Below are 55693 nucleotides of genomic sequence, written 5' to 3'. Positions count from 1 at the left end.
CCGCCGTTCCAGGCCGATCGCCTGTATCGCCCTGCACCCGGGTACGACCGAATCCCGGCTGAGTGAGCCGTTCCAGGGTTCCCTGGCCCAGCTGACGGTGCACACGCCGGCGCAAACGGCCGAGAACCTGTGGCGGGTGATCGACGGGCTGGAGGATGCGTCCAACGGCCAGTTCCTGAGCTGGAACGGGGAGGAGTTGCCGTGGTGAGCGTTGTTCGGACAATGGACGACCATCAGGCACAAAAAAACCGCCCGGGACGCGTCGCGGGCGGTCTGGATGACGGACAGCTGGGTTACCGGATGAACGGGTTCAGCATGCGGGTGAACGTACCAGTAAGCTTGACCGGCGCGCTCAGCACCGACAGGGTGATACAGTCTTCACACCCCACCGCGACCGGCTTATGCTCGTCTTCGTCGGTCAGCACCACAAAATCCCACTGGTTGAACACCCCGTTCTGGTCGGCAAACGCCCCCTGCAGAACGATGGTGGTCTCTTCACCCCGATGGGTGTGGGCAGGTGCTTTGCCGCCGGCGGCCAGTTTCTGAAGAACCACCTGCTCCCGCTGGCCGGGGAACCGGTCGGTGATGTCCAGCACGCTGACGTCTCCCAGCTGACGTTTCCAGGGCAGCTCGCCCAGGTCTTCCCCCAGCAGCTTCTGTAGCGGCGACATCCGGTTTGCGGCCTGATCAACCAGGCGGTTTGCATCCGGTTCCTGGTCAATGCGGGCGAGAATGGTGTCGAACATGTTCTCGGACACGCTGACCTTCGGCTGCGTTTCCATCATCACCGCGCCAAGGCTGTCCAACGTGTCCACCCGGCTCCGACAGTGAGGGCACTTGTCCAGGTGGAGCCGGATGCACAGGGCGTGCGGCTCGCTCAGGTTGCCTGCGCTGTATTCCATCAGACTCAGGCTGTCGGGATGGTGCCGTGTCATACGTTCTGATCCTGCAAAATCACTCTCAGTTTATTCAGCGCCAGGCGGACGCGGCTCTTCACCGTACCCAGCGGAATGTCCAGTTCGTCTGCCACCATCTGGTGCGACTTATTCTCCATGTACACCTTGGCGATGACCGTGATCTGCTCCTCGGGAAGGTGGCTCAGGGACTCGCGAATGCGTCTTTCCGACATCAGCCGGTGCAAAGACGTGACCGGCTCATTCTCGTTCTCGCCGGGAATCTGCCAGAGATCCTCGGTTTCCACCGGCATTTCCGCGCTGGTCCGCTGCATTTTACGCAGCATGTCGATGCGCTGGTTCCGGGCGATCGTGAAGATCCAGGTGGATGCGGCCGCCTTGCGCCAGTCGTACAGGCAGGAGCGCCGCCAAATGGACACAAACACCTCCTGAACCAGTTCCTCGGCGTGACTGGCCAGCCCGTTCGCCATGGCGTAGTACTTGATCTGCGGGCCAAAGTGCTCGAACAGCTTGTGATAGGCCTCGCGATCCTGTGATTTACCCACCCGCTCAAGCATCTGACTCCAGGCGTCTTTGCTTCGCCCTTCAGGTCTGGCGGGTTTCGGTTCCAGTGTCGTCACTGGACGCTCCTTGACAGTCGCACGTTCTGAGCTCTTGTTGATCATCATTCTATGCACTCGTCGAGGGTTTGTCAGTGACAGAAATACGGATCGCGGATGCCCTCTGGATCACCCGAGCGTGAAAAAAAGTGGCTGGTCTGAAAATAGCCCTGGCTGAGAGGGGGCGGTGGCCCCGTCGGACTCCGGCGAGCCCTCTGATGACACAGTGACGACAGTGGCAACGGATCGACGTCGATGAAGCGATTGTCCTGCACACTCCGGCCCGCTAGGCTTGGATGAAAAGCCGCGTTGACGTTGTTCGGGCGGCGTTCGTCCTTTGCCAACAGTGAGTCCAGCGTTCATGACACTGCCCGGGAAACAGGGACCGTTGCCGGTGATCCGCGCCCACTATGCGGACATTCTGTGCCAACTTGCCGAAGAACTGGGGGTGGCCCGTGCGCCCCTGTTGGCCAGCGCCGGTATCCGGCCTGTGCAACTGGGGCACCCGGACAACTTCATTACCCTGGAACAGTTCACCGGCCTGTGCCGGGAGGCCCTGGCCCGCTGCAAGGACGACGCCCTGGGCCTGGCGTTCGGGCTACGGCTGAAGTTTACCACCCACGGCTCCCTGGCCCAGGCCGCCATCAGCTGCGACACCCTCGAAGAAGCCATCGGCGTGCTGATCAAGTATTTCCGCACCCGGTTCGTATACATGGACCTGACGTTTTTCGAGGAAGGCGATGAGGCGGTTCTGCAGCTGGACCCAGGGCATGGCCTCGCCGACCTCGAACGGTTCAACGTGGACGTGGTCATGGCCTCGCTGCTGGATGTGAACCAACTGCTGTTCGGCAATCGGTTGATCCTGGATGGCGAGTGCCGGGTGGTTTATCCGGAGCCCACGGATCGGGCGCCGTATCATCGACTGTTCGGCGACCAGATCCTCTTTGGCGCTCGCGCCAACCAGCTCCGATTCAACCGGCGGTTGCTGTCCCTGCCCATCGCGCTGTCCAATCCGGTGGCGCGGCGGGTGGCGGAAGCCCAGTGTGAGCAGGAGCTGAAATCGATCGACGCCAGCATCACCGTGACCGAACGGGTGCGACGGCTCCTCGCGCCAGGCGGCGATGGCCGTATCCCGGACCTGGAGACCGTGGCCGCGCAGCTGTCCATGTCTGCCCGAACCCTCCGACGCCAGTTGGCTTCAGAAGGCGTGCGCTTCCAGACGCTGCAGGATGCGCAGCGACACCGGCGGGCGCTGGTCCTGCTGCAACGGCCCGGTCTGACCATTGAGGCCGTGGCTGAGCAGGTCGGGTACAGCGATCCCTCCAACTTCGGCCGGGCCTTCCGCAAATGGGAAGGCGTGTCCCCCAGCGCCTGGCGCGCCCGGCTGGCCCCGGACGATCACTCTTCCAGGTAGGTGTAGCCGTCAAGCCCGACCGACAGCTCGTCCAGCAGCGCGGCCTGCTGGCCTGGCGCCAGGCTGCTGGCGGCAAACTTGCGCTGGTAGGCGGCCAGCAACTGCCCCGGCTCGAAGTTCACGTAGCGCAGCACCTTGGCGACGGTGTCGCCGGTGATGGGCTCGCCGATCTCGTAACCGCCCTGGCCGTTGAGCCGCACATCCACCGAGTGGGTGTCGCCAAACAGGTTGTGCATGTCTCCGAGGATTTCCTGGTAAGCCCCCGTCATGAAAAAGCCGATCAGCATGCCGTCATCGCCGGCGTCGTCCGGCAGGGGCAGTGTGGTCTCGATGCCCTGGCCGTCCACGTACTGGTCAATGCGGCCGTCCGAGTCGCAGGTGATGTCCTGAATCACCGCCCGGCGCACCAGCGGGCGGTTCAGACCCTGTATCGGCATCACCGGGAAGATCTGGTCGATCCCCCAGACGTCCGGCAGGGATTGGAACAGGGAGAAGTTCACGAACAGCTTGTCCGCCAGCTTTTCGTTCAGCTCGTCGATGATTTCCCGGTGCGCCCGGTTGGCGCTGTCCAGCCCCGCCCGCAACAGCTGGCAGCAGCGGCTGTACAGGGTTTCGGCGTGGGCACGCTCGGGCAGGGACAGCAGGCCGTGGGCAAACTGGCTGTGGACCTCCGCCATGGCGTGCATGACGTCGTGGTGGATCTCCGTGAGCGACCGGGGCGAGGCCGGGTCCTCCAGGCTGGCCAGATCGCGCCAGAGATCGTGCAGGGGGCCGGCGTCGCTCTCCGCCGGTGCCGACGGCGTGCGGTGCTCGGGGCCTTCCCGGTCGATCACGTTGGTCACCAGCACCGAGTGGTGGGCGGTGAGGGCGCGGCCGGACTCGCTGATCAGGTCCGGGTGCGGGATGCCCAGGCGGTCGCATTCGGCCTGCAGCACGTGGATCACGTTGTAGGCGTACTCGTGGACGCCGTAGTTCATGGAGCAACTGCTGCGGGAGCGGGTGCCCTCGTAGTCCACACCCAGGCCGCCGCCGATGTCGACGGTGCCCACCGGAGCGCCCAGCCGATGGAGCTCGGCGTAGAAGCGCGCGCACTCCTTCAGGCCGGTCTGGATGTCCCGGATGTTGGCAATCTGGGAGCCCAGGTGGAAATGCAGCAGCTGCAGGCTGTCCAAGGCGCCGGCGTCCCGCAGGGTATGGATCACGTCCAGCACCTGGGTGGCGGACAGGCCGAATTTGGATTTCTCGCCGCCGGTGTTCTGCCAGTTGCCCTTGCCAATGGTGGCCAGGCGGGCCCGCACGCCAATCAGCGGGCGCACGCCCAGTTCACGGGCCTGGCTCAGGATCAGCGGCAGCTCGGAGCGCTTCTCCACCACGATAAATACCCGGTGGCCGAGGGCCTGGCCGATCAGCGCCAGGCGGATGTACTCCCGGTCCTTGTAGCCGTTGCAAACGATCACGGAACCGGGCCGGGCCATGGCCAGCACCGCCATCAGCTCCGGCTTGCTGCCGGCCTCCAGGCCGATCTGTCCGGCGGACGCGGCGGGTTCGGCGGCCAGCAGTTCTTCCACCACACGGCGTTGCTGGTTCACCTTGATGGGGTACACCGCGGTGTAGCGGCCGCCGTAGCCCTGGTCGGAGGCGACACGGTTAAAGGCGTTGCACAGTTTGTTGACCCGGTCGTGCAGGATGTCCGTGAAACGGATCAGTACCGGAAGCTGGACGCCCTCGCCGGCGAGGGAACGGGTCAGCTCCGGCAGGTTGATGGTAGCGTCGCTGTGGCCACGGTCCGGGCGGATAAGGACCTCACCCCGATCGTTGACGTCGATGTAGCCGTCGCTCCAGTGGGCGATATTGTAGGCCTGGTGAGCCGGGGTGCCGCGAGTGTCGCTCATGCTTGCTATCCTGTCTGGAAACGGGCCGGCGCGGGGCCGGTCTGATGGCCGTCATTGTAGGTGTAACGCGCGGGGGCTAAAAGTCGCGGCTGCGGAAATTAGCGCCTACAATACGCCGCTTTGCGCCGGCCCCGGCGCGCGGCCAGATGCTGGCGCGCGCCATCCGGCCCGCAGTCACAACGGGAGGCACTTCATGACGGCATTGAACGATGGCTGGTTTACCGAGGTATTCCAGGACCAGGGCACCGCATTTTCCCTGCAGGTAAAGCGCAAGCTGCACGAGGAGCAGACGCCCTTCCAGAAGCTTGAGATCTACGAGACCGAAACCTTCGGCAACCTGATGGTGCTGGACGGCTGCGTCATGCTGACCAGCCGGGACAACTTTCTGTACCACGAGATGATGACTCACCCGGCCCTGTTTACACACAAGGACCCGAAAAAGGTGGTGATCATCGGCGGCGGCGACTGCGGCACCCTCAAGGAAGTGCTCAAGCACCCGGGTGTGGAAGAGGCCTGGCAGGTGGAAATTGACGAGCGGGTGACCCGGGCGGCGGAGAAGTATTTCCCGGAGCTGTGCGAATCCAACGGCGATCCCCGGGCCAACTTCTTTTTCGGCGACGGCATCCAGTGGGTGCGGGACCAGGCACCGGACAGCGTCGACCTGATCATCATCGACAGCACCGATCCGGTTGGCCCCGCCGAAGGCCTGTTCGCCCTGGATTTCTACCGGGACGCCATGCTGGCCCTGCGGGACGGCGGCCTCATCGTACAGCAGAGTGAGTCGCCCCTGCTGCACACCGACACCATCATCCGGGACATCCACACCGACATGCGCAAGGCCGGGCTCAAGCACGTTCAGACCCTGCCCTTCCCGCAGCCGGTATACCCGACCGGCTGGTGGAGCTGCACCATGGCCAGCAAGGATAACCCGCTGCGCTATTTCCGTGAGGAAGATGCGCGGGACCGGCCGTTCGTGACCCGCTACTATAATCCGGGCGTGCACCAGGGGGCGCTGGCCATGCCCCAGTTCATGGTGGACGCCCTGACCGACGACGTGAACCCGGCCGAGGGCTGAGGTCGGAAACCTCGGAGGGGGGCAGGGATGTTTACAAAATGATAGATACCTCCGTGGAGAGGGATCTAAAAAGCGCTGTAGATCTCTTTGACGAGGGTGCCTTTGAAATGGCCCTTGTTAAATTCAGAAAACTGTCGGATCAGGGCTGTTTTCTTGCAGACGCTTACCTTGGATATATATACGAAGTCGGAAATAGGGCGGTGCCTAGGAACTACCGAGCGGCGCTTTCTCATTATCAGATATCGGCTGAAAAAACGGGATCTCTGTTGGCGTTCTTTGGTTTGATAAGGATCTATTTTTACGGACTTGGTGTGGAGAGAGATTGCGTCAAGGCGATGGGTTATTGCGAGACGGTTTGTAAATCTACAGAAAGCCCCTACGCATACTTCTATATGGGGAAAATTTGTTTGGATGAGAGTTGGTCGGGCTATGACCTCGAGAGGGCCAAGAGATGCTTTGATAAAGCGTGGAATCTTGGTTACATACCCGGCCTGGGATATTTAGGGCTCGCCGAGCAGAGGTCTGGCAGGAATATCTTGGGAATCCTCATGAGAGTCAAGGCACTACTGTTGGCCGTGATCGTAACTGTAAAAAATTCGAACGACCCAAGGATAAGGAGAATCTAATTTTCTAGAACGTCCGACGTTCGGGAATGCGGCTATTTATTGAATAGATATGTCTTCCGAAATTTCTCTGAAATCCGAGAACGGGCCCCTCTCGGGCAATGGAATGTCGGGATGAGTGCTGCAGCGATTCGCTGGAAGATTCAGCGCCGTGGGAGTACCTGGCGAAATATTGAAAATCGAAAAGACATAAAAGATGCAGGTGATACAAAAGTGTTCATACACTGAATTAAAAAGGGGCGCCCGAGGGCGCCCCTTTTTCGTGATCGTCTCTGGCGTTATTGCTTGCCGTTGACGAACTCCGGGTAGGCTTCCATTCCGCATTCGGACAGGTCCGTACCCTCGTACTCTTCCTCTTCGGAGACCCGCAGGCCCATTACCGCTTTCAGAATGCCCCACACCACCAGGCTGGCGACAAACACCCAGACGAAGATGGTGGCGGCACCGATCAACTGGCCGCTGAAGCTGACGTCGCCGTTGGTGACCGGTACCAGCAGCAGGCCCAGCAGACCACACACGCCGTGCACGGAGATGGCGCCGACCGGGTCGTCGATGCGCAGTTTGTCCAGAGCGATGATGCTCAGGACCACCAGGACGCCGCCCATGGCGCCAAACAGGGTGGCGGTCAGCGCGCTCGGGGTGGACGGCTCGGCGGTGATCACCACCAGGCCGGCCAGCGCGCCGTTCAGCAGCATGGTGAGGTCAGCTTTGCCGAACATCAGGCGAGCGGTAATCAGCGCAGCGACGGCGCCGCCGGCAGCCGCGGTGTTGGTGTTCAGGAACACCATGGCCACGGAGTTGGCGTTGGCGATGTCACCCAGCTTCAGCACGGAACCGCCGTTGAAGCCGAACCAGCCCATCCACAGGATGAAGGTACCCAGGGTGGCCAGCGGCAGGTTGGCACCCGGGAAGGCGCGCACTTCGCCGTTCGGGCCGTACTTGCCCTTACGGGCGCCCAGCAGCAGAACGCCTGCCAGAGCCGCCGCTGCACCGGCCATGTGCACGATGCCGGAGCCGGCGAAGTCACTGAAGCCCAGGTCACCCAGGGAGTACATGCCGAACACCGCGTTGCCGCCCCAGGTCCAGGAACCTTCCAGCGGGTAGATGAAACCGGTCATGAACACGGCGAACACCAGGAACGTCCACAGCTTCATGCGCTCGGCAACCGCGCCCGAGACGATGGACATGGCGGTGGCCACGAACACTACCTGGAAGAAGAAGTCAGAGGCGCTGGAGTAGATGGCGCCGCCGGCGAAGCCGTCTTCACGGGTGGTGAAGCTGGACAGAACCGAGGGGACGTCCACGTCCTGAATGCCGCTGAGGAACAGGCTGCCGCCGTACATGATCGCGTAGCCGCACACCAGGTACATGATGCAGGCGATGGCGTAGAGGGCCATGTTCTTGGCCAGGATTTCCGTGGTGTTCTTGGCGCGCACGAGGCCGGATTCGAGCATGGCAAAGCCAGCTGCCATCCACATGACTAATGCGCCCATCACGAGAAAATAAAAGGTATCTATAGCGTACTGCAGCTCGAAAACGTTGTTTTCCATATCAAGCCCTCCGCACAAGGCTTCTGGTTATAAGATTTTTTGCGTTGGCCGGGTCGGTCGTCAGGGGCGGGTCAGACCGCCTCTTCGCCAGTCTCGCCGGTCCGGATCCGGATGGCCTGCTCCAGCTCGGTCACGAAGATCTTGCCGTCGCCGATCTTGCCGGTGTTGGCCGCCTTGGTGATGGATTCGATGACCTGGTCCAGCAGGTTGTCGCCGATGGCGATTTCCACTTTGACCTTGGGCAGGAAATCCACGACGTATTCCGCGCCGCGGTACAGTTCGGTGTGGCCTTTCTGCCGACCGAAGCCTTTGACTTCAGTGACGGTTACGCCTTGTACGCCAATCTCGGATAGTGCCTCACGGACATCATCCAATTTGAAAGGCTTGATGATTGCTGTCACAAGTTTCATTGCTTTCTCCTTGGTAAGGCCGTCCCAACATGGAGGCCCGCCGGCCGGTTGTTGAGCTCGGAACGCTGCCACCTCGCACGTCAATTGTGCGGATTGCGTACGGAGGCTTTAGCATCGGTTGTGCCAACGCAAAAAAGAGCTTATTTAACAACGCATTAGAGTTTTTCTGTTCCACTTTGGCGCAGCGTATCGCACTAAAACAGGGCGTAACGCCCGCCCGTGGCCCACTTTGGCGCGCACCGGTAGGGCCGATGGCGCGCGGGCATTATATCGTCCCGCGGGCACAGTATGGCAGGTCCCCCGCTGTGTTACACTCGGCTCACCGGTTTTGGCCGTCCGCGGCCGCAACGCCAGACATCAGAGAGGTGCAGTGTGAAAGGTCCCCAGGACATCTTTGCCCAGATCCAGGGCCAGCTTGGCCAGTTCGTACCGGATATGGCCCGGGCGGCCCGGGAAGATTTCGAAACCCAGGCCAGGGCGGCGGCCATGACGGTGCTGTCCCGCCTGGAACTGGTTACCCGGGAAGAGTTCGACGTGCAGCAGGCGGTGTTGATGAAGACCCGTGAAAAGGTCGACGCCCTGGAACAGCGGGTGGCGGAACTGGAACGCGCCCTGAACGCCCGGTAAATTCCCTTTATACCCTTTGCGGTGGGCCGGATGCCCGCCGCCAATGCCATGGAAGGTTGTTATGCTCGCCGTCGTCCATTCCCGCGCCAGCCTTGGCGTGTCCGCACCCGCCGTGACGGTGGAAGTGCATCTCTCTGGTGGCCTGCCCGCCCTCACCCTGGTAGGTCTGCCGGAAACCGGCGTGCGCGAGAGCAAGGAGCGTGTCCGCAGCGCCCTGCTCAACGCCGGTTTCGAGTTTCCCGCCCGCCGCATCACCATCAACCTCGGCCCCGCCGATCTGCCCAAGGAAGGCGGCCGCTTCGACCTGCCCATTGCCCTGGGCATTCTTGCCGCCTCCGGGCAGATCCCGGCGGAGCCCCTGGAACGCTGCGAAGTGATCGGCGAGCTGGCCCTCGACGGCGCCCTGCGCCCGGTCAAGGGTGTGCTGCCGGCGGTGCTGGCGGCCCGGGACGCCGGTCGCGAGCTGCTGGTGCCCCAGGCCAACGCCGGGGAGGCGGCGCTGGCGTCACGGGGTGACGTGCTGGCGGCCAGCCATCTGCTGGCGGTCAGTGAGCACCTGCACAAGCGGGCGACGCTGGTGCCCGTACCCCGCTCGGAAATGACGCTGGATGACGCCGTGCTGTCCGGCCCGGACATGGCCGACGTGCGCGGCCAGTCGGTTCCGCGCCGGGCCCTGGAGGTCGCGGCCGCCGGCGGGCATAACCTGCTTCTTTTCGGCCCGCCGGGCACCGGTAAGAGCATGCTGGCCAGTCGCCTGCCCGGCCTGCTGCCGCCGCTGACGGACGACGCTGCCCTGGAGGTGGCGAGCGTGCACTCGGTGGCCGGCCTGCCGGTGCGGGAGGGCCGCTGGCGGGAGCCGCCGTTCCGGTCGCCCCACCACACCGCCTCGGCGGTGGCCATGGTCGGCGGCGGCTGTCATATATAGGAATAGGAGCGACGTTATAGCAATAATTGCGATGGTGTAGATGCTTCCGTTAAAGTCAATGCTCATCTTAGTATCAGGAGCGACTTCATGAGAGGCGGAAGTGTCAGAACGATTTGAATGGAATCTCAAACGGGTCAATAGTTCCCTTCGACTCAAGGATAGTCTGACAGGGAATGTCGGAAATTGGATTGCATGGTGGTATTGCGGCATTTATAAGAACCAACAGGCCGGGTCACAACCAAATGTCCTCGTGGCATTCAGGGAGCTTTGGGACTCTGGCTATCTCTCAGATGACTTCATATTACGTCGAGTGCCCCTTTCGACCTTAGGTCATGTCCGACTGGGTACTGTATGGCAGAACGGTGTTTGTCGCCGAGAAGCCGAATTTGATACATGTGAATTTGACGTAGATTACCGGTCAGCAAAGTGGCAGTTTTCGTCCTTTCACTATGCTAGTCAAAACAACATTGCTCCTCCCTATCCGTTTACCTTGTATCCACTCCGATACAAATCAGACCGTAATTGGTTAATCGAATTTGACCTTGAGACTGGAGGAAAGCTAATAATTCCCTGTCTCGAATTCTTTTCCCGGTGCTATGGCCGCTCGGTAGAGTTGCGGCGAGTATTGGCTACTTATCCATGGTATGGAACTGAGGGTGGTGATGGTAATCGGTTATACGCGCCGCTGGACCAACCAGAGGAAGACGGCAAGTGGAAGGTGAAGCTGAGGAAGCGCCTGGCAAACGGGGATGTCTTGTTTCTTGCGCACGTGAAATATGATCGGTACGCAGAGTCTAGGGCGAAACAGATATACGCTCAGATTGAAGCACTCCATGATCCCTCTGGTAAGTACCCCGCTTTTCTGAGGGTTGGCCCGTGGTTCAAGGAACTCGCCCGGCTTAAGGTGAAAGGTATCTGGTTCGAAAATAGAAAATCGTTCCTGGGGCTCCAAATTGTTGGAGCTAGCGATCCCAGTGGTGTCCCAATCGAGAGAAGCCGGGACAATAGAAATAATGCCGAACAACCGGCCGACATAGACTCGCAAAAGCAAGCCTGGCAAGGCGCGACAGGGCGCTCAAGCGTTACGCCTCCTCAGATTATCGACCTTACGAAAGATAATGAACCCGATCAAAGTGCTGGAAGCATAGAAGTCGAGGAGCCAAAGTTTGAGGTGCTTGGTACTCAGAGGCTGGTCACTAACTATCGAGACAAGCAGGCCAAAGATACTGCTGGTAGCAAATTGAAAGGCGATGGTTCAGAGAGCTACTCAACGGGAGAGCATCACGGCGAGGGAAAGGGTGTTGGCTACGCGTCTATACGTGCGGAGCCAGTTATGGAATCTCAGGGTGTAATGCGCGATATGTGGAATGCGATAGTATTCCTCAGTGAAGCGCATCCTAGAAAAATTCGAAAAGTTGAATGGTTCACGTTTGAAGATGGTTACAGCTCTGATAAAGAGCCAAAGCTCATTGCCTTGGAATCGTTTGACGCAGATGAATCGGTTCAAGGCGATGAAGAGTTGCCTAGAACCATCCTAAACTGGCCGTATATAGATCGACATCAATCTAAGCTGAGAGGTGTATTGGTTGCTCGGCTCTCTCTACCAGACAAGTCGGTTCATATTGTCGAAATTCAAAGGAGGCGAAAACGAAGTGCCACTGGAATCTCTTGGGATTCTGAGGAATCTTTTAGGGGGTTGGTATTTGTGTTGAACGACCAGAAAAGCTTTGAGTGTTGGCTGCGCACCTTGCTTTCTAGAGTCCGCCACGTGACCGGTGTGTTTCAGAAATTAGTCAACGACTGCCCTGGAGACGCAGCTTCCTTCCAGCATCGCCCTGCCAAGAAGGAGCGGGTGCCATGTGAAAGGGCTGTGCTGCTCGCACTAGAGAAAATTGGTTTCGTTTTATAGAAAGTATTTGCTAAAAACCGTTACGAGTTCGTTGTAAAGGGAGAGAATCTCAGTGGCAAAGAATCATAAAACCCTGTGGGAGCTGGAGGAGCACTCTCTGGGTAAGCATCTGGTTTTCAAGAGTTATCTGAATGCTTGGTTGCCTATACTCTCAAAGTGGCACGGTCGACTTCTAATAATAGATGGCTTCGCGGGTCCGGGAGAATATGAGAATGGTCATGTTGGTTCGCCAATTATCGCATTAGAGGCTGCAATGTCTCACCGACATCAGGCAGTTCGTGATCAGGAGATCATTTTTTATTTTGTCGAATCCAATAAAAAGCGGTTGGAGCACCTCAAAGCTCTTGTTGCCGATAAATATCCATCATTGCCGAAAAATTTCAAAGTTCGATATGCTGGCGTCTCATTTGATGATGCAATGAGCGAGTTACTTGGCTATATAGAGGAACAGAACAAGCGGTTAGCACCTTGTTTTGCCATGATAGACCCGTTTGGTGTATCTGATACCCCAATGTCTGTAATTCATAGAATTTTGCAGAACCCAAGAGCAGAAGTTTATGTATCAGTTATGTATGAATTCATTAATCGATTTCTGAAATCCAAAGAATTTTCTCCTCATCTTGATGAATTGTTTGGAAGTAAGGAATGGGTCCAGGTTCAATCGATATCTGATAAATCGCAGCGAAAGGATCTACTCTACGATTTGTATAAGCAGAAATTGAAAGAATCAAAAGCAACCAACGCTGTACATTTTGAATTGTTTAAAGGGAATAGGCACGTTTACAGCATATTCTTTGCAACACAATCATGGAAGGGGGCGGATAAGATGAAAGCTGCTATATGGAATGTTGCGCCCTCAGGTGACTTTGTATTTCGGGGCGGAACTAACGCCCAGTTGGATATTTCTTCTCCAGACTTTACGCCATTGATGGATGCCATTTCGGAAGAATTCGCTGACCGGTGGGTTACTCCAGCGCAGATTGCCCATTTTGTAGGGTCCGACCGAACTATATATCACTCTTCTCAATTCAAGAAAAACGCTCTTAAGCCGCTGGAGCAAAGGGGACAGTTGATCATTCATCCTGATGACGCCTCAAAGCGAACTCGACGTTTCACCTATCGGGATGATGTTCGGCTGAAAATAACGGTCTGAGCGCAGAGGTACAATCAGAGAACAGAATGTTTCCGCGCTTCACCTATTGCTCGAATGCACTTGGCTAAAACCCTTGCGTCATCGACCTCTCCATTCCAAACTTCTGAAAGTGCCTGCATTAATTCTTCGTTTTGTCGCGGGTCGACCGCCGACCTGACGCCCAGAGCCTTGCCAATTTTAATGATTTTTTCACTTTTCTTGGCCCAGTTTCGATTCAAAACTCGACTTATGAATGCTTGGCTAACCTTTAGCTCTTTTGCGACCTGAGCTTGAGTTAGTGAGTTTTTGTCCATGTGACTCTTTAAAGATAAGGCCAAGTCCTCTTGCGTGAACATATTCAGATATTCATATTATAGTGAATGATCGAATATGATACTCTATAAACTGTGTAGCTGCGATCTGGTTTTCTGTACAGTAGACTTCATCGAGGGAGGCGAACATGAGCAACAAAAGCGCGATTGAGTGGACAGAGCACACATGGAACCCAATGACTGGGTGCACGAAAGTATCGCCTGGCTGTAAGCATTGTTACGCTGAGGAGATGGCCAAGCGCCTAAAGGCGATGGGCACCCCAGGATACGAGAATGGTTTTGAGCTCTCTCTTTTGACAGAGCGTCTTGAGCAGCCGTTACGTCGGAAAAAGCCAACCAAATATTTCGTTAACTCGATGAGCGATCTTTTCCATGAGGCCGTTCCAGACAGATTTCTTGACCAAGTCTTTGATGTCATTGCTCGTACTCCACAGCACACATATCAGATACTGACCAAACGCGCTGACCGGATGGCGGATTACTTTAAGTTGAATGATGCTCCGAAAAACGCTTGGCTGGGCGTCTCTGTAGAGGATGTAAAGTATGGTGTGCCAAGAATTGATCATCTAAGGAAAGTTGACGCCACGGTGCGATTCCTTTCTGTAGAGCCGCTGCTTGAGGACATAGGCATAGTTGATCTTGCTGATATCCATTGGGTAATTGTTGGCGGGGAATCCGGTCGTAACGCCCGGCCTCTGAGAGAGGAGTGGGTCGACAATGTTCAGCGCCAGTGTGAGGCTCAGGGCGTCGCCTTTTTCTTCAAGCAGTGGGGAACGTGGGGCTCAGACGGAAAGAAAAGAAATAAGAAGGCGAATGGTCGCGAATTTCAAGGCAGAGTCTGGGACGAGATGCCTCGTATCGCGGCGATAAACGTATAGACACGCGATTTTCTTGTGCTAAAACATAGAATAATAAGGTGGCCGGATGCCAAAGAAAAAAGGTTACGATTGGTCAGATATTGCCAATCCGCCTGTGCTGGACAGCCATAGCTCAGTAAAGCATGAAATAATTTGTGATTATCTTCGGAGATATATCGCAGTTTTTACAAAGAATCCGACTATTGATCGTTTTCGGATAAACGTCATAGATGGGTTTGCTGGCGGTGGACGTTATCGTTCGCCCGCTGGTTCAGATATACTTCCTGGTTCTCCGGTGCTTCTTATGCAGACAATGAAAGCTGCAGAAGCTGAAATCAATTCGGCCGGAAGAATCAAGCCTTTTGTTTTGGATGCCACCTATTTCTTCGTTGAGATTGATTTCGAGGCAGTTGCGCAACTGAGATTCGCACTGACGGAATCTGGTCTATCAAGTGAGAAGAATGTTCACATTTTCCATAATGATTTTTTGAAAGTCTTGCCAGCAATCTGTAATGAAATTAAGAGTAAAAGCAGGCAGCCCAGAAATATTTTCATTTTAGATCAATACGGCTACAAAGATGTTCCTCCTCCCGTGTTGAGGCAATTGTTCAGGCAATTTCCAAGCGGCACGGAAGTGCTGCTTACATTTTCGACAGATAGCCTGATTAATTATATGTCTACTAAATCGAGTTTCGTTAAGGCGTTGGAAAGGTTAAATTTAGAAGGAATTCTTAAGCATCCAGACCTTCAGAGCTCGATAGAGATAAAACATAGTCGGTTGCTAATTGAGCAGTTGCTTTATGACGAAATACAAAGTCAGTGTGGTGCATCTTTTTATACGCCATTTTTCATTGTTTCTCGAAAAAGCAACCGCGCATATTGGCTTATTCATTTGTCGTCGCATCCAACAGCGCGCAATGAAATGTTGCTAACACATTGGCAAAGTCAGAACGCTTTCGAACATCACGGAGCCGATGGGCTCAACATGATGTTGGGGTATGATCCGACCTTTGAAGCGATTGCAGATCAGAGAACTTTCGATTTTATTTTTGATGATGATGCAGATAGCCGCGTATTAAACGCATTAGCTGAGGACATACCTGAGTTTCTATCTGCATCGGATACCTTTACTGTTCAAGATCTGATTTTCAAAACCTGCAATAGGTCACCAGCTACTCTCGCCCAATATAAGCACGCGCTGTTTCGGCTGCAGCAGGCTAAAATACTCCAAGTCCTAACTGTCACGGGAAAAATGCGGAGATCAGCTAACTCCATTTCTTTCGAAGATCGCTTGCTGGTCACTAACCAGCTCTATTTCATGTTGTGATAAATTGTTATAGAAGTGTTATATCCGGCTCTTTAGGGCGATATCCTTAGTTCCTGAATCTTGGCGTCCAAGACTCAATTAAATCTTCGTCCTCTTCATCGGGCAGCTCATCAATCGAGATAACCGTCAGGGTTCTCATGTATTGACCGAGCCCCTTAACTTCCTCATATGCATCAAAAGGTTGATCGCAATCGAACCACGAGGATAGGTTCGTTTCGCCATCAGTCGCAGCGCCTTTGAGGACGTTATCTTGCAGTTGGTTAAATCTGTAGGTAGCGGTATCACGAGGCAACGGCGTATCTTTCCTGATCCAGCTCAGCCCTCTGATTTCCTTCAACTCATCGGACATAAAGCAATATTTGATTATATTGCCTTCACTAATTATCACGGCAACCGCGTCGGGCGTTCTTTGGGCATATCGAATCGCGGTTGCAGTTAGAGATGTACTGCATAGGCTGGAAAGAGACGCGATCGCCGTTAAGCCGCTCTGTGCCTTGTCCATCGCAGGATCGAATAGAAATGACGGCATCAGTAGACCAGCGGCAAAATGATCGGCTTCTTGCTCGCAGCGGTCACTAGAAGTGAACCCAGCATGGGACTCGTGTATGCCGGATGCCAGGAGCTTTTCGGGGTGACCTGGTATGGAATAATGCCCTAGCTCATGAGCAATGCAGAAGTTTTGGAATCCGAGGCTCTCGATATAAGTGGCATACTGGATGCCGAAAAAATTACCGGCCTGTACCAACGTACCGGAAACGGTTTTCTTTTCAGGCGGCAATGCTTCGACTTCAATTCCAAGATTTTTGGCGATCTGCAATGGATCAATCGGGAGAGAGTTAAAATGTTCCCGTGCAAGCTCTTCGCCAAGTTTGGTAGCAGTCCTTCGCCAAATCTCGTCCACTATGAAGGTCCTCTATGCTTTATCCTTGTTACGTTTGGCAAGCCGGGCCATGAAATCGCGGGCCAGCTCTCGGTCATCGTCTGTGAGATTTTGATAGTCCCGGAATATTTCCACGTCGCCGGTGAGGTTCCCAGTCATCTCGTCTACTCGCCCCATAAGGTAGTCGATCGAGACATCGAGGGCATCGGCTAGCTTCCTCAAGTTATCAAAAGACGGCTTCCTAGCACCAGACTCAAAATGTGAAATAGCAGTAGAGGGCAGTCCAGCCTTCTTGGCAAGCCCGTCCTGACTGAAGTCGCGTAGCTTTCTGGTATCGCTCAGCCGCTTCTTAAATAGCTTTCCATCGGGTGTTGACATCTACTTGACGAATCCGTAAAGTTTAAATTGACGAACGTTTCGGGCTGGCAGGGCCTTTCTTTTTAGCTTTGCGCTTGACGAATTCGTCAAATAATATATGACTATTTATGAAGTTGCAAGGAGAATCTCAATGGCAGACAGAGCTGTCTTCAAGACTGGAAAGGACCGTGATGGTGACATCACTAAACTGTGCAATGAAGGCCAATCCTGGTCACCGCGGAGCAAATCCGACGCGATCCGGGATATCGAGAGTGGCACTCATACCTATTATGTGCCCTGGAAATCCGGCCGCACAGAAATACGGGTCGTCCCGGGTATCACGGGGAAATACCTCAGGACTGACCGTGATAACACGTCTAGAAACAATCTTGATGACTTGCCTGATTGCTAGTCGGGCATGCAATCATAATGGACATCAAATCGATAAATTCGCTGCGGGAGATAGGGTTACAGCTTGATCGTGACCAGTATCCGCGCGTGCACAATGGCGGGATTGTAAAGCCCGGCGATGCCGTCATTGCACATTCAACACCGGGTGAGGACACTGATTATGTCATCCAACAACAGAGAAGATCCGAAGCCAGACCGCGGGAAAGGACCGCCAGATGGCAAAGGTCGACCAGTCGATCCGGGGAGACCTGTGAAGCCGCACCGATCTTCGAGTCAAGCCTTCGTACCACATACGGTGCTGATTTAGAGGCAGTTCTGGCCGCCTACCCTGACACGGTGGTGTGGCATCGGGCGGAAGGGTTGTGGCTGCTAACAGAGAGTACGGTACTCCCCGGACTTGGAAAGAAGGCCACATTCCTTATTGCCCTTCCGTTCTCCCGCGACCTAAAGCCGAGAAGTTGGGGGTTCTGGACTACCGCTGTATCTTGGCAATGGATTGGCCCGCGACACACAAACTTCCCGGACGGATCGATATGCGCCTTTGATCCTGTTGATCGGACATGGGCGCCTGGCGAAAGCATTGTTCAACTGATTGATTTATATTCACTTTGGGCTTTCCGGCATGAGCATTTGAGAATTTTCGGACGGTGGCCGGGTCGTCAATCCGTACCACTCGCCTATGAAAGACTCGACGAGCTTCATGACGACGAATTTTGCGGCTGCAACAAATCGCAAAAGCTTTACAAGGATTGCTGCAAAACGGAAGACCTTTCCCGGCGGGTGGCAGTCGCTTTTTGGCAGTTTTTCCACCATGTGGGCGGGCGTATCTTCCGTAAGCCTCCTGAGCTGATCTACAACGTCATCCGAACACGCAGTGAGCCGCCACCGATAATTGAGACTTTAATTAGCCCTCAGTGTTTGCGGTGATATCGGGCACTTCCCGAATTTCTGGCCACAGGTTTAAATTAAACATGGTCGGACGCTGGGTGGATGCCCTCGTGTTCAAATAAAGCAGGGGCGTCTACTGGGTTGGTGCGCTATGAGCTTGCCAGCATTGCTAATTTTTTTCAGCTAACTATAAAGGTAAGTGCCAGCTTACAAAAAATAACTCATAAACACGCCTCGTTACACAGAAGTTGTAATTCTCTCCTAGTATGGTGTTGGTGGCGACATAACTTCAGTGTTTTCTGAAGGTGTTAGCCGCAAGGGACTTAAACGAAAACATGGAGGCTTAAAATGCTAAGGCTATTTGTCTTATTCACGTCATTAATCACTATTTCACTCACTTCACTTCAGGCTCATGCTAGCAATAATGGAACTGCTGCATGTGAAACTCTTTCGGAGCCTTTTAAGCAGCTTGCTACAATGACGCTAGACCCCGCTGTGGGTAATCCCCCGAAAGTCGCACTTTGTCATCGAGTCGCCAATGCTGAGAAGCATTATGCTAAACAGGCCAATGACAAGGCGATTCAAGAGCTGGACAAATACATTGCCAGCATCAGCAAGCGAAACGGAAAGTTTGTTGAAGAAAGCTATGCAGCCGCATTAATCTCCGAAGCTGAGCGGGTGATCTCTGTCATTTCTGGCGACTTTGAACCAGAAACAATGACTATAAATGGTGGCGTGTTTGGCTTTAACGACAAGGCACCAGTGAGTGGCGCAACCGTTAGCGTCAGTTTCATTGAATCGGGATCGACTTTTACAACAACCACCGATAGCGATGGCCTTTTTTCGATTGAGGATCTGACGGAAGCCGGGGTTTACGTTGTTGATGTGACAACAGCTGATGGTAAAACAGGTACCGCGCAAGGCAGCTTGCTTGAAACTGAAAACACATCTTCCGTCCTCGTCACTGTAGACCTCGCGGGTAGTGGCGCAATCTATGGCACCGTTTATGACGAAGCCGGGTTCCCTGTTCCCTCCGCTCTCGTAACAGCCATCTTTCCTGATACAGACAGGAAGTATTCGGCAATATCGACAAGCGACGGATCATTTACTCTGACAAATGTGCATGGTGATGGGACCCTGATTCTCGTTGGTTTCAACAACGACACTGGTGCAAGTGGCTCTACCACTGGAGTGCTCTCGAGCTTTGCCTCACAGATTACGCGCAACGTGACAATAACTGCTCCTCAGACAGTCAATCCCGAGTTTCTGAACGCGGGGTTTGAGAATGGCTTAGAAGGCTGGTCCACCGAAGGTTCAGTGACCATCGTCGATCGAAACCTTATTTTCACAACCCCCGATTCTGGCAACTAAGGGAGAATTACGATATGGATATTATGAGCAAAGCTACGCCAAAGTTGGGTGTCGTTATCTCTTACACTGCAATTATACTTCTCGGCGGAGCACAGAATGCAGCTGCGAATGGCTGCCCGGTAACTCAAGCTGTGGTTGTCAGTAATGCTGGTTCACAATCAGCTAAGGGGAGCTTGAGCCAAGCATTTGTAGTCCCGCCTGCTTATGAGCAAGTCTCTGGCCGTATTCGGTTTCTTTCAAACGAGTGGCCGCAGTACTTTGGTACAGAGTACAACGATACTTATCTCGCTCGATTGACTGCGCCAGGTAAAGTCGAAATCATAGCCAGTGGCAACGTGAACAGCTCGTCCTGGTCGTCAGGTTTGCTTGGATACAACGGAGCTACGCCTGAAATTAGATACAACACCGACCTCTCCGGGCTAGTAGGCCAGACGGTCCAGTTAGCATATGAGGTGCAGGATGTTGGGGATACAATCGTAGACTCTGCTTTGGCCATCGACGCTGTACAAGTTATCCGCACGGATCAATTTGTGCCGGTCGCAGGGCAAGGTGGGGCGTTGACTGGCGCATCAACAATCAGTGGATCATTTGGCCAGGCAGTCAAACTGACATTCACTAACCAAAACATCCTAGGTACGACAATTTCCGTCAAGGATGCGTCTCCGTTTGGACAAACGAAGGAGTCAATCATCCTGCCTCAGCAGAGTGTCACTTTTACGTTTGTGGCCTTTGGAGAAGAGCCAATGGGATGGGATTTCGAGGTGTCGACAAATTCTGATGCATTCGTGGTTTCATACGGTGTTGAGTCAACCTGGACAGAGGGGATGCCGCAGAACCCATGCTATTAAGACTCCTGGTTTTTACACTTTTAGTTATCGGAACCGCGTGCGGCACTCAAACGCAGCATGCACATGCTCAGGAGAGTCATGCTGCCACAGTAAACTTGACCGAAGATGCGATTGAGGCTGCCATCATCTCTGACGGAGCAATTTGGCTGAAACTCACACCGAGTGGGAGTAACCAAATGGCAACGATGACGAGGGATCACCTAGGCAACCGTGTAATGGTTAACGTTCTTGGCCACGAAGCGATGTCGCTAATGGTCGTTCACGAGATCGTCTCGGATAGGTTGGTAATTAAGTCCCCGTCGCAGGAGCTCAAAGCGGCAATCGAACCCTATCTGGTTGAAGCAAGATAGTAGCAATTAGGGGGGGGCAAATTCTGCCCCCCCCCCTAATTGCCTGCCGTTCAAAGTATTTAAGATGTCGACAGCGGATCCGTTTAGCGACAGTGTGATGGTGTTTTTATCCAAACAGCACGCAAGTCGCTAGCAATGAGTGCAAATTAGTAACGAGACTTACTAAATAGTAAATTCAGCTACTAAAGCGCACTAACCGGGGTGCATCTGACTCTGCAAGAGGACCTATGTCCACCAACGCATGACGGAAAAGAGCTTCTGGAAAGCCTCGATGCCTACACTGCCCATGCCAACGAACTGGCTCAACCGCTCCCTCAGGAGCTTACACCCTTGGAAGGCCTCAAGGGCTCAGTCAAATGCTACGACCGGCCAACTGATCCTGTCTGGGAAGAATTCCTTGTACCCGATGAGTGAGGGCATAGCGGACGATTTCATGGAAGATCGAGAGCAGCCCAAGAACGGACGAGAATAATGGCTATCGATAAAGAAAAAGCCAAAGGACATGTAGCTCTCAAGGGATTCTTTGGTATCTGTCGCGAGTGGGACTGCACCCAGGAAGAGATGAGGCAGATGCTCGGTGGGGTGTCCCGGAGCAAGCTGGCCAATTATCGGAAGTTGCCGCACGTTAAGCTCTTGCGGGATACCTTAGAGCGCATCAGCTACATCCTGGGCATCTACAAATCCTTGAGAGTCATGTATCCAACGGCCGGGCGCGCCAACCGTCGGGTTCGACTGAAAACCAGTGAAGATCCTTTCGCTGGAACGTCTGCCCTGGACTTTATGGCGAGAGGCTCCATGAAGCACCTCATGGAAGCTCGACGCTACTTTGATGCAAAGCGGGCGGGGTAACCAACCACCGTAGAGTGAGAATAATGCTGATCCCACACATCACCGGTCATACTGCACTAGGATGATATGGATGGAAATCTAGAATTTCATTTTGAGATGCACTCCAATGATGAGCCACGAATCCCGAGACGAAACACTTCTACAGCATCAGAAGGGCCTGATAACGGCGCTGAAGATTTTGGACTTATGGGGTATTGGAGAAGCAGATCAAGGGTTCATTTTAAACATCGATCGGGATCTTTTGAACTCATCGGAGGTGCTCAACGGACTAACCGAGCGCCAATTGTTAAAGATCTCCTATATACTGAACATCCATGCCTCACTCAGAGAGCTGTTCCAGAATCCGGAGAATTTCTACGGTTTTATGCAAGCGGTTAACCACAACTCACCATATTGTGGCCGCACACCGTCGGATTTTGTGGTGACCGGGGAACTCGACTCGCTCAAGAAAGTTTTTGAAAGCCTGGAACGGCTGAAATATGGACAGTGATACAGAGCAAGTGGCCCCTGACATAGCTGAGCAATTAGGTGTGTCCGGAGACGAACTGTCTGAGCATGCGCTTTTGGAAAGTTATTCCAAGGAAGACGTTAGAATTCTCTTTGAAGCGCTCAGAGACAGAATGGTCGCCGTGATTGGTAACGATCCTGACAATTTGGCCCATTGGTTGAGAACTGACAACCTTGCATTCAACGGCAGACCGATTGATCACCTGGGCACAATTGAAGGCTTCCGGGATGTCATTCGTTACCTCGAGTTCTTTTCTCGGTAGGACTAGCCGGGCCCGGTTGGGTTGAGCCCATTATCCAATGGCCGGAACGATAAATGGGCGCGCTGGTATACCAGTTCCTCAACTATTCATAGGGACAGTCGGGACTTCCCCATTCCATACCAACTGGACCGCCAACCGCGCCCTGGAGTTTGCGGTACTTGATCCATTTGATCGCGATCTCATCCAAAATCTCTGAGGGAATCTCAACGGTGAGACTTTCGACAACCCGGTCTTTGTAAGTCTCTTTCGAAACCTCGAAAGAAGCCGGTTTCTCGAGCGAGAGGAAGACTGAACGAGGCTCCGATGACAGGAGCTCTTCGTTGTAAAGATGAAATTTATCGCCTGCCGCGATAGAGGCTTTGGTACTCATTTGTCACCTCCCAGTATCAACGTTTTGATTGTATTCTGTCGTTGTCTAACTCGAAAGAAAAGCAAATCGCCAGCGGTAGCTAGCTGGACTTGACCTGATGAGCCTTCCGGCTAATTTGTTTGACCAGTGACGATGCTGAATGTCGGATGAGATTTACGTCTGCCACTGTAGTTGCCCCCGCTAAATCAGTACCTACCACGCGCTGATATTGCTCATCACACTGATTCCTTCACCAACACCAGCAGAAAATAGAGCTTTCGACAGCAATGAAACAACAGGATGCGAATTCTTGAGCTAGAGGTATCGATGGATTAAATCTATCCCTGGATTGGGTACCGGTATGTAATGGACTTGGCCGTTGACGATCAGCGCCAAACCAGAATCGTCTGCGTATTCCATGGTTTTCAGTAATAACTGCACCATGTGTTTGGGGACTTTTATGTCGTGAAAGTACTCCAAGGCAACAGGAAGCCATTGGTGCAGTAAGTCCTCGTGGTTCCATTTCTGGCGCATCATGGTTGCGAGAAGATACTCAAGTTTCTTTCGCCGATTTTGGCGGACTCGAGTAACATCCCTCCGAGCCGACAAGGCGAACTCGTACTTGTCGTTTAAGTAATTTATAAAACCGGTAACCGCAGCTCGTTGCCCGGGACGTTCGCTGAGGTAGCAGTCCAACAGATCTTGGTTCGGTAGGGGACGGCCCGATTCGGCCGCCACCCGGAGGATGCCTACCGCTGGGGTTAGTGCCAGTCGAACCGAGCGTACAGACGTTTTGCCTTCGCGCTGACGTTGGCGAAGTCGATTAGCGTACCCATTGATTGCCTGAGCAGCCTCCGTGTCGAGTGAAAAGGCTGACAACGCCCTTTCGATTTGATCCTCTTCCGAGGCGGCTTTTCGTATAGCTTGATCTGGGTAGATCCCATGAATTAGGGAAAGCCATTTCATGGGACGTCTTACTCGGCGCAGACCCTCGGGTTTGAAATGGGTAACGAGAGCTCGGTATGCTGGGACGGTGTCACCCCATATCCTTTCGATCTCCAGGAAGAAAAGTAAGTATTTGTGTACCGACAGGGCCGCTGTTTTACTTCCATACGTCAGGATCAGCCAGTTCCCAAAGCGAGTGAACTCATCAGCCAGATGACAACCAGAGAAGGCTTCGCGATCAATGTTAATACGTCGTGTTGCACTGCTGAGCCAGTAGCACTCTTCGCAGCGGGTAACACGACCTGCGGGCATCGATTTCCCGCAGACTCTGCAAGGTACTTCTCCAATCTCATTGCATAGCTGGCAGAAAGGACGACCATCAGGGGATGTGTAGCATACTGACCGAAAGCGGCGACATGTCGAGCAGGTTCTAAAGCCCTCCCTCTGGCAGCGCGGACACAAACGCTGATGGCTTCCGAGGTGGGAGACTCGTGAACGCCGGGAGGATGATTCGCCGCAGGCATCACACGGAAAGTGGGGTCGAAAATATGGAGAGCAAGCGTTGCAGACTCTGCCATATCTGGTCTTTAGACCCGTATCGAAATTAACCTTTTGACACCGAATACAGGGTTTCGACGCCTCGCACTTTGAACAAATTGCGCCAGGAACATCTTTAGGTAAGCGTCGTGCGTTGCCGCATTGGGGACAAAACCGCACATGGAAGACACGTGCGTAGCACGTCGAGCAGTAGCGGTGAGAACGCACGACTCGGTGGATCTTTGCTACGACTCGTCCGCACTCGTCACAGAGCTTCTGTTTTTGCTCAAGCATTTCCATTATCCCCCCAGCTTTCGTTGCAGGCGAACCCAGGTCATGAGCACTGATCGACGTGATCGAGGTGTGGGAACTGCTTTGTTTGGTGACCTGGGTTGCCGGCTTTTGAGCGGGAGCCGTAAAACAAGCTCTAAAAGAGGTGGAGGAATGCTCCCATGAACGGACCGCAGACAGTTGGCCGTCACCCCCGCGCACAGAAAGGTTTGTAGTAGGTCATCTTGAGCGATCAGCATGAGGCGATACGTTCGCTCGAACAGGAAATCGCGCTCAATGGGCAGCAGCAACTCCAGCGGTAAAGCGAGCAAAGGCGTATTATCGTGATGGTCATGTAATATCTGAAGAGACCTCAGTGCAGTCGCTAAACGGGATTCAGGCTGTCGCAGTGCAAGCCGAACGAGGCTTGTGAAAAAGCGGGCTACGGCAAACCATTCGCTTGAGGTCAAAGATTGACCAAAGTAGCTGCCGCCGTGGGAGGAGCCTGCAACCAGTTCTGCCGTTGCCTGGAAGAGATTGGTTGAGGTGTTAAGTCGATAGTGGGGCGCATTGCGGAGGTCGAACCGGCAGATCGGACACACGGCAAGTGTGCCAGCGCCAGCATTGAGCCTGTGAGGCTGCACTGGCGCCAGGCATTGGTTGCAATGGCTCATCAAGGGTGTCTGGTGCTCCCGGCAAGCGTATTGCCACGCAAACCGCCAATGGCGTCTGAAGTAAGGCTTCGAGTCCTCTTGGAGACAGGCAGGACAGTATTGAAGGCCGCCCCGCCGTTGGCGATTTCTGGAGCCCAGCCCCAATATCCATGGCCAAGTCCCCAATCTTTGGAGTCTACGGCCAGCCACAGCCTCAGCTTCTATACGCAGAGAGGCTAACTTGAAGGAGGAGGCCGGAATACCAGAAGCTGCAGAAAGAGGCGGAATTTTTCGGTCGTCTAGGCCTCGGTCAATATCAACTGCCCAAACCCGCCATTCTGGCCAAATCGAACCTGTTAGCACTAGAGGGTCGCAACCTTGGGTGAGCGCTGCTCGCGTCAGCCAGGAAGAAAGCGTTTCCGAAGGCATTATTGGCACTGAAAGTACCCAAGGTATCATCAGGTGACAATCTCTCGAATCCCCTTCGTCGGTCGGAGCCAAGACTGTGCCTCAACAATGTCACGAGTAATCAGCTCCGCTCCGGACTGAATCGCCTCCTTAGCACATTCGACCAGCAGTCGATGTAGGTCCCCCAGATTTCCCCCTGAGATAGTGTGCAGAACCGAGGCCAGCTCTGGCTGGTGTAGGCGCGAAGGTCGCTCCAGGGGCAGAATTTGCTCGAATGAGGCAAGCAAACGCTGGAAGTCTGGATTAAGTTGCCACAGAGGCAGACTTAAGACATCGAACCGACTAGCGTGCTGAGGGTCGCTATGTAATACCCGTACAGCCTCACGCGTACCCACTCCCACAATAGGGATAGCCAGTTCGTTGCAGAGAAGCTTTATTGCATTCATAACTTCGCGTTGCTTAACTGGTGTTCCGGTAAGCAGGGAGTGAAACTCATCAATGACCAGCATCTGAACGTGACACGATCTGCACAAGTGTATGATCTGATATCGCAATTTGGCGGTGGGATCGCTAGCACGATACGGAGTAAAAAAGCGCTCTAGGATTGACATGTACAGCCCTTTCTCGTCAGCGCTCGGTGGTGCCTCTGCCAGAACTATGGGTTTTACGGGCTCGGCCTCTTCGTTCACGTAGCCTTTCCCACATAGATCCATAAAACGGTGGATGATGGTTGTTTTGCCGTTGTTGGAATCGCCAACTAACAAAAGGTTGGGCATGCGAGGTCGCTTGGGCTTGTGAAGCAGGCCCTGGAGTGAATCGATAATCCGAATGGCGGAGCTGTAGCCGACCCATCGTGGCTCATCCAGAAAGTCGATACGCTCCTGTTGAGTCAGGGCCAGGATATGCCGGAAGTCAGGATGAATGTGGTGCTTCTCGCTCATGCGATGTCTCCATACGTATCGATGTCGCCTTCAATCAATCCGTCGTATTGGTGAAGCTGGGGCGAAGGAGCGAGGTTTTCAGGCGAGCTTTTTGGTGTTAGCTTTCGCTCGTGTTCTTTGCGGCGTTGGGCTTTACGGCGGGCTCTCTTGCTATTTTCCTGGGCTTCCTCCACTTGTACCCTAAGTTCAGAAATCGACCGCAGGATTTGGTGTTCGTTGATACTCGAGAGACCTTCTCGCTTAAGTTTTTCTCGTGCCTGCTGGTATTCCCAGATACTCATTGTTGGCAATGCCTGGTCGGCAAACGGTATTTTGAAGTATTGGCCGATATCGGGATCGAAGAACCAAAGGCAGCTGATATCCCTGGGGTCACGGCGGAAAACCATTTGTCGCTTTCTACCTGTATCCGGATCAGTTGAATTGATCCATGGGCGGAGTGCTTCAGCGTAGTAACGCATACCATCAATCGTTACTCCAAAAGCCTGCACGGTCCGTCGGAATGAGGGTAAAAAGTCCAGAAGGGCAGTCATGCGATCAGCTGGTTGTGGAGGAACGCCTACTCCAGGCGTATTTGCATCCCCAAATATTCCTATTTCCCACTTACGAGATGGCGACATTCCTAAGTTTGTATGCAGCCGTTGGTGGTACACCTTACATATCAGCGTGATCAACCAAGTTTCAAACTCGGTTTTAGTTAACGCTGCATGCTTCTCTGCATCATATCCTTCCCTTGCCTTGATTGAAGAGAAGGTGGTACCCGGAAGTTCATGGATTTCACGGAGTAATGTACCGAGAAGTCGTTCAATATGACCACCATAGCGAGGTTGCCGGACTGGGCGAAATTCCAGATCGATGCCGTAAACTAAACAGGATTGTTGGAAATTGTTGGAACGAAAATCCGCCCCATTATCCACATGAATGGTTTTTGGAATGCCCCAGACCGGCCATTGAGCATTCACGTGATTAAGAAGAAGCCACTCATCTTTTGGCAGTATGCTGTTTGCGACACACATGGCGACAGAGGTCTCTGAGGGCGGATCAAACGATAGATAATAGCCGGTCACCATGCGAGTGCAGACATCGACGGCCAAGGTAATCCAAGGGCGGCCTATGGGTTTACGATAAACGTCATCGACCAAAATAATGTCCGCTGGAGTATGATCGATCTGCACAACGGCTAAGGGATAATCGGCATTAGGGAATCGACCTGGGACGGGCGTGAACCGGTTCCGAGCCCTTTCCCGGAAACCTCGCGCTCTCAGCCTATCCTTTTCTGAGATCTGGGCGATCCTCGCTCTGACAGTCATATGGGATGGTGGAGTAATCCCTCGTTCGCTGCATCGAAGATGGACCTCTATAACCGCCTTTTTTACTGGGGGCCGCTGAAGGGTGAGGTAGTAATCCTTAATCACCTGAGCAATGATATCGTCGGCCTCTTTAGTGATCCGGCGATTACCGGCTTTCCAGCCCCGCTTCATTGGAATCAATGCAGTTGCCGAACCATAAGCCTTGTATCGTTTGAGCCAGCGATAGATGGTCGCGACATTCACGCTGACTTCTGCTGCACGTTTTTCGGCCTGCTGTCGCCCAATGTGGGGTTCGTTAATTAGTGGTTTAATCGCAGAAAACCGTTTTTGCGCTATTTGCCAGTCTTCATCGACAATGTCGGAGAGATCTTGTGGGGCTTCAGGCGACGGATTTTCAACAGCATCAATGATTCGCAGCTCACCAATTCTCAAAGGCACGCTTCGGCCTGTTTCGACGTTTGTTCCAATGACAGAGTCGAAGTCAATGAGCTGGATGATGCGGTATACAGTGCCCTGGCTTTGCACCAGAGCTCCCACCTCTATGTCGATCCGGCCCCGTCGAGGTTCGAAAGATTCGTTGTAAGGTGCCTTTGAGTCAATGTTGCTCATAAGTCGGTATCCAGATTTCGGTCAGTTCGTCGAGTGGACAGCTGACATCCCAATTCAGTTGCCTTGTCGCCAGCAAATGTCTGATGTGAGAAATACCTTCTGCGCGATAGATCCCCATGAAGTGACGTGCCAGAAGATAATCGACAGTGGTGCTCCCCATCTGACGCACGGTTTCCAGGAGCATCAGGCTTTCTTCTGATGGGAACTGCATATGCTCATATCTTCGCAGCAAGCGGATATTGTTTAAGGCAACGCCTCGAATACGTGATTCATCGATGATATGAAACACCCACCCTTGCTGTCGGGCATAGCGCCACGCAGCTTTCCATTTTGGTAACCACTTCCGCCAGTTGGCTCGCCATTCCTTTTCCGGTTTGACTTCTACCAGTACGGGCTTGGGATAGTTGTCATAGTTGTGATTCCCCAGGCGGTAGTACACCAGGTAGTCAGGTGTATATTGGTATAAGCGGTTATTCACGCCTTGGAACGGCACAGATACTGGCTGAGGAATCACATCGAGCACGGAGGCGCAGAACTCCATTCTGTAAAGAAAATCTCGCTCCAGGGTCGATTCGAAAGATATGGAAGTTTGTCCTCTGAACGCTACCCGACCGGAAACGCTTCTTCGCGTAGGACCGATTCGGCGCACTTGCCGTGGCCGAATGATGTCGCAGTTATTCCTAATCAAATGCGGTTTCATGGCAGTTATTTTGACCTTTTCTGTCGCATCTTTTTCCATAATGCTACTTCAAACCTATTGAAAGTCTGTCTGGAGTGTCGCACTTAATACAATATATTACAGCGGCAGCAGCCCGCGCCCCGGGGAGATCTCCCTGGCCCATCGCGGTGTGCTGTTCCTCGATGAGCTGCCGGAATTTGAGCGGAGGGTGCTGGAGGTGCTGCGGGAGCCCATGGAAACCGGCGAGATTGCCATCAGCCGAGCGGCTCGCCAGGTGCGTTTTCCGGCGCGGTTTCAGGTGATTGCCGCCATGAACCCGTGCCCCTGCGGCTACAGCGGCCATCCGGCCATTGAATGCCAGTGCTCGGCGGGGCAGGTGTTGCGCTACCGCTCGAAAATCTCCGGCCCGCTGCTGGACCGGTTTGATCTGCACGTGGAGGTGCCGGTTCAGGCCTCCGAACGGCTGATGCAGTCTGCCCCGGCGGAAGAAAGCACCGCAGTGGTGCGCGCCCGGGTGGAGGCGGCGCGGGACCGCCAGGTCCGCCGTGGCACCATCAATGCGGAGCTCACCGGCGCGGCGCTGGCGCAGGCCTGTGCGCTGGACGCCAGCAGCGAGCGCTTGCTGGCGGGCGCCATGGAGCGGCTGGGGCTCTCGGCCCGGGCGCTGCACCGGATTCTTCGGCTGGCCCGGACCCTGGCGGATCTGGCCGGGGCCGACGCCATTGCCGGCGAGCACCTGGTGGAAGCCCTCGGCTACCGGCAGCTTGACCGGCAGGCCGGCGGTGCGCGCTCGGCGGTCTAGCGCGCCGGAGTCTGGTAAACTGGGCGCCACTGTCTGCACACTGACTTCATTGATATCACGACGCCAGCCGGCCTGATCCGCTGACCAGAGAAGGACTGCCCATGAGTGACCACGACAAACCGACCCGGACTTCCCCGAACACCCCGGACGGCGCCGAAGAGCCGGTGACCACGCGCCGGGGCATCCGCAGCTTTGTGCTGCGCCAGGGCCGCATGACCGACGGGCAGAAGAAGGCCTTCGACCGGGGCTGGTCGCGTTTCGGCCTGGGGCGGGAGCAGGGGGTGATTGATCCCCGGGAAGTGTTTGGCCGGGACGCGGTGCTGAACCTGGAAATCGGGTTTGGTATGGGGCAGTCCCTGGCGGAGATGGCGGAAGCCGCGCCGGAGCAGGATTTCATCGGGGTGGAGGTGCACCTGCCCGGGGTGGGCTCGCTGCTCAAGGACATCGAGGCGAAAGGCCTTGAAAACGTCCGCATCTACAGCATCGACGCCAATGACGTGATAGACCTGTGCCTGCCGGACGCCAGCCTGGACCGGGTGATGGTGTTTTTCCCGGACCCATGGCCCAAGAAGAAGCACCACAAGCGCCGCCTGATCCAGCCAGAGTTCATCCAGCGCATCCGCCATAAGTTGCGGGTAGGCGGCGTGCTGCACCTGGCCACCGACTGGGAGAACTACGCCGAGCACATGATGGAGGTGATGAACGAGGCGGAGGGCTTTGCCAACGCCGAGGCCCCCGGCGCTTTCTCACCCCGCCCTGAACATCGGCCGATGACCAAGTTCGAGAAGCGCGGTGAGCGCCTCGGGCACGGCGTCTGGGATCTGCTGTTCCATCGCACTAACTAGGGTCACACCAACCGGATCGCACCGACTACGTCGGCCGGCCTTACAGAAACCGTTCCAGCAGGCTGTTGAGGTAACGCTGGCCGGTTTCGGTGGCCTGTAGCCGGTCCGGGGCGATCAGCCCCTGGGCCCGCAGTTCGGTCAACCGGTCCCCGAAGACGTCAAGGGACAGCCCCGTGCGCTGTTCAAACAGGGCGGTGTCCACGCCGCCTTTCAGTCTCAACGCGTTCATCAGGAACTCCAGCGGCCGTTCGTCCGGGGCAATGGCGTCCTGGCCGGCGGTGCGGCTGCCGATCCGCTTCAGGTAGGCTTCCGGCTGGCGGGTTTTCCAGTACCGCAGGATGCGTCCGTCCGCCAGGCTGAGCTTGCCGTGGCCGCCGGCCCCCAGGGCCAGGTAATCCCCGAAGGTCCAGTAGTTCAGGTTGTGCCGGGAGGCGAGCCCCGGGCGGCTCCAGGCGGACACCTCGTAATCGTCAAAGCCGTGCTGGCGCAGGAAGCGGGCGCCTGCTTCGTAGATGTCCCAGAGCCGGTCGTCGTCCGGCAGCGTCGGCGGGCGCCGGTAGAACTCGGTGTTGGGTTCCAGCGTGAGCTGGTACCAGGACAGGTGCTCGGGACGGTGGTCGAGGGCGGCGCGCAGGTCCGCCAGCGCCTGCTCCCGGGTCTGGCCGGGCAGGCCGTGCATCAGGTCCAGGTTCAGGTTGTCGAAGCCGGCGCGGCGGGCCGCCTCGGCCGCCCGGTGGGCGCCGTCCGGATCGTGGATGCGGCCCAGCACTTCCAGATGCGCGGCGTTGAAGCTCTGCACCCCGATGGACAGCCGGTTGATGCCCGCCGCCCGGAAGCCGTCAAACCGGCTCTGGTCGACGGTGCCGGGGTTGGCCTCCAGGGTGATTTCCGCGTCCGGGGCAAACGGCAGCCGGGCCCGGAGCTCGGCGAACAGGCTCTGGTAGAAGGCGCCGCTCATCAGCGATGGGGTACCGCCGCCGATAAACACGGTCTGGATGGGCCGATCATCCAGCAGCGGCAGGTCGGCGGCCAGGTCCTCCAGCAGCGCGTCCCGGTAGGCCGCCTCGGGGATGTCGCCCTGGAGCGCGTGGGAATTGAAGTCGCAGTAGGGGCACTTGCGCACGCACCAGGGCACGTGCAGGTACAGGCTCAGGGGCGGCGAAACCGGCGCGGGCGACAGCGCCATGGTTTCAGTGCTCCCCGCGGAGGTTGTCGATCAGTTGGGCCAGGGCGCGGCCCCGGTGGCCGATGCGGCCTTTGTCCGCCCGGGACAGTTCGGCGGCGGTGCACTGGCGTTCAGGCACCCAGAACACCGGGTCGTAGCCAAAGCCGCCATCGCCCCGGGGCGCCCGCAGCACCTCGCCGGGCCAGCGGCCGTGGCAGATGATCGGGGTGGGGTCGTCCGCGTGGCGCAGGTACACCAGCACACAGTGAAACTGGGCGCCGCGCTGATCGTCCGGGACGCCCTTGAGGGCCTCCAGCAGGGCATCCACGTTGTCCTGATCGCTGGCGCTGTCGCCGGCGAAGCGGGCGGAGCGGACGCCGGGGCGGCCGCCGAGAGCATCCACGGCAATGCCGCTGTCGTCCGCCAACGCCGGCAGGCCGGTTTCCCGGGCCGCGTGGCGGGCCTTCAGAATGGCGTTTTCCACAAAGGTGGCCGCCGGTTCTTCGGCCTCACCGACGCCCAGTTCGCCCTGGGCAACGGGGGCCAGCCCCAGCGGCGCAAGCAGCTCCGTCAGCTCGGCGATCTTGCCGGGATTGTTGCTGGCAATAACCAGGCGTTGGCTCATGGGGGGCTCCTCGGGCTGGCGGCGACGGTCAGGCGCCGTCGCGGGTGATGCGGTAAATGGCGATTTCCCCGAGCAGGTTCGGCCACAGCCGGGCCAGCCGGCTGTTCTGGTGATGGCCGTCCACCACCCGGCGGCTCTTGATGCGGATGCCCTTCTGGCGGCACAGGGCTTCAAAATCCTTGAAGGTGCACAGCCGGATGTTGGGGGTGTTGTACCACTTGTAGGGCAACGCCTCGGATTCGGGCATGCGGCCGCTCAGGGCAAGCCCCCAGCGCAGGCGCCAGTGGGCGAAGTTGGGGAAGGTGACAATGCCTTCGCGGCCGAGCCGGAGCATCTCGTCAATCACCTTGTCCGGGCGGCGAACCGCCTGCAGGGCCTGGGTCATCAACACCACATCGAACATGCCGTCGTCAAAGTTGTCCAGGCCCTGGGTGTCCAGGTTCTGCTCAATCACCGCCACGCCCCGGCCCATGCAGGTGGTGATGTGGTCCGGGTTGATTTCCAGGCCAAAGCCGGTGGCCTGGCGCTCCCGCTGCAGGAAGTCGAGCAGGGTGCCGTCGCCGCAACCCAGGTCGAGCACGTGGTTGCCGGGCTTGATCCACTGCTGGATGATCTCGAGATCCGGTCTCATGCGCCCACCTCCCGGGCCACGCGGTCCATATAGGCGGTGAATACGTCGGTGTACCGGGGCGTCGGGATCAGGAACGCGTCGTGGCCCCAGGGCGCGTCGATTTCTGCGTAGCTGACCTTTCGGCGGGCGCTGAGCATCGCGTTCACCAGTTCCTCCGAGCGCTCCGGCGGAAACCGCCAGTCGGTGCTGAAGGACAACACCAGAAATTCGCAGCTGGCGTCCGCGAGCGCCTTGGACAGGTCGCCACCGTGATCATAGGCCGGGTCGAAATAGTCGAGAGCGCGGGTCATCAGCAGGTAGGTGTTGGCGTCGAAGGATTCGGAGAAGCGCTCGCCCTGGTAACGCAGGTAGCTTTCCACCTGGAACTCGGCGTCATAGCCAAATTTATAGGCCTCTTCCCGCAGCTCCCGGCCGAACTTCTCCCCCATGGACGCGTCGGAAAGGTAGGTGATGTGCCCCACCATGCGCGCCAGCATCAGGCCGCGGCGGGGCAGGGTGTTGGCCTCGTAGTAGCGGCCGTCGTGGAAATCCGGGTCGGACGTAATGGCCTGGCGAGCCACTTCGTTGAAGGCAATGTTCTGGGCGGTCAGCCGTGGCGTGGAGGCAATCACCAGCGCGTGCCTCAACCGATCCGGGTAATCCAGGCTCCACTGCAGGGCCTGCATGCCGCCCAGGGAGCCGCCGATCACCGCCGCCCACTGGCGGATGCCCAGGCGGTCGGCCAGCAGTGCCTGGCTCTGCACCCAATCGGCAACGGTGACCACCGGGAAGTCCGGGCCGTAGGGTTTCCCGGTGGCCGGGTTCGTGCTGCTGGGGCCGGTGCTGCCGTGGCAGCCCCCCAGGTTGTTGAGGCACACCACAAAAAAGCGCCGGGTATCGACGGGCTTGCCCGGGCCGATGCAGCTGTCCCACCAGCCGGGTTTGCGGTCGTTTTCGCTGTGGTAACCGGCGGCGTGATGATGCCCGCTCAGGGCGTGACAGATCAGCACCGCGTTGCTGGCGTCGGCGTTCAGTTCGCCGTAGGTCTCGACCACGAGGTCGTACTGCGCCAGCGTCTGGCCGCAGGCCAGGGTAATGGGCGTGTCAAAATGGTGGGACTGCGGGGTGACTATCCCGACAGAATCCGAAGGATGGGATTCGGGCATCGGCGCGCTGGCTTCCTGGTTCGGTCCGTCATGTCTGGAGAGGCGGGGCGGACGGCGCCGCAAAAACCCGCCAGCCGAGCAGTGTATAGCCGGTGCCGGTGCCCTGCAACCAGACCCTCGGTCAACGCCCTAAGGGGCGCTCTCGAGGGCTGGCGGGGAATCAGAGTGCGCCGGAGATGTTGACCACTTTCTGCTGGATCAGCGTCGGCGCCGGCTTGCGAATCTGCCGGGCCATGGCGTCAGCCAGTTCCAGCTGGCGGCGAAGATCAGCAATGGCGTGGTTTAGCCGCTCCCGTTCGGCGCGGCTGTCCCGATCGTTGCGTACCATGTCCCTCAGGCGGCGGATCTGGTGCTCCAGCAACTGCTTTTGCTCCATGGAGTATTGGAGAATGGGCAGCAGGGCCTCCTGGGGCCAGCGATCGACGTCCCGACGCGCCCGCTCGTGCAGGGTGCGGGCTTCGCCCACCATCACGTTCAGGAAGCGCCGGACCAGCAGCGCCTGGGCCGCCAGCAGGTTCTTGGGGCTGAGGCGAAAGCGCCGGGCCTTGCGCCGCAGTTCGCGGATGGCGATGACGTGGCGGCCGGCCCGAAGCGGGATCGGCTCCAGGTGCCGGGCGCGGGTGTCCTCGTTGTAGCGGCGGTATATGGCGCCGACCATCTTCTCGGCCAGGTGGCCTTCGCTCATCAGGTTGTTCAGGTCGCTTTCCAGGCGCTCGAAAAACTGGTCCATGGCCCGGTTCATGCCCGCGGTGGTCCAGCTGCCGGTCATGGTCGTTCGCACCCGCTCGGCGTGGGCCTCGAACCGGGCCTCGCTGACCATGTCCCTGAGGGTCGCGCCCTGGGATTCCATCAGCCGGCGGCTGGAGCGCAGGGTGATCAACTTTTTGTAGTAGAAGTCGTAGTCTTTTTGAGCCCGCTCGGCGAGGCGGCCGAGGGCGGCCTTGTCGACGGTGGCGCCGGCGCAGGCATCCAGCTCCTCTTCCAGCGAGCCCAGGCGGGTCTGCATGGCCGCCTGGCTGTTTTGCAGCATGCCCAGAATGTCGTTGATCAGGCTCTGGGTGATCAACTGCTCCTTGTGCATCAGGATGCGCTGGATGATCAGGTGTTCGAGCTGGCCGATATTGGCGCGCTCGAACAGGGCGTCGTCGTGGCGCACCCGGGCCAGAAGGCCCTGCTTGGCGGACAGCGGAATCACGTCGTGCTGGCGGATGCCCAGGTGGTCGGCGGTGTACTGGCGGATCCGCTCAATGGCGGCCTGGGTGTGCGCCTCGCCTTGAAGATCGTCCCAGAGCACGTCGATCTTGTTGAGCACCGCAAACCGGCCGGCGCGATGGTCGGCGTGTTCGGTGTCAATGTGGTCGCGCCAGATGGTCATGTCGCTGGCGGTGACACCGGTGTCGGCGCTGAGCACGAACAGCACGGCGTGGGCCCGGGGCAGCAGGCTGATGGTCAGTTCCGGCTCGGAGCCCAGGGCGTTCAGGCCCGGGGTGTCCAGGATCCGCAGGCCGCGCTCAAACAGCGGGTGGCGGATGCTGATCTGGGCGTTGCGCCAGGCGGGCACCAGCACGTTGCCGGGCTCGTTGCGGTCGGCCTCCAGCATGTCCTCGTCAAAGCCGAGCGCGCGGGCCTGGTCCGGCCGCACGCTCTTGACCCGGGCGACTTCCGCGAGCACCGAACGCATGACTTCCGGATCGGTGGCGTCCAGCTCGTGGCGCACCCACTGCTCCGGGCGGTTGCGCCACTGCTGGAGGGAGTCGTCGTCGGTGCGGGTCTCAATCGGCAGCAGGCGCAGGTAGTTTTCCTGGCTGCTGCGATCAAAGAACAGCTCGGTGGGGCACATGGTGGTACGGCCCGCTTCCGAGGGCAGCATGCGCTGGCCGTAACCGGAGAAGAACAGGGCGTTGATCAGCTCGGTCTTGCCCCGGGAGTACTCGCCGACGAACGCAATGGTCAGTTCATCCTCGACCAGCAGCTCCAGGCCGTGCCGCAGGCGGGCGCTGATGTCGTCGGAGAACAGGTCATTGTCCTGCAGCCAGAGGCGGTAGCGACCGATCTGCCGGATCAGTTCCTTTTTCCAGTTGTGGTAGGCCTCGACCTGCTGAGACAGCGTGCCCTGCGCGTTCATCGGAATGTCCTTTTTCTTTTTGTCCCGGGCGCCGCCGAGGCAGCACCCTTGCGTTCAGATCGAGTCTACCGGAGCCGTGATCGCTTCCTCTGTAAAAAAATGTAGTTTTGCGGGACGGTTTACATTCCCAGGCCGATGCTGCCAAGGCCTCCCGCCAGCGTGCCCAACTCTTGGGTCAACTTGCTCAGGCCTGTGACCAACTTCATATGGTCCACTACCGCCGTCAGCACCTGCAGAATCAGAAATATCACAATGGGAGACAGGTCCAGGCCTCCCATGGGTGGAATCAGGTTGCGCACCGGGCGAGCCACCGGTTCGATAATCTGGGCTACCAGTTGAATACCGGGGTGGCCGCTATGGGGCGCGATCCAGCTCACTACGACGGTCACAATCAGCGCCGCAAAGTAGATTTTTATCACCAGGTCCATGATGTTCAATACCGCCCAGACCACCAGTTTGATGGGGTTGATGCCCGGGATGGCGCCGGTGAGCAGAACAATAATGAGGAAGAGCGTGAGCGCCTGGACCAGTACCGCCAGCACCAGCGCGGCGCCGTCGATTCCGCCCCAACCGGGAATGACTCGGCGCAGTGGCCGCAGCAGCGGGTTGGTCGCCTTGACCACGAACTGGGAGATCGGGTTGTAGAAGTCCGCCCGGGCCAGTTGCAGCAGAAACCGCAGCAGTACCAGGGTCATGTAGAACGTCGAGGCAATCAGCAGGACGGTGATCAAGATGTCTGCCAGCATGAAGCAGGGTCTCCCTCAGGGTTAGTGTTTGCCAGCCAGTTCTTTGGCCATCACGTGGGACCGGTCGAACGCGGCTTTATAGGCTTTGTTGACCAACTCCCGCAGGCCTCCGTCCTCAAAGGTGTGAATGGCGGCTTCCGTGGTGCCACCGGGGGACATCACGTTTCGCTTGAGCTGGGCCGGATCATGCTCGCTGCGGGCGGCCATTTCGGCGGCGCCTGCCATGGTCTGGATAGCCAGAGCGCGGGCCGTCGACGCCTCAATGCCAGCGTCGGTGGCGGCCGACTCCAGGGCCTCAAGCATGAGGAAGAAATAGGCGGGGCCGCTGCCGGACAGGGCGGTGACGCTGTGCAGCAGGGCTTCGTCGTCCACCCACAGGGCAGAGCCGATGCTTTCGAACACCGATTGCACCATGGCCTTCTGCTTGTCCTTGACCTGGGCGTTGGCAAACAGGCCGGCGGCACCCTTACCCACGAGGGAGGGGGTGTTCGGCATCACCCGCACCAGCGGCAAGCCGCCGCCGAGCCACTCGTCCAGGGTGTCCGTGGTCAGGCCGGCGGCGATGGACACCATCAACGGCCGGGTGTTCTGGACCACCGGAGCGATGTCCCGGCACACGTCCGCCATCACCTGGGGCTTGACCGCCAGAATCACCATGTCCGCCTGCTCGGCGCAGTAGCGGTTGTCGGTGGTGACGCTCACGCCGTAACGCTTGCGCAGGGCCTGGAGGTGGCTGTCCTCCGGGGCGCTCACCCAGAGATTTTCCGGCTTGTAGCCTTTGTCCAGCATGCCGCCGATGATGGCGCTGGCCATGTTGCCGGCCCCGATGAACGAGATGGTGGAAGATGTGCTCAAGGTTCACTCCAGCGTTTGGTCGGTTAACGGTCTGCCCGGATGATAACAGGAACCGCCGGCTTCAGCGCGGCGGGGCTTTGGGCGGCCTTGCCCCAAACAGGGCGGTGCCCACCCGGACCCAGGTGGCGCCTTCGGCAATGGCGGCTTCCAGGTCGCCGGACATGCCCATGGACAGGGTGTCCAGCGGGCCGGCCTCCGGCTGGGTCCGGCGCAACTCCGCCAGCGCGTCCGCCATGGCCCGGAAACGGGCCCGCAGCTGGTCCTCGGGCTGGTCCGGATCGGGAATCACCATCAGTCCCCGGAGCGACAGGCCGGGCAGGGCGCCGACGCCGGCAGCGAGTTCGGCCAGCTCGGCCAGCCGGCAGCCGGCCTTGCTGTCTTCGTTATCAATGTTCACCTGCAGGCACACATTCAGCGGTGGCTGATCCGCCGGCCGCTGCTCGCTCAGGCGGCGGGCAATCTTCAGGCGGTCAACGCTGTGCACCCAGGCAAAGGCTTCGGCGATCGGTCGGGTCTTGTTGGATTGAATCGGGCCAATGAAGTGCCAATCCAGATCCGGCAGGTCGGCCAGCGCGTCGATCTTGTCGAGGGCTTCCTGAAGGTAGTTTTCCCCGAAGGCGCGCTGTCCGGCCCTGTAGGCAGCGCGCAGATCTTCCGCTGGCCGGGTCTTGCTGACGGCCAGCAAATGCACGCTGTCCGGGGCTCTTCCGGCGGCCAATGTTGCTTTTTGTATGCGTCGGGTTACGCTCCCGATGTTGTCTGCTATGCTGCTCATGGTGTGAGTTTGCCGCGTCTGGAATAAAAGAAAAACCCCTCCGAGGAACCCTATGGATATTACTGAACTGCTTGCCTTTTCGGCCAAACAGGGTGCGTCCGATTTGCACCTGTCAGCCGGCCTGCCGCCGATGATCCGGGTCGACGGCGATGTGCGACGGATCAACCTGCCTCCGATGGAACACAAGGAGGTTCATGGCCTGATCTACGACATCATGAACGACAAGCAGCGCAAGGATTACGAGGAGTTCCTGGAAACCGACTTCTCCTTCGAGGTGCCCGGTGTGGCCCGTTTCCGGGTTAACGCCTTTAACCAGAACCGCGGCGCTGGCGCCGTGTTCCGGACCATTCCCTCGAAAGTGCTTACCATGGAAGATCTGGGCATGGGCCAGGTTTTCAAGGACATTTCGTCGGTTCCCCGGGGACTGGTGCTGGTGACCGGCCCCACCGGTTCGGGTAAGTCCACCACGCTGGCGGCCATGATGGACTACATCAACGACACCCGCTACGAGCACATCCTCACCATCGAGGACCCCATCGAATTCGTGCACGATTCGAAAAAGTGCCTGGTCAACCAACGGGAAGTGCACCGGGATACCCTGGGCTTCAACGAAGCGCTGCGCTCGGCCCTGCGGGAAGACCCGGACATCATCCTGGTGGGCGAGCTGCGGGATCTGGAAACCATTCGCCTGGCCCTGACCGCCGCCGAAACCGGCCACCTGGTGTTCGGCACCCTGCACACCACCTCAGCGGCCAAGACCATCGACCGGGTGGTGGACGTGTTCCCGGCCGAAGAGAAGTCCATGGTTCGCTCCATGCTCTCCGAATCCCTGCAGGCGGTTATCTCCCAGACCCTGATGAAAAAGATGGGCGGCGGTCGGATTGCCGCCCACGAAATCATGATTGGGACATCGGCCATACGGAACCTGATCCGGGAAGACAAGATCGCGCAGATGTACTCGTCGATCCAGACCGGCGGCGCTCTCGGCATGCAGACCCTCGACCAGTGCCTGGAAAAGCTCCTGCAGAAAGGGCTGATTTCCCGTGAAGCGGCGCGGGCCAAGGCGAAAATGCCGGATAATTTCTGATTGTGAAGGTTGGGTAGAAAAATGGAATTTGAAAAACTGTTGCGGTTGATGGTGGAAAAAGGCGGCTCGGACCTGTTTATTACCGCCGGCGTGCCGCCGAGCATGAAGGTGAACGGGAAGGTGTTGCCGGTTACCAAGAGCGCGCTCACACCGGAGCAGACCCGGGAATTCGTCTACGGCGCCATGAACGACAAGCAGCGCGCCGAATTTGAAGAAACCCACGAGTGCAACTTCGCCATCAGCGCCCGGGGCATCGGCCGTTTCCGGGTGTCCGCGTTTTTCCAGCGCAACCTGTGTGGCATGGTGCTGCGGCGCATTGAAGTGAAGATCCCCCAATTGGATGAGCTGTCCCTGCCCGAGGTGATCAAGGACCTGGCGATGACCAAGCGGGGCCTGATCATGTTCGTAGGCGCCACGGGTACCGGTAAGTCCACCTCGCTGGCCGCCATGATCGGCCACCGTAACCGCAACAGCCGGGGCCACATCATCTCCATTGAAGACCCGATCGAATTCGTGCACCAGCACCAGGGCTGTATTGTGACCCAGCGCGAGGTGGGCATCGATACGGACAGCTTCGAGGTGGCCCTGAAGAACACCCTGCGCCAGGCGCCGGACGTGATTCTCATCGGCGAGGTGCGCACCCGTCAGACCATGGAATACTCGGTGCAGTTCGCCGAAACCGGGCATCTGTGCCTGGCCACCCTGCACGCCAACAACGCCAACCAGGCCCTGGACCGGATCATCCAGTTTTTCCCGCCGGAGCAGCACAACCAGATCTGGATGGATCTGTCCCTCAACCTCAGGGCCATTGTCGCCCAGCAACTGGTGCCCACGCCGGATGGCAAAGGCCGCAAGGCGGTCATTGAAGTGCTGATCAACTCTCCGCTGGTTGCAGACATCATCCGCAAGGGCGAGGTTCACAAGCTCAAAGAGCTGATGGCCAAGTCCAACGAGAGTGGCATGCAAACCTTCGATCAGGCGCTCTACCGTCTGTATGCCGAGGGTTCCATCACGTACGAGGACGCCCTCGCCCACGCCGATTCGGCCAACGACCTGCGCCTGATGATCAAACTCGGAGCGGACGCCGCCGGCGCCGACAAGCTCTCCTCCACCGTCGACAAACTGTCGATTCAGGACGATTGAGTCGCCTTTTCAGGCCTGTTCGACCAAAGTCGTAATTTGTTAGGGTCGCAAATGAGTAGTTATTGCATTTGAGGCCATTGGCCCGGGCTGCGTATACTCCGGGCCGGAAACAATAAGGAGTTACCATGAACAAGAAGTCCCACGTACTCGCCCGGGCCGTGCGCCTCGCCACGCTCGCCGCCATCGCTGCCCCGGCAACCGCCCTGGCCGGCGGTTTTTCCCTGAATGAGCAGAGCGCCAGCGCCATGGGCGTGGCCAACGCCGGCACTGCCGCCAACCCGGAAAACGCGACCACCGTGCTGTTTAACCCGGCCGGCATGAGCCAGCTGTCCGGCACCAACCTTTCCTTTGGTGCCGCGGTTCTGGATATTGATGCCGAGGCGAAGGACGGTGCAAAAGCCACCAACCAGTTGGGGCTTCCTGTGCAAGGCTCGGGCGGTGGTGATATTGCCGACCCGGCCGTGCTGCCGAACGTTTACCTGACTCATGAAGTGAACGACAACATTGACGTTGGCTTCGGCATCCATGCGCCCTACGGGCTCGCCGCGGATTACGAAAATGATTTCGTCGGCCGTTTCTTTGCGGATAAGACCGAGCTGACGGCCATCGAATTTACGCCGTCCATTGCGGTGAGCAACGGGCAGGGCCTGTCGATGGGCGCCGGTATTAACATTATTTACGCCGAGGGGCGTCTGTCGCGTTCCCTCGACAACTCAGCGGCCGGCTACGCGGTTTCGGGCGGGACGAATCCGAACCTGTACGATGAAGGTTATGCGGACGTGCAGGGCGACGACGTGGGCGTTACCTTCCGGGTTGGCTTCCTGTACGAGCTTTCGCCAGAAACCCAACTGGGCCTGACCGCGCAGACCGGGACGGAACTGAAGCTGAAGGGCGACGCCGACCTGACGAACTACGTGAATCCGGCTGCCGGAGTCTTCACACCCGTCAATGTATCCGAGAAAGTGAAAGTGCCGCTGGCTATTCCAGAAAGCATCACCTTCGGCGCACGCCATCAACTTACCGACAGCGTCACGCTGCTTGCGGGCGCGACCTTCTCGAAATGGAGTCGTTTCGAGGAACTGGACATTATCAGTGATGAAGTAGGTGGCCCGGTGACTGATGCGCCGCAAAAGGGTGCGATCATTAACCACGTGACCGAGAAATGGCAGGATACGTGGCAGTTCAACGTTGGCGCCATCTGGCAGGCGACGCCCCAGTGGGCCCTGAAAGCGGGCTACGCCTGGGATGAGTCGCCGGTGAACGACAAGTACGTTACTGCACGGGTTCCGTCGGAAGACCGCCATTGGCTGGCCCTAGGAGCCCAGTGGAAAGACGCGCAGAGCGGCTGGACCGTGGATGCCTCCGTTGGCACGCTGATCTTTGCGGATAATCCGAAGGTGAACGATCGCAACTACAGTCATGAAAACCCGTCTCAGGTGGCTGAGCTTCAGCCGGGTGTTCAGGATCAAAGCAACTACCAGGCCGAATACGACCTGAGCGCCTGGAGCGCCGGGATTCAGGTCAGCAAAGCGTTCTGATTGATCGTTCCGGTATGAAAAACCGGCGCGGGGCCACGAGCCCTTCGCCGGTTTTTTTTGTGCCTAGCGGCAGGGGCCGTTTAGGCCTGCTGCCAAGCGGTCGCCCGTATGGTCGCAGGCGGGTGGCCGGGGTCGGTGGTGTGGTGACGGCTCAGGGCGATACCACCTGCCCCCGGTAGATCACGGCGGTCTTGCGGGCCGGGACATCCGGGGCGGCCTCGCCGGGCGCCGGCAATTCCGGATCGGCGATGACCTGGCCGCGATAACGCCGTTTCGGGGCGTCGTCTTCGGCGTCGTCGTTGGCCAGCCCGCCGAGTTCCGGCACCCGGGCCACTAGATCATCCCAGGTCCGTGACAGATGGGGCGATCGGGTCTTGCCGGCAAATTCCGCCAGTCTTTGGGCCAGGTGCTGCTCGGTCAGGTGCAGTTTGACGCCGAATTCGGATTGAATCAGCCGGCGACAGCGGTGCACCAGCTTGAGGTGGTTGGGGTCCAGCAGCCAGCCGCGTTCCAATGCCAGAGTGGTCATGATCAACGCCTCGATCCAGTGTCACAACATAGCGCCCCACGGTGTAGACCGGCCGGGCGCCGACATCTGATTCAAAGCGAATTTCATGCCGATTCCCGGCACCGGTGCTGTGGCGGGCGCTGCCCGCCGGTTTTTCCGCTTATCCTGCGTCGGGCGACGGCAACAGCGCCGTGATCTGGTGCACCGGGCGGCCCGGGTGACCTGTTTTGGGCCAGGGTGGCGTCAGTGGGCCTCGTCCCAGTTCAGGCCGACGCCGGCTTCCACAAGCAGCGGCACATCCAGCAGAGTGGTATCGGACATGCGCCGGATCAGGCCGTCGCGGACCGCCTCGACGACGTCTTCATGCACCTCAACGATCAGTTCGTCGTGCACTTGCATGGTCATGCGGGCCTGCTCGGGGTAGGTGTCCATCAGCCAGCGATCCACTTCCACCATGGCCCGTTTGATGATGTCCGCCGCCGTGCCCTGCATGGGCGCGTTGATGGCGGTGCGTTCGGCCGCCTGCTGCAACTGCTTGTTGCGGGCGTTGATCTCCGGCAGGTACAGGCGGCGGCCAAACAGGGTTTCGACAAAACCATCCTCATGGGCCTGCTGGCGGGTGTTGTCCATGTAGCGCAGCACGCCGGGGTAACGGTCAAAGTAGCGGTCGATGTACTGCTGGGCCACGCCCCGCTCAATGCCCAGCTGGCGGGCCAGGCCAAAGGCGGACATGCCGTAGATCAGGCCGAAGTTGATGGCCTTGGCGCTGCGGCGCTGGTCGCCGGAGACCTCGTCGACGGACACGCCGAACACCTCTGAGGCCGTCGCCTTGTGGATGTCTTCCCCGTGTTCGAAGGCGTTCAGCAGGCCTTTGTCCCCGGACAGGTGGGCCATGATGCGCAGCTCAATCTGGGAGTAGTCCGCGGCAATCAGGCGATACCCTTCGGGCGCGATGAACGCCTGGCGGATGCGCCGGCCCTCCTCGGTACGGATCGGGATGTTCTGCAGGTTCGGCTCGGAGGACGACAGCCGGCCGGTCGCGGTGACCGCCTGGTGGTAGGAGGTGTGCACCCGTCCGGTACGGTGATGAATCAGCTCCGGGAGCGTGTCCGTGTAGGTGGATTTGAGCTTGCTCAGGCTCCGGTGCGCCACGATCAGCCGGGGCAGCTCGTGCTCGTGTGCCAGCTCCTGCAGCACGGGCTCGGCGGTTGAAGGGGCGCCTTTGGGGGTCTTCTTGACCACCCGCAGGCCGAGTTTGTCGTACAGGATGGCCTGGAGCTGTTTGGTGGAACCCAGGTTGAAGGTTTCCCCGGCCACCTCATGGGCTTCGGCTTCCAGCTCTGCCATTCGCTCGGCCAGCTCCTGGCTATGCCGGCGCAGCGTGCTGGCGCTGATCAGCGTGCCCCGCTGCTCCATGCGGGACAGCACCGGCACCAGCGGCAGGTCAATCTCCCGGTACACCGCCTCGAGGCGCCCGGTGTCCTTCAGCCGGGGCGCCAGAGTCTGATGCAGGCGCAGGGTGATGTCGGCGTCCTCGGCGGCGTAGGGGCCGGCCTTGTCCAGGTCAATCTGGTTGAAGGTCAGCTGTTTGGCGCCCTTGCCGGCGATGGATTCGAAGGTGATGGTCTGCTCGCCCAGGTACTCCCGGGCCAGGCTGTCCATGTCGTGCCGGGTGGCCACCGAGTTGTAGACGTAGGATTCCAGCATGGTGTCCTCGGCGATGCCCTCGAGCACGATGCCGTGGTTGGCCAGCACGTTCTTGTCGTATTTGAGGTTCTGCCCGACCTTTTTGCGGGACGGGTCTTCCAGCAGAGGGCGCAGCTGTTCGAGCACCGCGTCCCGGTCGAGCTGGTCCGGCGCGCCCATGTAATCATGGGCCAGAGGCACGTAGGCCGCCTCATGGGGCTCGATGGCAAACGAAACGCCGACAATCTCGGCGTCCATGTAGCGCAGGCTGGTGGTTTCGGTGTCAAACGCGAACAGCTCGGCTTCAGACAACCGGTCCAGCCAGTCGTCAAGGCGAGCCTGCTCGGTGATAACCTCGTAGCGCGGTTCGATGCCGGCGCTGTCGCTGTCGGGAGCCGGGTCGTCCTTGGCAGCGCTATCCTGTGGCTCGCCCCTTTTCTCCAGTTCCTCTACCCAGCTGCGAAACTCGTATTCCCGAAACAGCGCGATCAGGTTCTCGTCGTCCTGTTGCGGCAGCCCAAGGTCCTCAAGGCCGAAGTCCAGGGCCACGTCGGTCTTGATGGTGGCCAGCTCCCGGCTCAGGGGCAGGGTGTCGGCCGCGTCCCGCAGGGACTCGCCAATCTTGCCCTTGATCTCGTCCGCGTGGGCCAGCAGGTTATCCAGGGAGTCGTAAGTCTGCAGCCATTTCACGGCGGTCTTCGGACCGCATTTGTTCACGCCCGGAATGTTGTCCACCTTGTCGCCCACCAGGGCCAGGTAATCAATGATCTGCTCGGGCGTCACGCCGAACTTGTCCACCACGCCGTCCCGGTCCATGCGGGTTTCGGTCATGGTGTTGATCAGGGTGACGTGGTCGCTCACCAACTGGGCCATGTCCTTATCGCCGGTGGAGACCACCACGTCGATGCCCTTGCTGGTGGCTTCGTTGGCCAGGGTGCCAATCACGTCGTCCGCTTCCACATCCGGTACCACCAGCAGGGGCAGGCCCATGGCACGGACAATGTCGTGGATGGGGGCAATCTGCACCGCCAGGTCGTCGGGCATGGGCGGCCGGTTGGCCTTGTAATCCTCGAACAGGTCGTGCCGGAAGGTTTTGCCTTTGGCGTCAAACACCACCACCACTTTCGAGCCCGGGAAATCCTGCTCCAGCCGCCGGAGCATGCTGATGACGCCCTTGATCGCGCCGGTTGGGTGGTTCTTGCTGTTGGTCAGGGGCGGCAGGGCGTGGTAAGCCCGGAACAGGTAGGACGAACCGTCTACCAGCACAACGGGCGGGGTGGTTTGCTCATTCATACAAGTACGGATCCGGAATCTGATTGAAGCGGAGGTTCGCTTGTGCAAGTCTTTGGCTGACGAAATGGACAAAAGGGTAGCACGAATATGAAGCGATTCGCCTGTTCACTCCTGATGCTCGCGTGCCTGCCGCTGGCGGCTGTGGCTCAAGGTAAGGATGCCAGTGCGGCGGATACCTCCGGGCAGGACGGGGCGCTTGACCAAGTGCCCGTGGAAACCCCCAAGGAGCCGGTGGTGATCTCCGATTACCAGCCGTCGGACCAGGGTCCCCAGATTGTCATTCGCCCTGGTGATAAGAAGATATTCTATGAATACCGCGTCAACGGCCAGCTCATGGAGATCAAGGTGGTTCCGGACGTCGGGCCCGCCTACTACCTGGTGCCTGCCGACGGCGGCGGCTGGATGGAAGAACACAAATCCGACCTGCTGGTACCAAGCTGGGTCCTGTTTCGCTGGTAGGTTGTCATTTCGGGCCAGGGTGTGACCCCCGAGATGAATGCCGGGTTTTAGTATGATCATTCTAATTTATCGCCGTATTGTGAGTCCTGACTGATGAACAGGGCCGCATACGGCGCACCGTGGCGAGCCCCCACCGTTTCACAGAACGTTGATGAACACGTTTGAAACCGCAAAGGGAGTAACGACCATGGGTAAACTCAAGACCTACCAAGAGCAGCTTCAGGACATCGTTGAGAAGGGCATCAACGCGGCTGAAGAGCAGCAGAAGAAACTGGCGTCCAAGCCGTTCGAGTACGCCGAGAAGCTGGAGTCCGAAGCGCGTGAATACAGCGTGAAAACCCTGCGCAAGCGTTACGACGGTTACAGCGAAAGCCTGTTCGAGCAGCTGCGCAGCCTGAACGCCCGCTTTGGCAACTTTGCCGCGGACCTGGTGGCGAAGCTGGAAAAAGAAGCGGCTGAAGGCGCTGACGCCGTATCCGACGCCGCCGAAGACGTGGCTGAGGCGGCCCAGGACGCCAAGAAGTCCGTAGAAGCCAAGAAGCCGGCTGCGCGCAAGACCACCGCGCGCAAGACCACTGCCGCGAAGAAGAGCACCGCCTCTGCCTGATCGGCGGACCAGGTGAATAGAAAAAGGCGCCGTTCGCGGCGCCTTTTTTGTTTGAGCGCGACGGTTCCGGTGCGCTCGCAGAAACGCCGTTGTCAGGGCGCTTCTGGCGTCTCCAGAGAGAGCGTGTGGCGTTCGCCGGTAATGGCTTCCAGGCGCCGGATGTCTTCGAGATAGTCCTGCTTGAGCGCCTCGATCTCTTTTTCCTGGCTGGCGATCTCTCGCTCCATGTCACGAATCTGCGATCCCAGGCGGTCGATTTTCTGGAGGGTCGCCTCCGGAATGGCTTGGCCGCTGCGTTCCATATCGGCCGCTTTGCTCTGCTCGGCGTCCAGCTGGGAGGACACCACCGAGATGTTGCCGCGTTTGAGCTGGATCAGTCCCTGCATTTCGCCGATCTTGCGCTGCATCGCCTTCACCGCCTGATCGGGATGGCTGTAGCGTTTGAGCAGCTGTTCGTCGGCCTCGCGCTGGCGGGCCTGCTCGGCCTCCTGGGCTTTGCGGGCTTCCCGCTCGGCGAGCTCTTCCTTGGTGGGCTCAGGCGGAATGGTTTTGACCACGCGGCCATTGCTGCCGAGGATGTCGTAGCCCCGACGGGTGGCTTCCTGGGGAATGGTGTTACCGATGACCACCTGGCCGTTGGCGTCCGTGTACCGGTACATCTGGGCGGCGGCGGTTTGCGGCAGCGCCAGCCAGAGTCCCAGGGTGACGGTGGCACAAACAGGCAGCAGGCGATGGGCCATGGCTCACACTCCGTATTGGTCCCGGTAGCGGGCAACCTGCTCGGCGTGGCCGGAAAACTCCGGGCGGGCCTGCAGGTAGTCGAGGATTTGTTCGAGGCGGATGATGCTGACCACCGGAATCCCGTAGGTCTGCTCGACCTCCTGGATGGCAGAGACCTCGCCGTTGCCACGTTCCTGACGGTCCAGGGCAATGAGTACGCCGGCCGGCGTAGCACCGGCATCGTGGATGATGCCGATGGCTTCGCGAATGGCGGTGCCGGCGGTGATCACGTCATCCACAATCAGAACCCGGCCGTCCAGTGGCGCGCCCACCAGGTTGCCGCCTTCACCGTGGTCCTTCTTCTCCTTGCGGTTGAAGGCGAACGGCTTGCTAGTGCCGGCCAGAGCCAGGGCCAGGGCGGTGGCGGTGGCCAACGGAATGCCCTTATAGGCAGGCCCGAAAAGGATGTCATAATCCAGGCCGCTCCGGTCGATGGCGGCGGCATAGGCTTTGCTTAATGCAACGAGGTCCTCGCCGGTGTTGAACAGGCCGGCGTTAAAAAAGTACGGGCTGATGCGCCCGGATTTGAGCGTGAATTCGCCAAACCGGAGCACATTCCGGCGGATGGCAAATTCGATGAATTCTCGCTGATAGTCGTGCATGGCAAGGCTTCTGGCGGGTCTGTGTCTTTAATTAGTGCGTAAAACCGGTATCATACACACAAACCGAATCAGGGAACACGTATGCGGGTAGTATCGATCAGCGTCAACGGCCTGGCGCAGGCGGTGGACAAGGGTTTCTTCGACTGGCTGGCAGATCAGGACGCTGACGTGGTGTGCGTTCAGGATCACCGCATGCGCGCATACGAAATCGAGGATTACAACCTGATTCCGGAGGGCTACGAGGCCTACTTCATCGACGGCGAGGAGAACGAGCACGGCGGTGTGGGCATCTACACCCGTCATTTCCCCAAGGCCATCATGTACGGCTTCGCCAACGAGCAGGCGGACCGGGAAGGCCGCTTCCTGCAGGCGGATTTTGACAAGGTCTCGGTAGCCTGCGTGCTGGCCCCCTGCGCCCTGGGTCGGGAAGAAGAGCTGATTGGCGACGATGACCTCACGGTGCTGGACCACAAGGACGAGTTCATGGACGCGTTCGGTCTGCACATGCAGAAAACCCTGCGCAAGCGCCGACAGTTCATTTTCTGCGCCAACCTGCAGACCGCCCACCATGTCACCGACGCCAGCCCGCTGTACCACAAGTTCGATTTTTCCGGCTTTCTGCCCCACGAAAGGGCATGGCTGGACCGTCTGTTCGATGAAATGGGCTGTGTCGATGCGTTCCGGGAAGTGAACAAGCAGAGCAGCCAGTTTACCTGGTGGCCGGAACAGGCCGAGGGTGGCCGCCGCAATGCCGGTATCCGGGTGGATTACCAGCTGCTGACGCCGGGCATTCGCAAGAGCATCCGGGATGGCTGGATCGATACCTCAACCCGCTTCTCCGATCACGCCCCGGTGATCATGGATTACGACATCGATATCGGTTTTTAAGTCTGGAGGGCGGCGCCAGTGTGGCGACCTTTCCCCAGACACGCTACGAGCACGTCTATGTGAGCTTGTTTCGGGCCGTCCCTGGCCCTCTACAGTCTGGGGAGAGGTCGCCACACTGGCGCCCCAGACCCGCTTGTTAGCCTTCCAGCGCCGCTTTCTGAATCTCAAACAGCTGCTCAATACCCTGCTTCGCCAGCCCCAGCATGCTGTCCAGCTCGGACTGCTCGAAGGGTGCGCCTTCAGCCGTGCCCTGGATTTCAATGAACCCGCCACGGTCCGTCATGATCACGTTCATGTCGGTTTCCGCCTCCGAATCCTCCGGGTAGTCCAGATCCACAACCGGCGTGCCTTTGTAAACGCCCACGGACAGCGCCGCCACCATCTGCTTCAGCGGAGAGGCCTTCAGCCGCTTTTCCGCGACCAGATAGTTCAAGGCGTCGACCAGGGCCACGCAGCCACCGGTGATCGCCGCCGTGCGGGTGCCGCCGTCGGCCTGGATGACGTCGCAGTCCACCGTAATGGTGTGCTCACCGAGGGCGGAGAGGTCCACCGCGGCGCGCAGGGAACGGCCGATCAGGCGCTGGATCTCCACGGTGCGCCCGCCTTGCTTGCCACGGGCGGCTTCCCGGCCCATGCGGCTGCCGGTGGAGCGGGGCAGCATGCCGTATTCGGCGGTGATCCAGCCCTTGCCTTCGCCGCGCAGGAAGGGAGGGACCTTGTTTTCAACGGAGGCGGTGCAGATCACCTTGGTGTCGCCGAACTCTACCAGCACCGAGCCTTCGGCGTGGCGCGTGTAGTGCCGCGTGATGCGAACGTCTCTGGGCTGTTCCGGAGTTCTACCACTGGGTCGCATAGTGTGTCCTGTCTCTGGTGAAAAGGTCCGGCCGGGGCCGGTATCCGTCGATGCGGGCCGGGAGTATAACACGGATGCCCAGGCCTCCCGGGCGGCGCTCGCGTCGTTCTGGCGTACCCTGCTACACTCCGGCGACTGCCTGAATTGTTGAGGAGCTGACATGATCCGGAGTATGACTGCCTTCGCCCGTCAGGACGCCAGCGGTGAGTGGGGCACGCTGACCTGCGAGATCCGCACGGTCAATCACCGTTACCTCGAGCCGGCGTTCCGGTTGCCGGAGGCTCTGCGCGAGCTGGAAACGCCGTTCCGGGATACCCTGCGCTCCGTCCTGGGCCGGGGCAAGGTGGATGTGTCCATGCGCCTTCAGGCGACGGATGCCGCTGCCAAAGGCTTCGAGATCAACGATGACATCGCCCGCTCCGTCAACGACGCCGCGAACCACATCAACCGGATGCTCGACAACCCGGCCCACATCAGCGCGCTCGACATTCTGCGCTGGCCTGGGGTCCTTTCCGTTCCCGAACAGGATTTTGGCGAGGCCAAGGCCGCCGCGCAGTCGTTGTTTGAAGCCACGGTGAAGGCCCTGGTCGATGTGCGTGAGCGCGAAGGAGAGCGGTTACGGCCGCTGTTCGACGAGCGGCTGTCCGCAATGGCCGAACGAGTGGCCGAGGTACGTGGCCGGATGCCGGACTTGTTGGCTGCCCAGGAGGCGCACCTGCGGGAGCGTTTCGAGAAAGCGCAGGTGGAACTGGACCCGGAGCGGATCACCCAGGAAATGGTGCTGCTGGCCCAGAAAAGCGACGTGGCCGAGGAGCTGGACCGCCTTGATGCCCATATCGCGGAGGTTCGTGACACCCTCAACAGCAACGATGCGATCGGCCGCCGGCTCGATTTCCTGATGCAGGAGCTGAACCGGGAGGCCAATACCCTCAGCAGCAAGAGCCTGGATGCCGCGGTAACCCGGGCGGCGGTGGACCTGAAGGTCCTGATCGAGCAGATGCGCGAGCAGGTGCAGAACCTGGAGTAAGACGCGTCGTCCCGGAACCAGACGCCCCCGGTTCAGCCGCCAGACGCCACCGGCAGCCAAGCGGCCAGGGCCAGCAGCGTCACCAACAGCACCGGCGGTGTGATCAGCAGGCCGATCTTCATGTACTGTCCCCAGGTGATCCGATAGCCCTTGCCTGCCAGCACGTGCAGCCACAGAAGGGTGGCCAGGCTGCCAATGGGCGTGAACTTCGGCCCCAGGTCGTTGCCAATGACGTTGGCGTAGACCATCAGCTCCCGGGTAACCGCCGGCACCTGGGCCTGGTCGATGGCCAGGGCGCCGATCAGGGTGGAGGGCAGGTTGTTCATCAATGAGGCCACAATGGCCGAGAGAAACCCGGTGCCGACGGTGGCGATCACGTTGCCCTGAGCGCCCAGCCAGGTCAGCAGCCGGGCGCCGTGGTCGGTGAGCCCGGCGTTGCCCAGTCCGTACACCACCAGGTACATCCCGACCGAAAACCACACGATCTGCCAGGGTGCGTGCCGCAGAACCCGGCGCACCGGGATGACTGCGCCCCGGCCGCCCTGCCACCAGCGCCCGGCAATGGCCATCAGGGCAATGGCGGCCGCGCCGGTGATCACCGAGACCGGAACGCCGATCGGCTCGGCGAACAGATAGGCGAGCAGCAGCAGGATCAGCATCGGGAACGCGCTGCGGAACACCAGGGGGTCGTGGATAGCGCTGCGGGGTTCGTCCAGGGTGTGCACCGGGTAATCCGTGGCCACCGGTCGGCGAAACGCCAGCCACAGAACGCCCAGGGTGGCCGCCACCGACGCCAGGTTGACCGGTACCATCACGGCGGCGTATTCGCCGAATCCCAGGTTGAAATAGTTGGCGCTGACGATGTTCACCAGGTTGGAGATCACCAGCGGCAGGCTGGCGGTATCCGCCACGAAGCCAGTGGCAATAATGAACGCCAGGGCCGTGGCCGGCGGCACATCCAGGCGCACCAGAATGGCCAGGACGATGGGCGTCAGCAGCAGCGCCGCGCCGTCGTTGGCGAACAGGGCGGAGATCAGCGCACCCAGCAGGATCACCAGGGGAAACAGCCGGCGCCCGCTGCCGCCGCCCAGGCGGGTCACATGCAGGGCGGCCCAGCCAAAGAAGCCGGCTTCGTCCAGAATCAGGGAAATCACGATCAGCCCGACAAAGGTGAAAGTGGCGTCCCACACGATGTGCCAGACCACCCCGACATCGCTCCATTGGACCACCCCCAGCAGCAGAGCGAGCACCGCGCCACCCATGGCGCTCCAGCCAATGCCGAGGCCCCGGGGCTGCCAGATAACGAGGGTGAGAGTGACAATAAATAGAGCAAGGGCGGTCACGGATGAACAAGTCCTGTGTCTGGAGTGGTGGTGGCGTCAGCGGTCTTTGAGTGCGATGACGGGGCGTGGCCGGCGGTCAGCGCCGCACAACCTCGCCGTCCTCCTTGGTGAACGACTCTGGGGGATGATCCAGTAAGTCGAGCACCTGCTCCGACGGGCGGCACAGGCGAACGCCCCGGTCAGTCACCACAATGGGCCGGTTGATCAGAATCGGGTGCGCCATCATCGCATCGATCAATTGGGCATCGGTCATCGTCGGGTCGTCCAGGCCCAGGTCGTCGTAGGGTGTGCTCTTGCGCCGGAGCAGATCCCGTGGCGTGATGCCCATGCGGGCGATGAGGGATTCCAGGGTGGCCCGGTCCGGCGGGGTCTGGAGGTACTCGATAACGGTGGGGTTCTCACCGGAGGCCTGAATCATCGCCAGGGTGTTTCTGGAGGTGCCGCAGTTGGGGTTGTGGTAGATGGTGACGGTCATGGTGGGCAGGCTCCGGTTGATTGAGTGGGTGTGCAGACGTCCGGGTGTCCGCCGCAGCAGTCCTGAACCAGGAACTGCACGGTGGCGTTGACGTGCGCCAGGCTGGCCCGGTACACGATGGTCCGGCTGTGGCGCTGGGAGGTCACCCAGCCAGCTCGAGCCAGTACCGCCAGATGGGCGGACAGGGTGTTATGGGGCACGCCGAGCTGCCGGGCAATATCGCCGGCGGGCAGTCCGTCCGGCTCGGCCCGGACCAAGAGGCGAAAGGCCTGCAAGCGTGTGTCCTGGGAAAGAGCGGCAAAGCTGGAGAGGGCGTCTGATGTGTCCATTCGTCCAATATTATGGACATGTTTTGTGTGCGTCAATCCTGGCCCGGGTCGTGCGTGTGCGGTTGCCTCGGAATGATCGTATAATTGCGCGCTTTATCGCCGCCGGTGCCCGCCGGTCGGTGCGATCCAGACAGTGAACGGGAGCGGTACTATGAGCCGGAGTGTGAGCCAAGGCAGCGAGCAGGGGACGCTTTTTGTCATCTCGGCGCCCTCGGGGGCGGGCAAAACCAGCCTCGTGTCGGCGATGCTCAAAGCGGACGCCCGGCTGGGTGTCTCCATCTCCCACACTACCCGGACCATGCGTGTCGGTGAGCAGGATGGGGTGAACTATCACTTTGTCGCCCGGGAGACGTTCGAGGCCATGATTGGCCGGGGCGAGTTCCTCGAGCACGCCGATGTGTTCGGCAACTATTACGGCACCTCCCAGGTCTGGGTGCGGGAAACCCTGGCGACCGGACAGGACGTGATTCTGGAAATCGATTGGCAGGGGGCAGAGCAGGTGCGCCGGCTGATTCCGGAGTGCGTCAGCGTGTTTATCGTGCCGCCCTCGGCGGCGGTGTTGCGGGAGCGCCTGACCGGCCGCGGAACGGACGCGGCCGAAGTGGTCGAACGCCGGCTGGCGGAGGCAGCGGACGAATGCGCCCATGCTGCCGAGTTTGATTACCTGGTGGTAAACGACAATTTTGATGTGGCCCTGGCGGATCTGCTGGCCATTGTGCGCAGCCAGCGCCTGCGTATGCCTGTTCAGCAGGCCCGCCACGGTGATTTGCTCTCGGCTCTCAGCGCTAACCGCTGACGCGCAGTGCTGTATACAAAGTGATCCGGCCGCAGTAAACTACGCGGTCTGCTGAAATTGTCTTTTTAACGTCGGGGAAGTTATGGCACGAGTTACCGTTGAAGATTGCCTGGAGCACGTAGACAACCGTTTCCAGCTTGTGATGCTGGCCACCAAACGCGCCCGCCAGATTGCCACCCGCGGCTCCGAGCCGATGGTGCCGGAAGAGAACGACAAGCCGACGGTGATTGCCCTGCGTGAAATTGCCGAAGGCAAGGTGTCCCGCGATCTTCTGCTGGAAGACGACGAGGATTGAGCCACGGCTCCCGGGGGGCAGGAGAATTACCTATCCCCGGCCAGACCCCATTGAAATCCCCTCCGGCCGTTTTATAGTGTAGTAACAGAACGTTGCTGGAAGGATCAGGAAGGACCCGGATGCGTGCATTCGGGTTTTTTTGTCCCCGGGATCTAACGGTGTGGAGGCGTAGTGCCCGCAGAGTCTACGGTTGAAGGTCTGGCCCGAGAGCTCAGTACCTACATGGATACTCAGCGCATCAACCAGGTGCGACGGGCCTACTATTACGCCGAACAGGCCCACGAAGGCCAGATGCGCAAGAGCGGCGATCGCTACATCACCCATCCCCTGGCCGTCGCCCGCATCCTCGCCGACATGAAGCTGGACCATCAAAGCCTGATGGCCGCCATGCTCCATGATGTGATTGAAGACACCGGTATCCCCAAGGACGCGCTCATTGAGCAGTTTGGCGATGACGTCGCCGAACTGGTGGACGGGGTCAGCAAACTGACCCAGATCGAGTTCCGCTCCCGGGCCGAAGCCCAGGCGGAAAACTTCCAGAAAATGACCCTGGCCATGGCCCGTGACATCCGGGTGATCCTGGTCAAGCTGGCGGACCGGCTGCACAACATGCGCACCCTCGGCCCCATGCCCTACGAAAAGCGCCAGCGCATTGCCACCGAAACCCTCGATATCTACGCTCCCATTGCCAACCGGCTGGGCATGCACTCCGTGTGTACGGAACTGGAGGACCTGGGGTTTGCGTCCCTGTACCCCATGCGCGCCCGCTACATATCCAAAGCGGTCGAGACCCTGCGGGGCAGCCACCGGGAAATCATCGACGACATCCGCGGTAAGCTGGAAGAAAAACTCCGGGAGCGGGGGTTGCCCGGGCGTATTCTGGGCCGGGAGAAGCACCTGAACAGCATCTACAACAAGATGAAGTTCAAGCACAAATCCTTTCGGGAAATCATGGACGTGTACGCCTTCCGCATCATCACGGACACGGAAGACGACTGTTACCGCATCCTCGGCGCGGTGCACAGTCTGTACAAGCCACTGCCCGGACGGTTCAAGGACTACATCGCCATGCCCAAGGCGAACGGCTACCAGTCCCTGCACACCACCCTGTTTGGCATGCACGTCAACATCGAGATCCAGATCCGCACCGAGGAAATGGAGCAGATCGCCAACAACGGTATTGCCGCCCACTGGATGTACAAGACCGAGCCTTCCGGCGTCATGAGTGTCAACCAGGCCCGGGTGGACCGATGGGTGAAAGG

The 55693-nt window shown here is 58.6% G+C and carries 57 protein-coding genes and 2 pseudogenes (2 of these 59 cut by a window edge); 29 read left to right on the top strand and 30 right to left on the bottom strand.

Features of this window, described 5'->3' with window-relative positions; all coding sequences use genetic code 11:
* A protein-coding gene (locus V3388_RS10010) for an SDR family NAD(P)-dependent oxidoreductase (RefSeq protein ID WP_336367409.1) crosses the window boundary here: on the top strand, positions 1-208 show its 3' end. 551 nt of this gene lie to the left of the window's left edge; only the last 208 of its 759 coding nucleotides appear in the window; its start codon lies off the left edge, out of view; its stop codon occupies positions 206-208.
* Positions 209-293: 85 nt separating this feature from the next.
* On the opposite strand, the gene V3388_RS10005 is transcribed toward V3388_RS10010, so the two are convergent.
* On the bottom strand, positions 294-935 hold the full coding sequence (locus V3388_RS10005; protein ID WP_336367408.1) for a ChrR family anti-sigma-E factor: 642 nt from the start codon (positions 933-935) through the stop codon (positions 294-296).
* Positions 932-1534, bottom strand: coding sequence for a sigma-70 family RNA polymerase sigma factor (locus tag V3388_RS10000; RefSeq protein ID WP_336367407.1), 603 nt, complete (start codon positions 1532-1534; stop codon positions 932-934). Before V3388_RS10000 ends, V3388_RS10005 begins: the two co-directional genes overlap by 4 nt.
* A gap of 340 nt (positions 1535-1874) precedes the next feature.
* Between V3388_RS10000 and V3388_RS09995 the strand changes: the two genes are divergently transcribed.
* Positions 1875-2927 carry an AraC family transcriptional regulator gene (locus V3388_RS09995; RefSeq protein ID WP_336367406.1) on the top strand — a complete coding sequence of 351 codons (1053 nt, stop codon included), beginning with the start codon at positions 1875-1877 and terminating at the stop codon, positions 2925-2927.
* Here V3388_RS09995 and speA read toward each other — a convergent pair.
* A complete protein-coding gene (gene speA, locus V3388_RS09990; protein WP_336367405.1) occupies positions 2912-4819 on the bottom strand; it encodes a biosynthetic arginine decarboxylase in 1908 nt (635 codons plus the stop codon). The genes V3388_RS09995 and speA overlap by 16 nt on opposite strands.
* 193 nt (positions 4820-5012) lie before the next feature.
* Here speA and speE point away from each other — a divergent pair, with 193 nt between their 5' ends.
* Both speE and V3388_RS09980 read left to right on the top strand, forming a co-directional pair.
* On the top strand, positions 5013-5894 hold the full coding sequence (gene speE, locus V3388_RS09985) for a polyamine aminopropyltransferase (protein WP_336367404.1): 882 nt from the start codon (positions 5013-5015) through the stop codon (positions 5892-5894).
* Positions 5895-5932: 38 nt separating this feature from the next.
* The gene (locus V3388_RS09980) at positions 5933-6520 is read left to right on the top strand and encodes a tetratricopeptide repeat protein (RefSeq protein ID WP_336367403.1); all 588 of its coding nucleotides are present in this window, start codon (positions 5933-5935) and stop codon (positions 6518-6520) included.
* 275 nt (positions 6521-6795) lie between these two features.
* Here V3388_RS09980 and V3388_RS09975 read toward each other — a convergent pair whose 3' ends face one another.
* Both V3388_RS09975 and glnK read right to left on the bottom strand, forming a co-directional pair.
* Positions 6796-8067 (bottom strand): ammonium transporter, encoded by a 1272-nt coding sequence (locus V3388_RS09975; protein ID WP_336367402.1) that lies wholly within the window; start codon positions 8065-8067, stop codon positions 6796-6798.
* Between the two features lie 71 nt (positions 8068-8138).
* Positions 8139-8477, bottom strand: a complete 339-nt coding sequence (gene glnK / locus V3388_RS09970; RefSeq protein WP_008940573.1) for a P-II family nitrogen regulator — start codon at positions 8475-8477, stop codon at positions 8139-8141.
* 372 nt (positions 8478-8849) lie between these two features.
* Here glnK and V3388_RS09965 point away from each other — a divergent pair, with 372 nt between their 5' ends.
* From V3388_RS09965 to V3388_RS09950, 4 genes and pseudogenes are all read left to right on the top strand, one after another.
* On the top strand, positions 8850-9104 hold the full coding sequence (locus V3388_RS09965; RefSeq protein ID WP_336367401.1) for an accessory factor UbiK family protein: 255 nt from the start codon (positions 8850-8852) through the stop codon (positions 9102-9104).
* A 61-nt stretch (positions 9105-9165) separates the two neighbouring features.
* Positions 9166-10017, top strand: a pseudogene (locus V3388_RS09960) (YifB family Mg chelatase-like AAA ATPase); the annotation flags it as partial.
* 112 nt (positions 10018-10129) lie between these two features.
* Positions 10130-11938: a hypothetical protein gene (locus V3388_RS09955; protein WP_336367400.1), complete on the top strand. Its 1809-nt coding sequence runs from the start codon at positions 10130-10132 to the stop codon at positions 11936-11938.
* Between the two features lie 52 nt (positions 11939-11990).
* Complete coding sequence (locus V3388_RS09950) at positions 11991-13091, top strand: three-Cys-motif partner protein TcmP (RefSeq protein WP_336367399.1); 1101 nt, start codon at positions 11991-11993, stop codon at positions 13089-13091.
* A 14-nt stretch (positions 13092-13105) separates the two neighbouring features.
* Here the strand turns inward: V3388_RS09950 and V3388_RS09945 are convergent, their stop codons facing one another.
* The gene (locus V3388_RS09945; RefSeq protein ID WP_336367398.1) at positions 13106-13384 is read right to left on the bottom strand and encodes a helix-turn-helix domain-containing protein; all 279 of its coding nucleotides are present in this window, start codon (positions 13382-13384) and stop codon (positions 13106-13108) included.
* Between the two features lie 146 nt (positions 13385-13530).
* Here V3388_RS09945 and V3388_RS09940 point away from each other — a divergent pair, with 146 nt between their 5' ends.
* A complete protein-coding gene (locus V3388_RS09940; protein ID WP_336367397.1) occupies positions 13531-14280 on the top strand; it encodes a DUF5131 family protein in 750 nt (249 codons plus the stop codon).
* A gap of 46 nt (positions 14281-14326) precedes the next feature.
* Positions 14327-15586: a three-Cys-motif partner protein TcmP gene (locus V3388_RS09935; protein WP_336367396.1), complete on the top strand. Its 1260-nt coding sequence runs from the start codon at positions 14327-14329 to the stop codon at positions 15584-15586.
* A 46-nt stretch (positions 15587-15632) separates the two neighbouring features.
* Here V3388_RS09935 and V3388_RS09930 read toward each other — a convergent pair whose 3' ends face one another.
* Positions 15633-16487 carry an ImmA/IrrE family metallo-endopeptidase gene (locus tag V3388_RS09930; RefSeq protein WP_336367395.1) on the bottom strand — a complete coding sequence of 285 codons (855 nt, stop codon included), beginning with the start codon at positions 16485-16487 and terminating at the stop codon, positions 15633-15635.
* 12 nt (positions 16488-16499) lie between these two features.
* The gene (locus V3388_RS09925; RefSeq protein WP_336367394.1) at positions 16500-16844 is read right to left on the bottom strand and encodes a helix-turn-helix domain-containing protein; all 345 of its coding nucleotides are present in this window, start codon (positions 16842-16844) and stop codon (positions 16500-16502) included.
* Positions 16845-16941: 97 nt separating this feature from the next.
* On the opposite strand from V3388_RS09925, the gene V3388_RS16405 reads away from it, so the two are divergent.
* From V3388_RS16405 to V3388_RS09895, 7 genes are all read left to right on the top strand, one after another.
* Positions 16942-17235: a DUF3892 domain-containing protein gene (locus V3388_RS16405; protein WP_442915635.1), complete on the top strand. Its 294-nt coding sequence runs from the start codon at positions 16942-16944 to the stop codon at positions 17233-17235.
* Positions 17236-17252: 17 nt separating this feature from the next.
* Positions 17253-18161: a hypothetical protein gene (locus V3388_RS09920; RefSeq protein WP_336367393.1), complete on the top strand. Its 909-nt coding sequence runs from the start codon at positions 17253-17255 to the stop codon at positions 18159-18161.
* A gap of 309 nt (positions 18162-18470) precedes the next feature.
* Positions 18471-19493: a carboxypeptidase-like regulatory domain-containing protein gene (locus V3388_RS09915; RefSeq protein WP_336367392.1), complete on the top strand. Its 1023-nt coding sequence runs from the start codon at positions 18471-18473 to the stop codon at positions 19491-19493.
* 14 nt (positions 19494-19507) lie between these two features.
* Entirely contained in the window at positions 19508-20341 is an 834-nt protein-coding gene (locus tag V3388_RS09910) for a hypothetical protein (protein ID WP_336367391.1), read from the top strand.
* An 821-nt stretch (positions 20342-21162) separates the two neighbouring features.
* Positions 21163-21540 carry an antitoxin Xre-like helix-turn-helix domain-containing protein gene (locus tag V3388_RS09905; protein ID WP_336367390.1) on the top strand — a complete coding sequence of 126 codons (378 nt, stop codon included), beginning with the start codon at positions 21163-21165 and terminating at the stop codon, positions 21538-21540.
* Positions 21541-21646: 106 nt separating this feature from the next.
* The gene (locus V3388_RS09900; protein WP_336367389.1) at positions 21647-22030 is read left to right on the top strand and encodes a hypothetical protein; all 384 of its coding nucleotides are present in this window, start codon (positions 21647-21649) and stop codon (positions 22028-22030) included.
* Positions 22020-22310 (top strand): MbcA/ParS/Xre antitoxin family protein, encoded by a 291-nt coding sequence (locus V3388_RS09895; protein WP_336367388.1) that lies wholly within the window; start codon positions 22020-22022, stop codon positions 22308-22310. The genes V3388_RS09900 and V3388_RS09895 overlap by 11 nt, the downstream gene beginning before the upstream one ends.
* 82 nt (positions 22311-22392) lie before the next feature.
* Here the strand turns inward: V3388_RS09895 and V3388_RS09890 are convergent, their stop codons facing one another.
* The 6 genes from V3388_RS09890 to V3388_RS09870 form a co-directional block, all read right to left on the bottom strand.
* The gene (locus tag V3388_RS09890) at positions 22393-22680 is read right to left on the bottom strand and encodes a hypothetical protein (protein ID WP_336367387.1); all 288 of its coding nucleotides are present in this window, start codon (positions 22678-22680) and stop codon (positions 22393-22395) included.
* Positions 22681-22974: 294 nt separating this feature from the next.
* A complete protein-coding gene (locus tag V3388_RS09885; protein WP_336367386.1) occupies positions 22975-23916 on the bottom strand; it encodes a hypothetical protein in 942 nt (313 codons plus the stop codon).
* Positions 23917-24440: 524 nt separating this feature from the next.
* Entirely contained in the window at positions 24441-25493 is a 1053-nt protein-coding gene (locus tag V3388_RS16400) for a TniQ family protein (RefSeq protein WP_442915648.1), read from the bottom strand.
* A 29-nt stretch (positions 25494-25522) separates the two neighbouring features.
* Positions 25523-26413: a TniB family NTP-binding protein gene (locus V3388_RS09880; protein WP_336367385.1), complete on the bottom strand. Its 891-nt coding sequence runs from the start codon at positions 26411-26413 to the stop codon at positions 25523-25525.
* Positions 26410-28329, bottom strand: coding sequence for a Mu transposase C-terminal domain-containing protein (locus V3388_RS09875; RefSeq protein WP_336367384.1), 1920 nt, complete (start codon positions 28327-28329; stop codon positions 26410-26412). Before V3388_RS09875 ends, V3388_RS09880 begins: the two co-directional genes overlap by 4 nt.
* Positions 28316-29068, bottom strand: coding sequence for a heteromeric transposase endonuclease subunit TnsA (locus V3388_RS09870; RefSeq protein WP_336367383.1), 753 nt, complete (start codon positions 29066-29068; stop codon positions 28316-28318). The genes V3388_RS09875 and V3388_RS09870 overlap by 14 nt, the downstream gene beginning before the upstream one ends.
* Positions 29069-29132: 64 nt before the next feature.
* On the opposite strand from V3388_RS09870, the pseudogene V3388_RS09865 reads away from it, so the two are divergent.
* Positions 29133-29810, top strand: a pseudogene (locus V3388_RS09865) (ATP-binding protein); the annotation flags it as partial.
* A gap of 101 nt (positions 29811-29911) precedes the next feature.
* Positions 29912-30655: a tRNA (guanosine(46)-N7)-methyltransferase TrmB gene (gene trmB, locus V3388_RS09860; protein WP_336367382.1), complete on the top strand. Its 744-nt coding sequence runs from the start codon at positions 29912-29914 to the stop codon at positions 30653-30655.
* 40 nt (positions 30656-30695) lie between these two features.
* Here trmB and hemW read toward each other — a convergent pair whose 3' ends face one another.
* From hemW to V3388_RS09820, 8 genes are all read right to left on the bottom strand, one after another.
* Positions 30696-31841: a radical SAM family heme chaperone HemW gene (hemW, locus tag V3388_RS09855; RefSeq protein ID WP_336367381.1), complete on the bottom strand. Its 1146-nt coding sequence runs from the start codon at positions 31839-31841 to the stop codon at positions 30696-30698.
* 4 nt (positions 31842-31845) lie between these two features.
* A complete protein-coding gene (rdgB, locus tag V3388_RS09850) occupies positions 31846-32445 on the bottom strand; it encodes an RdgB/HAM1 family non-canonical purine NTP pyrophosphatase (RefSeq protein WP_336367380.1) in 600 nt (199 codons plus the stop codon).
* A 28-nt stretch (positions 32446-32473) separates the two neighbouring features.
* Positions 32474-33076, bottom strand: coding sequence for a methionine biosynthesis protein MetW (gene metW / locus V3388_RS09845; RefSeq protein WP_336367379.1), 603 nt, complete (start codon positions 33074-33076; stop codon positions 32474-32476).
* Positions 33073-34221: a homoserine O-succinyltransferase MetX gene (gene metX, locus V3388_RS09840; protein WP_336367378.1), complete on the bottom strand. Its 1149-nt coding sequence runs from the start codon at positions 34219-34221 to the stop codon at positions 33073-33075. The genes metW and metX overlap by 4 nt, the downstream gene beginning before the upstream one ends.
* 160 nt (positions 34222-34381) lie before the next feature.
* Positions 34382-36346 (bottom strand): dynamin family protein, encoded by a 1965-nt coding sequence (locus tag V3388_RS09835; RefSeq protein ID WP_336367377.1) that lies wholly within the window; start codon positions 36344-36346, stop codon positions 34382-34384.
* Positions 36347-36465: 119 nt separating this feature from the next.
* Positions 36466-37092, bottom strand: a complete 627-nt coding sequence (locus V3388_RS09830) for a YggT family protein (protein WP_336367376.1) — start codon at positions 37090-37092, stop codon at positions 36466-36468.
* Between the two features lie 21 nt (positions 37093-37113).
* On the bottom strand, positions 37114-37947 hold the full coding sequence (gene proC / locus V3388_RS09825) for a pyrroline-5-carboxylate reductase (protein WP_336367375.1): 834 nt from the start codon (positions 37945-37947) through the stop codon (positions 37114-37116).
* 61 nt (positions 37948-38008) lie between these two features.
* Positions 38009-38722, bottom strand: coding sequence for a YggS family pyridoxal phosphate-dependent enzyme (locus tag V3388_RS09820; RefSeq protein WP_336367374.1), 714 nt, complete (start codon positions 38720-38722; stop codon positions 38009-38011).
* Between the two features lie 52 nt (positions 38723-38774).
* Between V3388_RS09820 and V3388_RS09815 the strand changes: the two genes are divergently transcribed.
* From V3388_RS09815 to V3388_RS09805, 3 genes are all read left to right on the top strand, one after another.
* Positions 38775-39809, top strand: a complete 1035-nt coding sequence (locus V3388_RS09815; RefSeq protein ID WP_336367373.1) for a type IV pilus twitching motility protein PilT — start codon at positions 38775-38777, stop codon at positions 39807-39809.
* Between the two features lie 21 nt (positions 39810-39830).
* Positions 39831-40952, top strand: a complete 1122-nt coding sequence (locus tag V3388_RS09810; protein ID WP_336367372.1) for a PilT/PilU family type 4a pilus ATPase — start codon at positions 39831-39833, stop codon at positions 40950-40952.
* 125 nt (positions 40953-41077) lie between these two features.
* Positions 41078-42490 (top strand): OmpP1/FadL family transporter, encoded by a 1413-nt coding sequence (locus tag V3388_RS09805; protein ID WP_336367371.1) that lies wholly within the window; start codon positions 41078-41080, stop codon positions 42488-42490.
* 151 nt (positions 42491-42641) lie between these two features.
* On the opposite strand, the gene V3388_RS09800 is transcribed toward V3388_RS09805, so the two are convergent.
* Both V3388_RS09800 and polA read right to left on the bottom strand, forming a co-directional pair.
* Positions 42642-43019, bottom strand: a complete 378-nt coding sequence (locus V3388_RS09800; protein ID WP_336367370.1) for a hypothetical protein — start codon at positions 43017-43019, stop codon at positions 42642-42644.
* Positions 43020-43241: 222 nt separating this feature from the next.
* Complete coding sequence (gene polA / locus V3388_RS09795; RefSeq protein ID WP_336367369.1) at positions 43242-45977, bottom strand: DNA polymerase I; 2736 nt, start codon at positions 45975-45977, stop codon at positions 43242-43244.
* 87 nt (positions 45978-46064) lie between these two features.
* Between polA and V3388_RS09790 the strand changes: the two genes are divergently transcribed.
* Together V3388_RS09790 and V3388_RS09785 are read left to right on the top strand one after the other, a co-directional pair.
* Positions 46065-46436 (top strand): DUF2782 domain-containing protein, encoded by a 372-nt coding sequence (locus V3388_RS09790; RefSeq protein ID WP_336367368.1) that lies wholly within the window; start codon positions 46065-46067, stop codon positions 46434-46436.
* A 187-nt stretch (positions 46437-46623) separates the two neighbouring features.
* Positions 46624-47043 (top strand): hypothetical protein, encoded by a 420-nt coding sequence (locus V3388_RS09785; RefSeq protein ID WP_336367367.1) that lies wholly within the window; start codon positions 46624-46626, stop codon positions 47041-47043.
* Between the two features lie 92 nt (positions 47044-47135).
* On the opposite strand, the gene V3388_RS09780 is transcribed toward V3388_RS09785, so the two are convergent.
* Both V3388_RS09780 and pyrE read right to left on the bottom strand, forming a co-directional pair.
* On the bottom strand, positions 47136-47783 hold the full coding sequence (locus tag V3388_RS09780; RefSeq protein ID WP_336367366.1) for a DUF4124 domain-containing protein: 648 nt from the start codon (positions 47781-47783) through the stop codon (positions 47136-47138).
* 3 nt (positions 47784-47786) lie between these two features.
* Positions 47787-48425, bottom strand: a complete 639-nt coding sequence (gene pyrE, locus V3388_RS09775; protein WP_336367365.1) for an orotate phosphoribosyltransferase — start codon at positions 48423-48425, stop codon at positions 47787-47789.
* 81 nt (positions 48426-48506) lie between these two features.
* Here pyrE and V3388_RS09770 point away from each other — a divergent pair, with 81 nt between their 5' ends.
* The gene (locus V3388_RS09770; RefSeq protein ID WP_336367364.1) at positions 48507-49313 is read left to right on the top strand and encodes an exodeoxyribonuclease III; all 807 of its coding nucleotides are present in this window, start codon (positions 48507-48509) and stop codon (positions 49311-49313) included.
* Positions 49314-49449: 136 nt separating this feature from the next.
* Here V3388_RS09770 and rph read toward each other — a convergent pair whose 3' ends face one another.
* Entirely contained in the window at positions 49450-50166 is a 717-nt protein-coding gene (rph, locus tag V3388_RS09765) for a ribonuclease PH (protein WP_336367363.1), read from the bottom strand.
* A gap of 160 nt (positions 50167-50326) precedes the next feature.
* On the opposite strand from rph, the gene V3388_RS09760 reads away from it, so the two are divergent.
* Positions 50327-51193 (top strand): YicC/YloC family endoribonuclease, encoded by an 867-nt coding sequence (locus tag V3388_RS09760; RefSeq protein ID WP_336367362.1) that lies wholly within the window; start codon positions 50327-50329, stop codon positions 51191-51193.
* 32 nt (positions 51194-51225) lie between these two features.
* On the opposite strand, the gene V3388_RS09755 is transcribed toward V3388_RS09760, so the two are convergent.
* The 3 genes from V3388_RS09755 to V3388_RS09745 form a co-directional block, all read right to left on the bottom strand.
* Positions 51226-52536 carry an arsenic transporter gene (locus V3388_RS09755; protein WP_336367361.1) on the bottom strand — a complete coding sequence of 437 codons (1311 nt, stop codon included), beginning with the start codon at positions 52534-52536 and terminating at the stop codon, positions 51226-51228.
* Positions 52537-52612: 76 nt separating this feature from the next.
* Positions 52613-53011, bottom strand: a complete 399-nt coding sequence (gene arsC / locus V3388_RS09750) for an arsenate reductase (glutaredoxin) (RefSeq protein ID WP_336367360.1) — start codon at positions 53009-53011, stop codon at positions 52613-52615.
* Positions 53008-53340 carry an ArsR/SmtB family transcription factor gene (locus V3388_RS09745; RefSeq protein WP_336367359.1) on the bottom strand — a complete coding sequence of 111 codons (333 nt, stop codon included), beginning with the start codon at positions 53338-53340 and terminating at the stop codon, positions 53008-53010. The genes arsC and V3388_RS09745 overlap by 4 nt, the downstream gene beginning before the upstream one ends.
* A 163-nt stretch (positions 53341-53503) precedes the next feature.
* Here V3388_RS09745 and gmk point away from each other — a divergent pair, with 163 nt between their 5' ends.
* From gmk to V3388_RS09730, 3 genes are all read left to right on the top strand, one after another.
* Positions 53504-54136: a guanylate kinase gene (gmk, locus tag V3388_RS09740; protein ID WP_336367923.1), complete on the top strand. Its 633-nt coding sequence runs from the start codon at positions 53504-53506 to the stop codon at positions 54134-54136.
* 82 nt (positions 54137-54218) lie between these two features.
* The gene (rpoZ, locus tag V3388_RS09735) at positions 54219-54431 is read left to right on the top strand and encodes a DNA-directed RNA polymerase subunit omega (RefSeq protein ID WP_336367358.1); all 213 of its coding nucleotides are present in this window, start codon (positions 54219-54221) and stop codon (positions 54429-54431) included.
* A 222-nt stretch (positions 54432-54653) separates the two neighbouring features.
* Positions 54654-55693 carry the 5' portion of a RelA/SpoT family protein gene (locus V3388_RS09730; RefSeq protein WP_442915647.1) on the top strand. 1039 nt of this gene lie beyond the right edge of the window, so only the first 1040 of its 2079 coding nucleotides appear in the window; its start codon is at positions 54654-54656; its stop codon lies off the right edge, out of view.

It is taken from the genome of Marinobacter sp. C2H3, assembly GCF_037080155.1.
Taxonomy (GTDB): Bacteria; Pseudomonadota; Gammaproteobacteria; order Pseudomonadales; family Oleiphilaceae; genus Marinobacter.
This window is presented reverse-complemented; position numbering and strand designations above follow the sequence as displayed.

What these genes read in the sequence shown, in the direction of transcription:
- V3388_RS09910 (WP_336367391.1), top strand. Translation starts at nt 19,508, where the DNA reads ATGGATATTATGAGCAAAGCTACGCCAAAGTTGGGTGTCGTTATCTCT.
- polA (WP_336367369.1), bottom strand. Translation starts at nt 45,977, where the DNA reads ATGAATGAGCAAACCACCCCGCCCGTTGTGCTGGTAGACGGTTCGTCC.
- V3388_RS09820 (WP_336367374.1), bottom strand. Translation starts at nt 38,722, where the DNA reads ATGAGCAGCATAGCAGACAACATCGGGAGCGTAACCCGACGCATACAA.
- V3388_RS09915 (WP_336367392.1), top strand. Translation starts at nt 18,471, where the DNA reads ATGCTAAGGCTATTTGTCTTATTCACGTCATTAATCACTATTTCACTC.
- hemW (WP_336367381.1), bottom strand. Translation starts at nt 31,841, where the DNA reads ATGGCGCTGTCGCCCGCGCCGGTTTCGCCGCCCCTGAGCCTGTACCTG.
- rph (WP_336367363.1), bottom strand. Translation starts at nt 50,166, where the DNA reads ATGCGACCCAGTGGTAGAACTCCGGAACAGCCCAGAGACGTTCGCATC.
- V3388_RS09895 (WP_336367388.1), top strand. Translation starts at nt 22,020, where the DNA reads ATGGACAGTGATACAGAGCAAGTGGCCCCTGACATAGCTGAGCAATTA.
- V3388_RS16405 (WP_442915635.1), top strand. Translation starts at nt 16,942, where the DNA reads ATGACTATTTATGAAGTTGCAAGGAGAATCTCAATGGCAGACAGAGCT.
- rdgB (WP_336367380.1), bottom strand. Translation starts at nt 32,445, where the DNA reads ATGAGCCAACGCCTGGTTATTGCCAGCAACAATCCCGGCAAGATCGCC.
- V3388_RS09780 (WP_336367366.1), bottom strand. Translation starts at nt 47,783, where the DNA reads ATGGCCCATCGCCTGCTGCCTGTTTGTGCCACCGTCACCCTGGGACTC.
- V3388_RS09925 (WP_336367394.1), bottom strand. Translation starts at nt 16,844, where the DNA reads ATGTCAACACCCGATGGAAAGCTATTTAAGAAGCGGCTGAGCGATACC.
- V3388_RS09890 (WP_336367387.1), bottom strand. Translation starts at nt 22,680, where the DNA reads ATGAGTACCAAAGCCTCTATCGCGGCAGGCGATAAATTTCATCTTTAC.
- V3388_RS09875 (WP_336367384.1), bottom strand. Translation starts at nt 28,329, where the DNA reads ATGAGCAACATTGACTCAAAGGCACCTTACAACGAATCTTTCGAACCT.
- V3388_RS09815 (WP_336367373.1), top strand. Translation starts at nt 38,775, where the DNA reads ATGGATATTACTGAACTGCTTGCCTTTTCGGCCAAACAGGGTGCGTCC.
- V3388_RS09835 (WP_336367377.1), bottom strand. Translation starts at nt 36,346, where the DNA reads ATGAACGCGCAGGGCACGCTGTCTCAGCAGGTCGAGGCCTACCACAAC.
- speE (WP_336367404.1), top strand. Translation starts at nt 5,013, where the DNA reads ATGACGGCATTGAACGATGGCTGGTTTACCGAGGTATTCCAGGACCAG.
- V3388_RS09885 (WP_336367386.1), bottom strand. Translation starts at nt 23,916, where the DNA reads ATGCCCGCAGGTCGTGTTACCCGCTGCGAAGAGTGCTACTGGCTCAGC.
- V3388_RS09920 (WP_336367393.1), top strand. Translation starts at nt 17,253, where the DNA reads ATGGACATCAAATCGATAAATTCGCTGCGGGAGATAGGGTTACAGCTT.
- glnK (WP_008940573.1), bottom strand. Translation starts at nt 8,477, where the DNA reads ATGAAACTTGTGACAGCAATCATCAAGCCTTTCAAATTGGATGATGTC.
- pyrE (WP_336367365.1), bottom strand. Translation starts at nt 48,425, where the DNA reads ATGCACGACTATCAGCGAGAATTCATCGAATTTGCCATCCGCCGGAAT.
- rpoZ (WP_336367358.1), top strand. Translation starts at nt 54,219, where the DNA reads ATGGCACGAGTTACCGTTGAAGATTGCCTGGAGCACGTAGACAACCGT.
- V3388_RS16400 (WP_442915648.1), bottom strand. Translation starts at nt 25,493, where the DNA reads ATGCCTTCGGAAACGCTTTCTTCCTGGCTGACGCGAGCAGCGCTCACC.
- V3388_RS09870 (WP_336367383.1), bottom strand. Translation starts at nt 29,068, where the DNA reads ATGGAAAAAGATGCGACAGAAAAGGTCAAAATAACTGCCATGAAACCG.
- V3388_RS09760 (WP_336367362.1), top strand. Translation starts at nt 50,327, where the DNA reads ATGATCCGGAGTATGACTGCCTTCGCCCGTCAGGACGCCAGCGGTGAG.
- V3388_RS09800 (WP_336367370.1), bottom strand. Translation starts at nt 43,019, where the DNA reads ATGACCACTCTGGCATTGGAACGCGGCTGGCTGCTGGACCCCAACCAC.
- V3388_RS09880 (WP_336367385.1), bottom strand. Translation starts at nt 26,413, where the DNA reads ATGAGCGAGAAGCACCACATTCATCCTGACTTCCGGCATATCCTGGCC.
- V3388_RS09805 (WP_336367371.1), top strand. Translation starts at nt 41,078, where the DNA reads ATGAACAAGAAGTCCCACGTACTCGCCCGGGCCGTGCGCCTCGCCACG.
- trmB (WP_336367382.1), top strand. Translation starts at nt 29,912, where the DNA reads ATGAGTGACCACGACAAACCGACCCGGACTTCCCCGAACACCCCGGAC.
- speA (WP_336367405.1), bottom strand. Translation starts at nt 4,819, where the DNA reads ATGAGCGACACTCGCGGCACCCCGGCTCACCAGGCCTACAATATCGCC.
- V3388_RS09900 (WP_336367389.1), top strand. Translation starts at nt 21,647, where the DNA reads ATGATGAGCCACGAATCCCGAGACGAAACACTTCTACAGCATCAGAAG.
- V3388_RS09940 (WP_336367397.1), top strand. Translation starts at nt 13,531, where the DNA reads ATGAGCAACAAAAGCGCGATTGAGTGGACAGAGCACACATGGAACCCA.
- V3388_RS10005 (WP_336367408.1), bottom strand. Translation starts at nt 935, where the DNA reads ATGACACGGCACCATCCCGACAGCCTGAGTCTGATGGAATACAGCGCA.
- V3388_RS09995 (WP_336367406.1), top strand. Translation starts at nt 1,875, where the DNA reads ATGACACTGCCCGGGAAACAGGGACCGTTGCCGGTGATCCGCGCCCAC.
- V3388_RS09745 (WP_336367359.1), bottom strand. Translation starts at nt 53,340, where the DNA reads ATGGACACATCAGACGCCCTCTCCAGCTTTGCCGCTCTTTCCCAGGAC.
- V3388_RS09945 (WP_336367398.1), bottom strand. Translation starts at nt 13,384, where the DNA reads ATGGACAAAAACTCACTAACTCAAGCTCAGGTCGCAAAAGAGCTAAAG.
- metX (WP_336367378.1), bottom strand. Translation starts at nt 34,221, where the DNA reads ATGCCCGAATCCCATCCTTCGGATTCTGTCGGGATAGTCACCCCGCAG.
- V3388_RS09770 (WP_336367364.1), top strand. Translation starts at nt 48,507, where the DNA reads ATGCGGGTAGTATCGATCAGCGTCAACGGCCTGGCGCAGGCGGTGGAC.
- V3388_RS09810 (WP_336367372.1), top strand. Translation starts at nt 39,831, where the DNA reads ATGGAATTTGAAAAACTGTTGCGGTTGATGGTGGAAAAAGGCGGCTCG.
- V3388_RS09790 (WP_336367368.1), top strand. Translation starts at nt 46,065, where the DNA reads ATGAAGCGATTCGCCTGTTCACTCCTGATGCTCGCGTGCCTGCCGCTG.
- V3388_RS09980 (WP_336367403.1), top strand. Translation starts at nt 5,933, where the DNA reads ATGATAGATACCTCCGTGGAGAGGGATCTAAAAAGCGCTGTAGATCTC.
- V3388_RS09830 (WP_336367376.1), bottom strand. Translation starts at nt 37,092, where the DNA reads ATGCTGGCAGACATCTTGATCACCGTCCTGCTGATTGCCTCGACGTTC.
- arsC (WP_336367360.1), bottom strand. Translation starts at nt 53,011, where the DNA reads ATGACCGTCACCATCTACCACAACCCCAACTGCGGCACCTCCAGAAAC.
- V3388_RS09785 (WP_336367367.1), top strand. Translation starts at nt 46,624, where the DNA reads ATGGGTAAACTCAAGACCTACCAAGAGCAGCTTCAGGACATCGTTGAG.
- V3388_RS09905 (WP_336367390.1), top strand. Translation starts at nt 21,163, where the DNA reads ATGGCTATCGATAAAGAAAAAGCCAAAGGACATGTAGCTCTCAAGGGA.
- metW (WP_336367379.1), bottom strand. Translation starts at nt 33,076, where the DNA reads ATGAGACCGGATCTCGAGATCATCCAGCAGTGGATCAAGCCCGGCAAC.
- V3388_RS09975 (WP_336367402.1), bottom strand. Translation starts at nt 8,067, where the DNA reads ATGGAAAACAACGTTTTCGAGCTGCAGTACGCTATAGATACCTTTTAT.
- V3388_RS09935 (WP_336367396.1), top strand. Translation starts at nt 14,327, where the DNA reads ATGCCAAAGAAAAAAGGTTACGATTGGTCAGATATTGCCAATCCGCCT.